Below are 55,361 nucleotides of genomic sequence, written 5' to 3' on the forward strand. Positions count from 1 at the left end.
AATCCGATAGGACTTCCGGGCATCCATGCTGAACTTCGCGCACCAGCGCTGGGCTAGGAAAGTCCCTTCGTATTCGAACAGCGACAACCACAAGCGGGCAGCAGGGAGGAGCTTCCCTGCTTCATAAGTTCCCACTACTTTCGTATACGTCCAAGTCGAGTTTGATAGATCGTTGCCCTAGCGCCAATAAAGCTTTCGAGGAAAGAGCTAACCCGTCGTTGTAGCTGTCCATAAAAATCCCACAAAACAGATCTAGGGTATACCGTCTACTGAGGTTGTCCCAAACTTCAAGATCCGGAGTAAGTTGGCTTAATAGCTCAAACACCTGTGCTTCCAAATCTTCTGGCCTGCGCTCGCCAGCTTCGAGATACCACGATCCTGTTCTGGCGATCCGTACCTTGCCGTTTCGTCCGACAACTTCCTGTCCTTTTTGAGCGGCATTTGTCGGCGGCACGCCTAGTAGCGCGCTGATCTCATCTGGAATTAAATCGTCACCTCTCAGCCGAAGTGCGGCTGCTGAACGAGCTATCAGACCCATCGAACACCCCCTCAAACTGACTCAAAACTTCGCTCAATATGGTAGCAAGAGAAAAAAGCGACTCTATAGACTGCAAAGTGGTCTCTCGCCTCAGCGAATCAAAAGTCTCCTTTGGTTTGAACAGCGACAGCCGCAACCGGCCGAGCCGCCGCTGGCAGTAACAAGAAGCAGGCACTCAACGCTGAACGGCGAGCGGCGGCTTGCCGACGTGAGTCTGCTCGCACAGCTGGCCAGGTCTCCCCCTAGCCGCCAGCTCACGGCGATATGCACGTAGCATCTGGCGTGGGTAGTGATTGCCATGGGCGAACATGGCTCTCTTCGTACTTCCGGCGGAGATACCTCATGTCAAGATCCGATTTGGCCATCCAGTCTTGACCCGCTTCGAAGCTCGTGACCGCACTTTTGTGCAGGGTGCAGAAGACCGCCCAAACCATCAGCTGATGCGCCTCGCTCCACGTCTTTGCATGATCTTCTGCAATATCCAACAGCCCGTTCAGCTGCGGAAATAGCCCCCCGCGGCCGGTCAACAGCTTTCCGTCAGAAATTGGTATCCGCGACGGCCAGAACCGCAGCGCTTCACGCAGCACTTTCTTGAATTTCATTGGCTCGGAGGCCTAACGTAATGCAAACCGCACCAGACCAAAGGCCATATCTGGCGCTTGTGGCCTAAATTTGCACAAAAACGCAGCAAGAGGCGTGTAGCCTGGTTTTGAGGCATGCGCTCATGCATGCAAATACAGTATTGAAGTGAGGCTACATCGGCTCGAATCGCTTATTAGGCACCGGACCTGTGCCCGATGGTATGCAACAAGCGCATTCGCATGCCCATGACCGATGCCGTGCTCGAGCTTGAGGTGGGCGACCTGTTCCATATGTTTTTTATCGTGCAGGCCATCGAGAATCTTGATCCAGTGCGTGACTGGCTTCCCGTAGGCCTTCTCAATGGATGGGAAGTAGGACGCGGGTCCTTTGATCTTTTGCTCGCTTGCCATGTGCGCCTCCGATGACTGGATAAGGGGTCTGGCGCAAAGCATCCAAGGCCCCTTACGGGATGCCTTGGACGCAGCGCACATTGTTGCTTCCGAACCGCACCATGCCCCAGCCATATCTGGCGCTTGCGGTTTAGGTTGGCGCGAGAAAATGCAGCCAAAGACCTGCATCCCAGCTTGGCGGGACGGCGCGCTGAACCGTTAGCCGACGCTCGTCTATCATTGGCCAAGCAGTGCGGAGAAACGCCATCCTACATTTGCTGCCGACCACAATGCGTGGCGGTTCACCATCTATTACGAGATGACCATGTCGCGATATGTTGCCTTTCTTCGCGGCGTCAGCCCGATGAACGCTCGGATGCCCGAACTTAAGCTGTGCTTCGAGGCCGCGGGCTTCTCCGAAGTGAGAACTTTGCTTTCCAGCGGAAACGTCGTGTTCAACGCGCAATCGTCGTCGCTGTCCAGTTTGGAGCAACGCGCGGAGCAGGCGATGCGGTCCGAACTGGGCCACGGCTTCGACACCTTCGTGCGCCCGGTCTGCTATCTCCAGGACCTCATCGACTCGGACCCCTTCGCCGAGTTCAGCCTTGCTCCTTCGGCCAAGCGGGTTGTCACCTTTCTCCGCGGCCCGATGCCGCCAGACGTGAAGCTGCCCATAGAGAGCGACGGTGCAAGCATTGTCAAGGCCAATGCCACGGAGGTCTTCAGCGCCTATGTGCCAGATCCGAAGAAAGGTCCCGTGTTCATGCGCCTGCTCGAACGCTCATTCGGGAAGGACATCACCACTCGCACGCTCGATACGGTCATCAAGTGTGCCAAGGCATAGGTTTCCTGCGTAAGGCGATCGCTCGAGCACTCGTACCGCACGGCTGAAATGGGTCGAACCGAGACCCGCGCAACTTGCCTAAACCCAGCTTCAACGAGGCCTGCCCGCAGAATCGGGATCTGCCTGCTCGCCGGGTGACTCTGGCGCGGCTGCTTTCGTCTGAAGCACAGCTGCTTCAGCCTCCGGCTCTTTCGGCAAGGATGCTCTTGCCACGTGGAGCATATGCTGGGCCAGCGATTCATACAGCGGGCGCGCAATCATGCGCGAGACCATGCTGGCGATCATGGCCGAGGCCATCAGGCTCAGCACCAGGGAATGGCCGTCGACCATCTCCATCACGATGATGAAGGCCGTCAGCGGCGCCTGGGTCACGGCGGCCAGAAACGCCGCCATGCCCATGGCAATCAGCGCCGGCGCGATGTCCGAGACGCCGGCCAGCTGCGCGACGTTGTTGCCCACGCCCGCGCCTATGGACAGAGAAGGCGCGAAAATCCCGCCCGGCACGCCGGCCCAGGCCGACAGCCAGGTGGCGATGAACTTCAGCGTTACATAGAACTCCGGCACATCGGCCTCGCCCTGAAGCATGTGCTTGACGGCCTCCGAGCCCGCGCCGAAGGTGGCGCCGCCCGTGACCAGGCCGATCACGGCGATCAGCAGTGCCAGCAGCGCCGCAAAACGGATGGGAAAGCGCGACTTCAGCCGATTCAGCCTCTCGGTCGACGAGGTCAGCGAAAGCGTCATCAGCTTCGCGAACAGGCCGCCCAGCACGCCGCAGCTCAAAGCCACGGCCAGGCAGGGCAGCAGGTCGTGCCAGCCCAGCTGCGAGACGCGGATGCGGCCGAAATAGCTGAGGTTGCCGAACACCGACACCCCCATCAGGCCGGCCAGCACGATGGCCGCAATGATCAGGCCGCTGGAGCGCGACTCGAGCTTGCGTGACAGCTCCTCAATCGCGAACACCACGCCGGCCAGCGGCGCATTGAAGGCCGCCGCAATGCCCGCGGCACCGCCTGCCACCAGCAGCGCATGGCTGTTGATCGCGGATTTGGGGCCCAGCCAATGCCGGGCCGAATGCATGACGCCGGCCGCCACCTGCACCGAAGGGCCTTCGCGCCCTATGGACAGGCCGGCCGCAAAGCCGACGCTGCCCAGAACGATCTTGGCAAACGACAGCCACAGCGAAACAAAGCGCCGGCGCAGACCCGTGTCCACCGAAGGCTCCAGCGTGGCAATCACCTGCGGAATGCCGGAACCGCCAGCGCCCGGCGCCCATCTGCGAGTCACCCAGACGGCGGCGGCCGTGAGCGCGGGCATCCACAGCAGCACCAGCCAGCCCCCATGCCAGTGGTAGAGGCGTTCGAAAAAGCCGAATGCCGCATCGGCCAGCAGCGTGAAAGCCACCACGCTCAGGCCCGCGACGGCCGCATAGGCCAGCACCACGGTGCGCTCCAGCCAGCGCCGGCCATCGCGCATTTCCTGGTTGAGATTGTGAAAAAAATCTGGCTCTTGCTGCATGGGCGGGCTACGGTGAACGCGGGCGATGGAGGGCTTTATTCTGTGCCCTATCCAATACACGTGCAGCGGCCACTGCCACCTCGCAGCTCGCTGTGCGTCCTCCCCAGGGACTCAAGCCGCAGCGTCCTCCATATGCGGCGGTGCCGTACTCCCCTCCGTATCGAGCGCCAGCAGACGGGCCGTACGCGCCACGATGTCGTCGATCTGCGCCCCGCTGCACACCAGGGGCGGCAGCAGTCGGATGGTGCGTTCGCGGGTGACGGTGATCAGCAATTGCTGCTCGGCCAGCGCGCGGCCCACGAGATCCTGGCAGTTGCGGTCCAGTTCTATCCCCGCCATCAGGCCCAGGCCGCGTATCGCCTGCACCTGCGGATGAGAATCCAGAACCCGGCGCAGGCCGCTCAGCAGGCGTTCGCCCAGTTCGGCGGCCCGCTGCGGCAGCTCATCACGCACCATGATGTCGAGCACGGTGCAGGCCACGCGGCAGGCCAGGGGATTGCCGCCGAAGGTGGAACCATGCTGGCCCGGCGAAAACAGGTCGGCCGCAGCGCCGCGCGCCAGGCAGGCGCCTATGGGAAAGCCGTTGCCCAAGGCTTTGGCCAGGGTCATCACATCGGGCTCGATGCCGGCGTGCTGATGGGCAAACCAGGCGCCGGTGCGACCCAGCCCCGTCTGTATCTCGTCGAGCATCAGCAGCCAGCCCTGGCGGTCGCAGAGCTCGCGCAAGGCGCGCAGATAGCCGGGACTCGCGACGCGGATGCCGCCCTCGCCCTGCACGGGCTCGACCAGCACGGCGACGATGTCGGCACAGTCCTGCGCCGCGCGGCGCACGGCCTCGATATCGTCATAGGGCAGGCGCACAAAGCCCGGCATCAGCGGCTCGAAGCCGCCCTGCTTGGCAGGATTGCCCGTGGCGGAGAGCGTGGCCAGAGTGCGGCCGTGAAAAGCGTTTTCCATGACCAGGATCTGCGGCCGCGCCACTCCTCTGCGCTGCCCGTGCAGGCGCGCAAGCTTGATGGCCGCCTCGTTGGCTTCGGCCCCCGAGTTGCAGAAGAACGCTTTTTCCATGCCGCTCAGCGTGCACAGCCGCTCGCCAAGCTGCTCCTGCCAGCCGATGCGGAACACATTGGAGGTGTGCAGCAGGGTTGCGGCCTGTTCGGCGATGACGGCGGCAATCTCGGGATGGGCATGGCCCAGGCTGGTGACGGCCACGCCGGCGATGGCGTCCAGGTATTCGCGACCACACTCGTCCCACAGGCACGCGCCGCTGCCGCGCACAAAGGACACGGGTTGGCGGGCATAGGCCCGCATCAGGCGTGAATGGATTGACTGCATAAAGCAAAGCTCCAAAGAAATGCGAAGAAAACAGGCGGCCCGAATCGCTTCGGACCGGAAACGCAGGGACCTTCGCCGGCACGGCTGCCGGCAGCAAAGTCAGGGCCGCAATCGGAGCGGCTACTCCTCGATGCCGTCCAGCCAGCGCCCGAAAGCCCGGGATGCGGCCAGCGGCAGGCTGGTTTGGAGCTCCCGCGCTTCGGCACGCAGGCTGCGCGGATCGATGCCGGCCTGGGCCAGCTCGCAGACATGGCCGACCAGCCACTGCTCCAGCCGCAGCGGATCGACCTCCAGATGGCATTGCAAAGCCAGCACCTGGCGGCCCAGCGCGAATGCCTGGTGTGCGCAGACGGCCGTTCCAGCCAGGACTGTCGCACCGGACGGAATATCGAAGCGATCGCCGTGCCAGTGCAACACCGGCTGGCCCTCCAGCTCAGACAGCGGCGAGGCCGCGCCTTCCGCGGTAAGCGTCAGCGGCGCAAAACCGATTTCCTTCACGCCCATCGGGGCGACCCTGGCCCCGAGTGCGCGGGCAATCAGCTGCGCGCCGAGACAAATGCCCAGCAACGCGCGCCCCGACGCCAGTTGGCGCTGCACCAGCTCCAGCTCCTGAAGAATGAAGGGATAGCTCAGGTCATCGAACGCGCCTATGGGTCCGCCGAGCAGCACCAGCAGATCGGCTCCGTCGATCCGGCCCAGGTCCTGCAGCGCGGCATCGACATAGCGGACGGTGTAGCCACGCGCCAGAAGCAAAGGCTCCAGCGAGCCCAGGTCTTCAAAATGCAGATGGCGAATGGCAATCGCGGTTTTCATGCCGACTCCTGTGTCTCGGACCCGGAAGCTGCGGGCCAGTAAAAGCTGTCGGGCAGCGGACGTGCCCCGAAGATGGCCTGGCCCACACGCACCACGGTCGCGCCCTCCTCGATGGCGATCTCGAAGTCGCCGCTCATGCCCATCGACAGCTCGTCCAGCGCGATGCCGGCCGGCGCCTCCTGGCGCAGGCGCTCGCGCAGATTGCGCAGCAGAGCGAAACAGCGGCGCACCCTGGCGGCTTCGGCGGAGAACAGCGCCAGCGTCATCAGCCCGCGCACGCGCAGCGCGGAAAATGCCGAAAGTTGCTGTATGAAGTCCCGCAACTCCTCGGGCGCCAACCCGTATTTGCTGGCCTCGCCCGAGGTATTGACCTGAACCAACACCTCCAGCGACCGCCCCTGGGCCTGCAGGTGTCTGTCCAGCGCCTCGGCCACGCGCAGGCTGTCCAACGCCTGGAACTCGCTGGCAAAGCGCGCCACCAGCCTGGCCTTGTTGGTCTGCAGATGGCCTATGACCGACCAGCGCAGGTCGGCCAGATCCTGCATGGACTCCCATTTGCCAAGCGCTTCCTGCACCTTGTTCTCGCCAAGCGTGCGGCAACCCGCCGCATAGGCCAGGCGCAGACTGGCTTCGGGCTTGGTCTTGCTCACGGGCAGCAGGCGCACGCCGGCGGGGTCGCGCCCGGCACGCCGGCAGGCGGCTGCGATGCGGGCCTGCACGTCCGCGAGGTTGCGCCGGAAATCCTCGACGCTGCCGGCCTGGGGATAGAGGCCGTGGCTCTCATGGCGGGTATTGGTTGACAGCTGCATGGACTTAGCCCTTTCCGACGGCGGGTACGGCGCTGGCGGCCGCAGCAGACTGCCGGCGCCGAGGCAGGCGGCCATTGAGCACAGCATGGGCCAGCAGACCTATCACCAGTCCCCAGAACGCACCGCCAATGCCCAGCAAGGAGATATTGGCCGCAGCGGCCAGAAACGTGATCAGTGCGGCCTCGCGCGTCCGGGCATCGGCCAGCGCATTGGCCAGGCTGGCGCCTATGGTGCCCAGCAGGGCCAGGCCCGCCAGGGTAGCGATGAAGGTGGCCGGCAAGGCCATGAAGACCGCGGCCAGGGTCACGCCGAACACGCCGACGAGGATGTAGCACAAGCCCGCGGCCATGCCCGCGATCCAGCGCCTGGACGGGTCCCGGTGCGCTTCCGGACCGGTGGCGATCGCGGCCGTGATGGCCGCGATGTTGAAGGCGTGCGAGCCGAAGGGCGCCATCAGCAGCGAGCCCAGCCCCGTGACGGTCACGATGGGGTTGGCGCTGGTCTTGAAGCCGTCGTTGCGCAGCACCAGCATGCCAGGCATGTACTGGCCGGTCAGCGTGATGAGAAACAGCGGCAGCGCAACGCTGAGCAAGGCGTTGAGCGAAAACTCGGGCCTGGTGAACACGGGAGCCGCAAGCTTCAGCTCCAGCCCCGACAGATCGAGGTGCTGTTGCAGCAGCAGATAGCTCAGGCCAAGCACCAGGATGCCGACGACCGCGTAACGCGCCGTGACACGCTTGAGCAGCACGTAGGCCGCGATCAGCAGTCCGGCCAGCGCGGGGTCGAGACTCATGCCGGCAAAGGCCTTGATGCCGAAAGGCAGCAGGATGCCCGCGAGCAGTCCGGCTGCCACCCCAGGCGGAATCAGCCGAATGAGGCGCTCGAAACAGCCCGACAGCCCCAGCACTACAAAGGCCGCTGCGGAAATCAGGTAGGCGCCCACGGCTTCGGCATAGGGCGTGGCGGCCAGGGCCGTCACCAGAAAGGCTGCGGCCGGCGTGGACCAGGCCGTGATGACGGGCGTGCGCGTCGCCCAGCTCAGCAAAATGCCGCTCAGGCCCACGCCTATCGAGATCGACCACACCCAGGAGGCCGTCAGCTCGGGGCTCAGGCCCGCCACTTTGGCGGCCTGGAACACCAGTATGAAGGTGCCGCCGTAGTTGACGATGACCGAGATCAGTCCCGCCACGACGGGATGGATGAGATCGCTCCAGTGCGGGGGCGAAGAGGGATTGGCGGATGACATGGTCTGGATAAGGCTCCCGATAAAAATGGCAGGGCTTGGTACGGATGCGGGATTTATAGGTGTTTAATGGCCTGCTAGCACCCACCACTTTCCACCATTCATACAGACCAATTGTTCAAACACGCACTACTCGAATCCGTCAAAGCCTGGCTGGGCGACCCCGCACATGGCGACTTGCCGCTGCATGTGCGCATACAACGCGCCATGCGACAGCTGATCCTCGATGGCGCGCTTGACGTGGGCCGCCCCCTGCCCGCCTCACGCGCTCTGGCCCGGTCCCTGGACGTGTCGCGCGACACGGTAGAAGCCGCCTATGGCCAGCTGCATGCCGAAGGTTTCATAGAGCGGCGCGTGGGCAGCGGCAGCTTTGTCTCGGCGCAGGTGCAACGCCTGCCGGGGCATGGCCTGGCACGGCGTTCGGTGCAGCCCGGGCCCGCGCTGCGACTGAGTCAGCGCGGCCAGGCCATGTTCGCGGGCGGCGGGGTGCGCGACTTTCTGGCGCCACGCGCTTTTGCACCCGGCGTGCCGGAAACACGGAATTTCCCGCTGCACACCTGGGAGCGGCTGCAGCGGCAGGTACTCAAGGAGTACGGCACGCAGGCGCTGCTGCACAGCCCGCCCCAGGGCATGGAGGCGCTGCGCCGCGCCATTGCCGACTATGTGAACCTGGAGCGCGGCGCACGCGCCACGGCCGATCGCGTGCTGGTGCTGACCAGCTCGCAGCAGGCGCTGACCCTGTGCGCCAATCTGCTGCTCGATGCCGGCGAGCACATTTTTATCGAAGATCCCGCCTATCACGGCGCGCGCAAGGCCTTCGACGCCGCGGGCCTGAACTGCGTACCCGTACCACTGGATGCCGACGGCATGCAGGTGGAGCTTCTGCACGACGCAGCGCCCGCCAGGGCCGTGTTCCTCACCCCCTCCCACCAGTTCCCCAGCGGGGCCACGCTGGCGCTGGAGCGGCGGCTGGCCGTCATCGAGTGGGCTCGGCAGCAGCAGGCCTGGATCATCGAGGACGACTACGACAGCGAGTTCCACTATGCGGGCAAGCCCACGGCCTGCGTACAAGGACTCGATCCCCACGAGCGCACGATCTATATCGGCACCTTCACCAAATCACTGTTTCCGGGCCTGCGCATCGCCTATATGGTGCTGCCGCCAGTGCTGGTGGGGCCTATGACCGTGGCCCGCACCCTGCAAGACGGGCATAGCGCGCCCATACCGCAGTTGACGCTGGCGCGCTTCATTGAGGGCGGACACCTGGGCGCGCATGTGCGCACCATGCGCGCCGTCTATGCGCAGCGGCGGGACATGCTGGCGCAGCTGGTGCGCGAGCATCTGGCCGGCTTCCTGGAGCCGCGGGTGCCCGCCGGCGGCATGCAGATGCCCTGCGTCTTTAACTGCGACATTCCGGAGCAGGAGGCCGTCGATGCGGCACGCCGCGCCGGAATCGACCTGCTGGGACTCACGGCCCTGCATGCTGCGCCCGTTCACGAACCAGGCTTTCTGATGGGGTTTGCGGCCCATACGCCCGGCGAGCTGGAGCTGGCCGTGAAAAAGCTGGCCGTCGTGCTGCAAACGCTCAGGCGTTGACGGGCGGGCCCGCTCGCACGACCCGCCTGGCATGGCCCCCCGGAATCGGGCCCAGGCTCAGATCGCGTAATACCAGCGCTTGACGGCCTCGCCCGCCTGGGCCAGCACCTCCTCCCGCTCTGCGGCGTCGAGCTTGCTGCCCGTCAGATAGGCCGTGACCAGCACCGGCGCCGACTGCGGCGTGGGCCAGATGATGATGCTGTCGCAGGCGGTTCCATTCTCGCCCGTGCCGGTCTTGCCGCCCACGCTCCACTCGGACGGCATGCCGGCGCGCAGGCGCTTGTCTCCCGTGCGGCTGTCCATCAGCCACTGCTGCAGCAAGGCCCGGCCAAAGCCTTCGAGCACATCGCCCAGCAACAGCTTTTGCAAGGTGTTGAGCATGGCGGTCGGCGTGCTCGTGTCCCGTTCGTCGCCGGTAATCGCGGCGTTCAGCGTCGGCTCGTTGCGGTCCAGGCGTGTGGTGTCATCACCCAGTGTGCGCAGCCACTGCGTGAGCGCGGCCGGGCCGCCCGTGGCCTGCAGCAGCACATTGGCCGCCGTGTTGTCGCTCACCACCACGGCAGCTTCGCACAGGTCCTGTACCGTCATGCCGCCGTTGGCACCCGCGCGCTTTCCGGACACCGGCGACCAGGGCACGAGCTCCGACGGCGAGTAGTACAGCTTACGCCCCAGGCTGATCTCGCCGGCCTGCACCAGATGCAGCACGCGTGCGGCCAGCAAGGTCTTGAAGGTGCTGCACATGGGAAAACGCTCGTCGCTGCGCCAGCCGGCTTCGGCACCGCTGGCCGTGTCCAGCACATGCAGTCCCAGACGCCCCTGGGACCGAGCCTCGACGGCGGCCAGATCTCCCTCCAGTGTCTTGGCAGCGGCGGCCTGCTGCTTGGACACGAAAGCACAGCCCGTCAAACCCCAGGCACCCAGGCCCAAGGCCAGTCCCGATGTCAGTACGCTGCGTCTCTGCATAAGTTCCTCTTCTAGTTAAGTTCTACAAGTTGAAGCATATAGCGCGCAATCTGTGTGGACCAGCGGTAATATTTGGCATCAGGCATTAGAAAAACTTTTATCTTGCGATGCAACTTCCTCTGAACGCCTTGCGCATGTTCGATGCTGCCGCGCGCCATCTCAACCTCACGCGTGCCGCCCAGGAGCTGCACGTGACCCAGGCCGCCGTCAGCCAGCACATCCGCAACCTCGAGGAGCGCCTGGGCAAGCCGCTGTTTCGCCGTCTGCCGCGCGGCCTGGCGCTGACCGACGAGGGCCAGGCCCTATGGCCCGTGGTGGCCCAGAGCTTCGAGCGTATAGAGCAATCCCTGCAGCAGGTGGCCGAGCCGCGCCCGCGCGAAATCCTGACCGTGGGCGTGGTCGGCACTTTTGCCATCGGCTGGCTGATTCCGCGCCTGAGCCAGTTCCAGCAGTTGCACCCCTATATCGATCTGCGCCTGCTGACCAACAACAACCGCGTGGATCTGGCCGCCGAGGGCCTGGATGCGGCCGTGCGCTTTGGCGACGGTGCCTGGCATGGCACCCATGCGCAGATGCTGCTGCGCGCCCCGCTCTCTCCCATGTGCACCCCGGCCCTGGCCCAGCGCCTGCGCGAACCCGCCGATCTGGCCGGCCTGAGCTTGCTGCGCTCCTACCGCGCCCAGGAATGGGAGAGCTGGTTTGCAGCGCTGGAGCAGAGCGCGCCGCTGGCCCGCGGCGCCATGTTCGATTCCTCGCTGACCCTGGCCGAAGCCGCTGCCCAGGGCGCGGGCGTCGCGCTGCTGCCCACGCGCATGTTCGAACATATGTTGCTGCAGGGCCGCCTGGTGCGCCCCTTCAGCCATGAGGTCGACACCGGCGCCTACTGGCTCACCCGCCTCAAGTCCCGGCCGGCCAGTGCCGCGTTGCAGACCTTCCGGCAATGGCTGAGCGCCCAGCTGCAGGCGGACTGAGTCAGGCTTCAGACCGGTTGGCTACAGCCTGGGCACAGGTCGTCACGGAGAAAGGCTCAGGCGCTACCGCCCTATGTCCTGGGCTAGGCCAGATGCGAGGTCGAGAGTTCGACCTTGTTGCGCCCCGTGGCCTTGGCACTGTACAGGGCTTCGTCGGCCGCACGGATGACGGCGGACACGTCCATGTCCCGCTCCGGCGTCCACACCGCCGCCCCTATGCTGGCGGTGACATGACCGTGCTCGCTGCCTACATGCTCGATCGCCAGATCGGAGATGGCCGTGCGGATATTTTCGGCAATGGAGGCCGCGCCTTCAGGCGAGGTGTCCGGCAAGACCACGATGAATTCCTCGCCGCCATAACGGGCCGCGCTGTCCACGGGACGGCGAATGTTCTCGCCTATGCACTTTGCGACGGCCGTCAGAGCGTCGTCCCCGGCCTGGTGACCATAGGTGTCGTTGTAGACCTTGAACCTGTCGATATCGACGAACAGCAGCGAGAACACGCTGCGGTTGCGCCTGGCCCGGCGCCATTCCTGATCCAGGATCTCACCCAGCGTGCGACGGTTGTGGAGTCCGGTCAGCCCGTCGGTGCGCGCCAGCATGGCGAGCTCCGATTCCGCACGCATGCGGCGCCTCAGCTGTACCCCGAAAGCAAAGGACAGGCCTATGAAGGCCGTGGCGAGCACGCTCATGACCGCGGCAATGGTCAGCGCACGATGTCGCCAAGCCGCATAGATATCGGAATGGGCTTCGGCCACCATGATGATGAGCGGCAGGTTCGGCAGATTCTTGTAGTAGTAAAGCCGCTGCACCCCGTCGATGACCGAGGTATCCGAGAAGCTGCCTTCCGTGGTCGTGAGGAAATGCTTGAAGGTGCTCGCATTGCGTATATTGCGCCCGATGACTTTTTCGTCGTAAGGCTGGCGCATGATCATGGTGCCGTCCTGCCGCATCAGCGCCACCGATCCATGCGACCCCAGCGAAAGCGCGGCAAACAGCTGGTGAAAATAGTCCAGCTGCACGGCCAGCAGCACCACGCCGGCGAAGGAGCCGTCGGAGCGGGAAATCCGACGGCTCAGCGGAATGCTCAAAGAACCATCGCGCAGCCGCGACGCATAGGGATGGCCGACATACAGGCCGGCGTTCGGGTTGTCTTGATGTACCTTGAAGTATTCGCGGTCGGCGAAATTGCCTTGTCTGGGTGCTTTGTTGGCCGCATCGATGACGATGTTGCCCTCGGCGTCCAGCACCAGGATCGAGCCCAGATAGCTGGCGGTCGCGGCCCTGTCGAACAGCGCGATGTCGCGCACATGGTTCGGCACGGCCATCACCTCCGGGTCGTTCACGCCATCGACCACGGCCTGCAGCGACAGCGCATAGAGCTCGAAATTGCGTTCGATATCGCGCTCCGCGAGAAGAGCGAGATTGCGCGAGGTCTCGGTGGCCCGCTCCATCGCGTCCAGCCGGCTCTGGTACAGGACCAGCGCGCAGATCGCAGCCATCGACAGTGCGATCACCACCCCGACAATCACCATGACATAAGGGGCCGAGGACCCGTTGGAGTCCTTGTTGAAAGAAAACCAGCGAAGCAAATTCGTGTGATTGCTGTCGTTCACTGTTTCCACCATTTCCGTGTGCTCTGCTCTTCAAGACAGTCAAACGCCGCCCACCAGATCTCCACGCTCTCCCAGTATCCGCGCTCGAGCCTCATGCGCCGGCGAAAGGCTCGCAGTGCGCTGGAGAATTCAAGTTGATTTCCGTCAATATAGAGCGAATACCCGCCGCCGTAGAAGCTGTTTATCCCGGACTCCATGCCGTCCCGCATAAATTACGTCAGATCGGCAAAAGCCACCAGCGTCCGTTCACGCTGCCTGGACGGCTTGTGCCCGCCGCTCCAAGCCATCCAGTTACCGCACATCCATGCATGGCTTCATGGCTGCGGGTACAGTACGCATCCAGCAGGCGCCAGCAATTTTGGCGCTTTTGTTTTTCCCATTTCTTCATACCCTCTGCCTTGACCGCTTCTTCCCACCTGCCCATTCTGTATTCCTTCCGCCGCTGCCCCTATGCCATTCGCGCCCGATTGGCGCTGGCCCATGCGGGTCTGGCCTGCGAGCTGCGCGAGATCAATCTGAAGAGCAAGCCACAGGCGCTGCTGGATGCCTCGCCCAAGGGCACGGTGCCGGTGCTGCAGCTGGCTGACGGCAAGGTGATAGAACAAAGCCTGGAGATCATGCTGCACGCACTGCACGGCAACGACCCCGACGGCTGGCTGGCCCCCACGCAAGGCGGTCTCGACGAGATGCTGGCGCTGATCGCGCGCAACGACGGTTTCTTCAAACAGGCATTGGACCGCTGCAAATACCCCGAGCGCCACGGTGCCGAGGAAGTCAACCAGGCCCAGGCCGATGCGCTGACCTGGCTGTCCGCGCTCAACGACCAGCTCCAGGAAACCGGCTATCTGTTCGGCCTCAATCCCAGCCTGGCCGACATGGCGCTGCGCCCTTTTGTGCGCCAGTATGCGCGTATCGACGAAGCCCAGTGGCACGAGCAGCCCTGGCCTCATCTGCAGGACTGGCTGCAGCGCTGGATAGACTCGGCCCTGTTTGCCGAGGTGATGGAAACCTATCCGGGCTGGACGCCCGGCACCACGGGCCCGACCTTTGTGAGCGAAAGCGTGGAAAGCGACTGAGCCGCCTCCAGGCCATGAAAAAAGCCCCTGGGCCGCATGGCCTAGGGGCTTTTTCTTTGGCGGATCCGATGGCGCTCAGCGCTTGCCGCCCTTGGCCAGCAACAGGGCCAGGAGCACGAAGAACAGCGCGAAGCAGATAAACGACCAGTTGGCGATGGAGCCGCCCAGCAGGGTCCAGTCCACGGCCGCGCAATCGCCCGAGCCCTGGAAGATCATGGGGATGGAACGGCTGAAGGAGTAGTGCTCGATCATGCCGTAGAAGTCGCGGCCGCAGGTCGCGAACTCGGGCGGGTACCACTGCAGCCAGCTCTGGCGCGCAGCCACGAAAGCGCCGAAGCCGCTCATCAGCAGCGCCAGCACGCCCAGGCTCATCCACCAGCCCCTTGAGCCTCTGGCACTTGCCAGACCGGCGAATACCGCTACAAAAATCAGTGCGTAGCGCTGCACAATGCACATGGGGCACGGCTCCAGCCCCACCACATGTTGCAGGTACAGCCCGAAGGCCAGCATGGCCACGCAGGCCAGACAGATCAGGGCCAGGATGCGCCGGGGCGCGGTTTCAAACCATTGAAGCATCAGTGCTCTCTTTCTGCGAAATTTTTCGGGTCATGCAAGGCCGAGGATAGCGCCTACCGCGCGGCACGCGGGATTCAAGTCCCCCCCTCTGCCCATGCATCTCCCCTTTCGAGCAAGAGCCGCCTCGCGGCGCGGACGTTCGGGGGATCAGATCCCCGCAGCCTGGTCCAGGAACACCTTGGCGCGGCGCGGCGTGACCACCAGGGTCTCGCCCTCGCGCAGGCCCATGTCCTTGAACTGCTGCGCGGGGATCTGGGCCTCGATCAGGCCCTCATCTCCGGCATTGTCCGTGCTTTGTGCCGACTCGGAGGGAATAAGTTCCAGCCGCGCGATGGGACCGACCACGATGGCCCGCGAGAGCTGGGCCACGATGCCCGTGGGCCGGCCCTGGGCGTCGAGATTCTGGCCCGGCGAATAGCGCTCCACCTCCAGATCATGGGGACGCACATAGGCAAAAGCCTGGCTGTCCTTGGCGCCATGTGCATCGCTGCTGTCGAGCTGCATGCCTTCGTCCAGATAGACCCGGCCGTCGCTGGCACGGCCCTTGAACAGGTTCACGTCACCCAGGAAGCCATAGACAAACGGCGTAGCGGGGTTGTCCCAGACCTGCTGGGGCGTGCCTTCCTGCTCGATCTTGCCCTGGTTGATGACGACCACGCGGTCGGCCACTTCCAGCGCCTCTTCCTGATCGTGGGTCACGAAGATGGAGGTCACATGCAGCTCGTCGTGGAGCTGGCGCAGCCAGCGGCGCAGTTCCTTGCGCACCTTGGCGTCGAGAGCGCCGAAGGGCTCGTCGAGCAGCAGCACCTTGGGCTCCACGGCCAGCGCGCGGGCCAGCGCGATACGCTGGCGCTGGCCGCCCGAGAGCTGGGTGGGATAGCGATCGGCAATCCAGTCCAGCTGCACCAGCTTGAGCAGCTTCATGACTTTTTCCCGGATCACGGCCTCGCTGGGGCGCTCCTTGCGCGGCTTGACGCGCAGGCCGAAAGCCACGTTCTCGAACACGGTCATGTGGCGGAACAGCGCATAGTGCTGGAACACAAAGCCCACGTTGCGGTCGCGCACATGCACATCGGTGGTGTCTTCGCCGCTGAAGTGGATGCTGCCCACGTCGGCGGTCTCCAGGCCAGCGATGATGCGCAGCAGCGTGGTCTTGCCGCAGCCCGAAGGACCGAGCAAGGCAATCAGCTCGCCCGATTTGATGTCGAGGCTGACATCGCGCAGGGCCTGAAAATCGCCGAATTGCTTGCTGACATTACGGATTTCGATACTCATGATGAATCTCTGGTTCAGGTGCGGACAGCTCAGGCTGTCTTGGCGGTTTGGTTCGCGGCGAGGCCGATCTGACCGGGGCGCTCGGGCGGCGTTTCGGCAGCGGCCCTGGCCTGCTGCTCGGCACGCCACTCGGCAAGCGACTTGATGACCAGCGTCACCAGGGCCAGCAGCGCCAGCAGCGACGCCACGGCGAAGGCGGCGGCGGCCTGGTAGTCGGCGTACAGCACTTCCACATGCAGCGGCATGGTGTTGGTCTGGCCGCGGATATGGCCCGAAACCACGGACACGGCACCGAACTCGCCCATGGCACGGGCATTGCACAGAATCACGCCATAGACCAGACCCCATTTGATGTTCGGCAGGGTCACGTTCCAGAAGGTCTGCCAGCCCGAGGCGCCGAGCACGATCGCGGCCTGCTCCTCGTCGCTGCCCTGGGCCTGCATCAGCGGAATCAGCTCGCGGGCGATGAAGGGGAAGGTCACGAACACGGTGGCCAGCACGATGCCGGGCACGGCAAAGATGATCTGGATCTCATGCTCGGCCAGCCAGGGACCCAGCCAGCCGTTGGCGCCGAACACCAGCACATACATCAGGCCGGCCACCACGGGCGAGATCGAGAACGGCAGATCGATCAAGGTGGTCAGAAAGGCCTTGCCCTTGAATTCGTATTTGGCAATGCACCAGGCCGCGGCCACGCCGAAGACCAGATTCAGCGGCACGGCGATCAGCGCCGTGATCAGCGTGAGCTTGATGGACGAGAGCGCATCGGGCTCGCCCAGTGCCGTGACATAGACATCCCAGCCCTTGCGCAGCGCCTCGCCGAACACCGACAGCAGCGGCAGGATCAGGAACAGCCCCATGAAGACCAGAGCGATCGTGATCAGCATCCAGCGCACCCAGCGCGGCTCGGTGGTGCTCATCTTCTCGAGTTTGGCGCTCTTGGGCGGCGCCGTGATCTTGTACAGAGCCAGCAGAACCACCAGGGCAATGGCGACAACCGTCAGCAGATGCGCCCAGATGGGCAGCAGATTGGGAAACAGCGCTTGAATGGCTGCATGAATATTGGACATCAGCGGCCTCCCTGCGCCTTGCGCTGCCATGCCTGCAGCGCGTTGATCAGCAGCAGCAATACAAAAGAGATCAGCAGCATCACCACGGCAACGGCCGTGGCCCCTGCCACATCATGCTGATCCAGCTTGGCCATGATGATCAGCGGAGTGATTTCGGAAACCATGGGGATATTGCCGGCGATGAAGATCACCGAGCCGTATTCGCCCACGGCGCGCGCAAATGCCATGGCGAAGCCCGTGAGCAAGGCCGGGCCGATATGCGGCAGGATGACCTTGTAGAAAATCTGCCAGCGCGATGCCCCCAGGCTGGTGGCGGCCTCCTCCAGCTCCTTCTCGAAGTCCTCGAGCACCGGCTGCACCGTGCGCACCACAAACGGCAGGCCGATGAAGATCAGCGCGATGGCGATGCCCTTGGGGTTGTAGGCCATCTGAATGCCCAGGGCCTCGAAGTACTGCCCGACCCAGCCATTGCCCGCATACAGGGCCGACAGGGCGATGCCGGCCACGGCCGTAGGCAGGGCGAAGGGCAGATCCACCAGCGCATCCACCACCTTCTTGCCGGGAAAGCGGTAGCGCACCAGCACCCAGGCGATCAGCATGCCGAACACCACATTCACGCAGGCCGCAATGAAGGACATGGTGAAAGACAGCTCGTAGGACGCCACCACGGCCGGAGCCGAAACAGCAGTCCAGAACTGCTCCCAGGTCAGGGAAAAGCTTTTGAATAGCAGGGCGACCAGCGGAATGAGCACGATGATGCTCAGATAGAAGATGGTATAGCCCAGTGTCAGCCCGAAACCGGGCAGAACGCGCTTGGCGCTACGCGCCTTGCGCGGGGCTAGAGCAGCAGAAGACATAGATCAGAGGTCAGACTCGGAGAGGTTTCGCGTGCACGCCCTGGGCCTCGATGCTGGGCAAGGCCCAGATCAGAGACATCAAGCAAGGGCGCCCCGCAGCGAGGATGTCGTCCCCCTCCCGCGCAGCGAGAGAGGGGGAAGCCGTGGGGCCGCCCAGGCAAAGCGGCTCGGGGGAGTTGGTTACTTACCGGGGGTATACAGCTTGTCGAACTGACCGCCGTCGTTGAAGTGCACCTTCTGCGCCTCGGTCAGCGAGCCGAAGTACTTGGCCACGGTGAACTGCTTGATGGGCTTGAACTGGTCGGCATGCTTCTTGAGCACGGCTTCGGAACGCGGACGGATCGCGTGCTTGGCCGCAATTTCCTGGGCCTCGTCGGAGTACAGCCACTGCAGATAGTCATGTGCCAGCTGGGCCGTGCCCTTCTTGGCCACGGTGCGCTCCACCACGGCCACGGGGTTCTCGGCCACGATGCTCACCGACGGATAGACCGCATCCACCTTGCCCTGGCCGAATTCACGGTCCACGGACACCACTTCGGATTCGAAGGTGATCAGCACGTCGCCGATATTGCGCTGCAGGAAGATGCTGGTCGCGTCGCGGCCGCCCTTGCCCAGCACGGGCACGTTCTTGTAGAGCTTCTGCACGAATTCGGCGGCCTGGGCGTCGGTGCCGCCCTTCTCGCGCACCGAGCCCCAGGCGGCCAGATAGGCATAGCGGCCGTTGCCGCCGGTCTTGGGGTTGACCACCACGACCTTGACGTCGGGGCGGATCAGGTCGGACCAGTCCTTGATGTTCTTGGGATTGCCGTTGCGCACCAGGAACAGCATGGTCGAGGTGGTCGGCGAAGCGTCATTGGGGAACTTCTTGTTCCAGTCCTTGGCCACCACGCCGTTCTGGGCCAGGAAATCCACATCGGTGGTCGTGTTGAAGGTCACCACATCGGCGGCCAGGCCGTCGTTGACGGCACGCGCCTGGGCGCTGGAGCCGCCATGCGACTGATCCACCTTGATATCCACGCCCTTGGTCTTCTTGTAGTGGGCGATGAAGGCCGCGTTGTAGTCCTTGTAGAACTCGCGCGCCACGTCATACGAGACATTGAGCAGCTGCGTCTGGGCCGATGCCGCGCCCGCCGCCGCCAGTGCAACAGAGGCCAACAATGTCTTGAGCTTCAGGGAATGCATGGATCGCCGCCTTTTCTTGTGCAGAGTGTTTGTAGATGTACGGATTGTGCGAAGGCATTCTTAAAACTCAAAAGAATATATTCTTCTTTGTTTTTCAGAAATTCGATATATAAGCATTCAATCTATCGGTCTATCTGGCCAAACAGCCCTGCAGGCCTTTCCCGCAAAGCGCATGCAGCTATAAAAAAAGCAGCTTGCGCTGCTTGGGAAACTATCTCAGGAAGCCAGGGCCGCCAGGGCATCCAGGCCGGGCGTGGCTAACGGAGCCCGGGTTTGCCAGCTGCCGGCTTCCACCAGCGACTGCAGCAGGGCCAGGCCCAGCGGCCAGGGCCCGAAGCCCGATTCGATATTCACGTGGCCGGCGTTCTGCAGCCTGACCAGCTCGCTGCCCCAGGCGCGCGCATAGGCGCCGGCACGGCGTATGGGGCAGAACGGGTCGTTGCTGCTGGCCACCAGCACGCTGCGGTAAGGCAGCGGCGCATAGGGCACGGGCGCAAAGTCGGCGAGCTGGGCGCGGCGCTCGGGGTCGGCCGGAGCCACCAGCAAAGCGCCATGCACGCGGGCCGCGGCCTCGTCGCCCAGGTGCACGGTGGTGATGCAGCCCAGGCTGTGGGCCACAATCACGGCGGGCCGCGTATCGGCCAGCAGCACCTGCTCCAGTGCTCCGACCCAGGTGTCGCGGTGCGGCACCAGCCAGTCTTCCTGCTCCACGCGCACGGCGCCCGGCAGCTGCTCGGCCCAGAGGCTCTGCCAGTGGCCGGGGCCGGAGTTGCGCCAGCCTGGCACGATCACGATGCGGTATGGGGAATTCATGGCACCTCCTCAGGCCCTCGGTTAGCGGTTCAGGGGGCATTGTGGAGAGCGCGGGCACGAAACCCAACGAATGTTTTGTTCTTACCTTATGGGCAGAAGCTAATGCACGGCGGCTTGCGACGCCAGGTTGCTGCTGCTGCCCGGCATGCGCTCGCCGAGAAAATCGAGGAAATGCCTGACCGCCGGCGCCAGGCCGCGGCGCGAGGGAAAGACCGCATGCACAATGCCCATGGGCGGCGCCCAGTCTGGCATCAGCTGCACCAGCTGGCCAGCGGCCAGTTCTTCCTGGCACATATAGTCGGGCAGCCAGCACATGCCGCTGCCGGCCAGGGCCGCGAACTTCAGCGTCAGCAAATCGTCCACCACATAGCGCGGCTGCAGCTGCAAGCGGTGTTCCTTGCCTTCCGGCCCTACCAGCAGCAGGCTGGAATGCCCGTCCACGGCGGACATGGCCATGCTGTCCAGCAGCTGCAGATCATCCAGGGTCCGCGGCGTGCCCTGGCGCTCTAGCAGATCGGGGCTGGCCACGAGGATCTGGCGCGAGCTGTCGAGCCGCTTGAGCACCATGGAGCCGCTGTCGTCCAGGTTGGCACGCACGCGCAGCGCCACGTCCACCCCCTCTTCCACCAGGTTCACGGGCCGGTTGGTGACCTGCATCTCCACCTGCACCAGCGGGCAGCGCTTGAGGAACTCCGGCATCAGCTCGCCCAGCACCGTCTGGGCCAGGGTCACGGGGCAGGTCACGCGGATGGTGCCGCGCGGTTCGGTCTGCACCTCGGCCACGGCATCGGAGGCGGCCAGGGCCGCATCACGCATGGCCTGGCAGTGGCGCAGATAGGTCTCGCCGACCTGGGTCAGGGACAGCTTGCGCGTGGTGCGCTGCAACAGACGCACACCCAGATGGGCCTCGAGCTCCGCAACGCGGCGCGATAGACGCGATTTGGGAATGCCAAGGGAGCGGCCCGCCGCAGCAAAGCCGCCGCGCTCGACCACCTCGACGAAGTACAGCATGTCGTTGAGATCCACCATGCACAAATCCTTGGCTGCCATTGAATTGATATTTGGAACAATCTATCGCATTTTTACAGACTTATCGCTCAATCTATTCAAATCCATAATCTATCCCATCGCAATTCAAGTCTGGCCGCTGTTTGGTCGCAATGCAGCATCTGAACCGGACGGGAAATACACCTCAACCACACCACAGAGCTATAGAGACTGACATGCAAATCCTGCACATTGACTCCGCCATCACCGGCACCAACTCCGTCACCCGCGAACTGACCGCCGACATCGTGGCCAGCCTGAAGCAGGCTCACCCCGAAGCCAAGGTGGACTACCTGGATCTGGCCGTGAACGCGCCCAGCCACCTGAACGCCCAATCCATGGGCTTCCGCACCGGCCAGGCTGCTGCCACGGAAGTCGAGCGCCAGGAAAACGCGCTGTCCGAAGCCCTGGTGAGCCAGTTCCTGGCCGCCGATGTGGTGGTTGTGGGCGCTCCGTTCTACAACTTCACCATCCCCACCCAGCTCAAGGCTTGGCTGGACCGCATTGCCCAGGCTGGCCGCACCTTCAAGTACACCGCTACCGGCCCCGTGGGTCTGGCCGGCGACAAGAAGGTCATCGTGGCTTCCGCACGCGGCGGCGCTTACTCCACCAGCGAAGCGGGTCAGGCCATGGAACACCAGGAAAGCTATCTGAAGGTGATCTTCGGCTTCATGGGCGTGACCGATGTGAGCATCGTGCGTGCCGAGGGCGTGGCCATGGGCCCCGATGCCAAGGCCGCCGCCCTGCAGACCGCCAAGACGGAAATCGAACAGCTGGAAGCCGTGGCCGCCTGATAGGCCGCTCTGCTCCACGCCAGCCGGTACTGCGCAAGCCGTACCGGCTTTTTTGCGCCCGCAGCCGCCCGACAACGCCCTAGCAAAACGCTGCAAAATTACGGCCCGATCCACGGGGCTTCATGTTTTTTTGATACCCTGATAACAATTTGATACCCCGCAGTTCCAGGCTCGCCCCCGGCCGCCCGGAGCTTTGTCCCGTCATGCCCTCACCTCGCTCCATGCCTGCCGCAGCTCAACGCCCGCCCCAAGGTTCAGACGAAAAACTGGTCGTCACCACGGTCGCCATTTTTCTGGTCGCCGCACTCATCGTGGCGTTCGGGGGCTACAAATATCTGCAGCACTGGCAGCAGGACCAGGAACAAAGCCGCGCCGAACGCCAGACCTACCAGCGCTACAACGACTATCTGAAATCCACCCAGGACACCGCGCCCAAGAGCCCCGAAAAAGAGGCTCCTGCCGAGGCCGCGGCGTCTGCCCAGCCCAGCATGTCCGAGAGGCTGATGAATCACTCGGCCGTGACTCCGGGACCGGGCTTCAACTCCCCCGGCGTGCAGCAGACCGGCGTGACCATCATTGACGCCATGGACCTCGCCCAGGCCTCGGCCAAGCCGCGCAATCCTTGATAGCTAGATCGGCCCGTCGCCTTTCATGGATGGCCAGGAGCTGGTCTTTGGCGGTGCCGCCGCCTTGCACGGCCCGCGCCTATGGACAGCCCTCATGACCGGCGCTCGCCGCTCTGGCAGCATGCTGGCAAGTTCCCCGGGGGCAAGCCCTTTCGGCTGTTCGCATCACCCGAGGCAATCACATGCATTTCTCGCGCCTTTGTGCCCTGGCCGGCTGGCCCATGGCCGCTGCCAGCCTGCTGCTGCTCACTCAGACCACGCTGGCACAGGAAGTCACGGCTGCAGAGCCCGATGCGCCGCAACTGGGCGAAGTCACCGTGCACAGCACCTGGCAAGAAACCACGCTGGAGCAGACCCCGGCCTCGGTCTCGGAGCTTGACGGCGAGCGCATGCGCGACCGCCAGTGGCAGGTCAATCTGTCCGAAGCGCTGGGCAGCGTGCCGGGCCTGCTGCTGCAGAACCGCCAGAACTACGCCCAGGACCTGCAGCTTTCGATGCGCGGCTTCGGTGCACGCTCCACTTTCGGCGTGCGCGGCATACAGATCTATGTGGACGGCATACCGGCCACCATGCCCGACGGCCAGGGCCAGACCAGCAATATAGATATCGCCTCGCTGGAGCGCATCGAGGTGCTGCGCGGCCCCTATTCGGCGCTCTACGGCAATGCTTCGGGTGGCGTCATCAATGCCTATACCGAGCACGGCGAAGGCACGCCGCGCGTCGAAAGCAGCTTTGCCCTGGGCAGCAACGGCCAGAAGCGCCTGGGCCTCAAGGCCAGCGGCGAGGCCGGCGGCATAGGCTATGTGCTCAGCGCCAGCCGCTTTCTGACCGACGGCTACCGCGCGCAGAGCGCCGCGGACAAAAACCTCTTCAATGCCCGCATCGACCTCAAGCCCGACGAGTACAGCCTGCTGACCCTGGTCGCCAACCATGTGGACCTCCATGCCCAGGACCCGGGCGGCATCTCCCCTGAGGACTGGGCCAAGGACCCGCGCAAGACCACACCCAACGCCCTGCTCTACAACTCGCACAAAAACATCAAGCAAACTCAGGCCGGATTGACTTACAAGCGCCAGCTCGACGGCGGCCAGGCCCTGCGCCTCATGGTCTATGCGGGCCAGCGCGAAATCAGCCAGTTCCAGGCCACGCCCAAGGACTCACAGCCGGGCTTCAAGGGCGGCGTGATCGGCCTGCTGCGCGACTATGGCGGCCTGGATGCGCGCTGGAGCGGCAAATACGAGCTGGGCACGGGCAGCCTGAACCTGATTGCGGGCCTGTCCGCCAATACCGTCAAGGAAGACCGCCAGGGCTACAAGAACTTTGTCGGCAACCAGCTCGGTGTAGTCGGCGCTCTGGTGCGCGACGAGCGCAACACCCTCAGCAATATCGACCCCTATCTGCAAGCCTCATGGGCTTTTGCACCGAGCTGGAAGCTGGACGCAGGCCTGCGCTGGAGCAATGTGCAGTTCCAGTCGCACGACCATTTTCTGGCCGATGGAAACGACAGCGGCAGCACCGGCTTTCACAAGCTTTTGCCCGTGATTTCGCTCCAGCACCAGTTGAGCCAGGACAGCAGTCTCTATGCCTCACTGGGCCGCGGCTTCGAGACCCCGACCTTCAACGAAATCTCCTATCGTCCCGATGGAAGCTCCGGCCTGAACCTGGGCCTGCAGCCCGCGGTGTCGACCAGCGCCGAACTGGGCATCAAGCAGCGCTTCACCCTGGCAGGCATGCGCGGCGACTGGTCGGCCGCGCTGTTCCAGACCCGGACCGAGGACGAGATCGTGGTCGCCAGCAACGACAATGGCCGAACCTCCTACCGGAACGCCGGCCAGACCCGCCGCCGCGGCATGGAGTTGAGCAGCACGACCTGGATCACGCCCCAGCTGCGCCTCAACGCTGCTCTGACCCTGCTCGATGCCAGCCTGCGCAGCGGCTATTGCAACGCCAAGGGCCAGGACTGCATCCCCGCAGGCAAACGCCTGGCGGGAACCAGTCGAAACCAGGGCTATCTGGGTCTGGACTGGTTCCCCGCCCCCGAATGGCGGCTGGGCCTGGACTGGCGCCAGCTGGGCCGCATTGCGGCCGATGATGCCAACAGCGTCTATGCGCCCGGCTTTGGCGTGGCCAGCCTGAGCGCAAGCTATACCCAGCGCCTGGGCGCCTGGAAGCTCAATACCTTTGCACGCTTCGACAATCTGGGCGACAAGAACTATGTGGGCTCGGTCATCGTCAATGAAGGTAATAAACGCTTTTACGAAGCCGCGCCCGGCCGCCAATGGATGGCCGGAGCCAGCCTCAGCTATCAGTTCTGAACCCGATCTGCACCCAGGCAGCGGGCCGCTTTTTCAAAGCCTCAGCCGCCTCGGCCCGCTATCTGAAAATTTTTTGCCCCCATCGCTACCGGACTGATGCCCCAAACAGCCTGAGCGCGAACGGCTCACGGTGCGTTTTCCAGCAGCCGCAGCGCCAAGCTGCGCCAAAACACCGGCATCAAGCTTCAATCACTTCGATCTTCCCAACGACTCGCACGGCTTTTGAACGAAGTTGCGCAATGAAGCGCTCTCGAACGGCTCATGAAATTCCATCCCACCGCAACAGGCCGCGATCTGGACCGCAACTGAAGCCATCTGCGGCCGAAATCCGGCCAGCACGGCCCTCAGGACTAAGAAGTGATTTCTTATAGGGAATTCACACAAAAAAGCGATCAGATTGAAGGCGTTTGAAAGCAATTTGACAGCGCTAGAATCCGCCACCATTGATGGTCTCAAGCCTTGTTTGGCATCCGGGACCCGGAATTTCCCGAGTCAGCTCCTATGTCCGCCCTGTTTCACACCCCCACTCAGCCCTGCCCTGCCTCTGAGCCGCTCGCCGGAGCCCGCATATGAGCCAGGGCATGGAGATCGCCGATGTGCGTCTGCAGCGCGGCCAGACCCTGGTGTTCGACGGACTGAGCCTGAAGCTGACCGAAAAGCGCATAGGCGTGATCGGAGACAACGGCGCGGGCAAATCCAGCCTGTTTCGCCTGCTGTGCGGACTGGAGCAGGCGCAAAGCGGCCGGGTGCTGATGGAGGGTCAGCCCCTGCTGCAGGCGCGCGCCGAGCACCCGGGCCTGGTGGGCCTGATGTTCCAGAACCCCGACGACCAGATCATCTTCCCCACCGTCGCAGAAGAGCTGGCCCTGGGCCTGCGCCCAAAGGGCTTGAACAAGCAGCAGGCCAGGGCCAGGGCGCACGAGCTGCTGAGCGCACGCGGCCTCGCGCACTGGGCCGAGCGCGCCGTGGGCAGCCTGAGTCAGGGCCAGCGCCAGCAGGTGTGCTGGCTGTCGCTGCTGATCGCCTCGCCGCAGGTGCTGCTGCTCGACGAGCCTTTTGCGAGCCTGGACCTGCCGGGCCAGGCGCGTCTGGCCCAGGACATCGCGGCCGCACCGCAGCAGATTCTGGTCTCCACCCATGTGCTCGACCATGTGCGTGGCTTCGAACGCGTGCTCTGGCTGGAGCAAGGCCGGCTGCGCGGCGATGGGCCGGGCCGCGAGATCTGCAGCGCCTATGAGGCCGATGTGGCGGCACGCCTGGCCGACCTCCACACCGCCGTGCCAAGCCATGGGTAGTCTTTACAGCGAATACCCCAGCTGGCTGCACCGCTGGCCGGCCGGCCTCAAGCTGTTGCTGCTGGCGGTCTTTGGCACGCTATTGTTTTTGACATCCAGCCCCCTGCTGCTGGCAGGCTGCGGCGCTGGCTGCGCTCTGCTCTGGTGGTCTCTGGGCGAGGCCACCCAGATCGCGCGGCGGCTCATGCGCTCGGTCATGGTCGCGGCGCTGCTGGTGGCAGGCTTTCATGTCCTCATGGGCAACCGCGAACTGGCCGCGGTCAGCGCCCTGCGGCTGATCTGCGCCTCCACCCTGGGCATTGCGCTGACCATCACCACCCGCCCCAGCGATCTGGTGGAGGTGCTGGAGTGGCTGCTGTCGCCGCTGGCCGCGCTGGGCGTGCGCACCGAGCGCGCAGCCATGCAGCTGGCATTGATGCTGCGCTTTACCGAGCATTTTTTTGTGCAGTGGAAAAAACTCGACGATGCCTACCGGCTGCGCACCGGCAAAAGCGGCGGCCTGAGGCTGATTGCGCCGCTGACGATCCACATGCTGCAGGCCACGCGCCGTGTGGCCGACGCCCTCTGGGCGCGACTGGGCTTCTAGAACGTGTTGACAATCTCCTCGCGCCACGACAGCGACTTTGCGGGAAGGGATGCAAGGCGCAGGTGCGCAGCAAGGCTCATGCCTTGCAAGCGACTGCAACACCGCAGACCGCCCGCAAAGTCACTGTCCCGAAGGGTTGGTGCGCAATCGGGTGATTTCATCGCGCTGGAGCTTGCTTGCACCCCGGTGCAAGCTGCACCCCATCGCTTCTAACTCATCCCGAGTGCACTCCAACGCGGCTGCGTAGAGATTGTCAACACGTTCTTAACCTCATAGATCAGGAGCTTTGATGACCACCCCCTCCCATACCGTATCGCGCCATGGTGCGCGCTCCATGGCCCAGGTTTCGCTGTTCGCCGCACTCATGGCCGTGATGGGACTGATACCCAAGATCGATCTGCCGTTCGGCGTGCCCATCACCATCCAGTCGCTGGGCGTGATGCTGGCCGGCGTCATGCTCGGCCCCTGGCGCGGCCTGCAGTCCATGCTGCTGTTTCTCGCGGCCGTGGCCGTGGGCCTGCCGCTGCTGTCGGGTGGGCGCGGCGGCATAGGCGTGTTCATGTCGCCGTCTGCCGGCTACCTGGTCGGCTATGCGCTGGCCGCCTGCATTGCGGGCGCCATCATGGCCGCCCTGCCCCAGAGCACGCCGCGCCGCACGGCCGTCAGCGCCTTTGTGGCTTCCGTGCTCGGCGGCCTGCTGTGCCTGCATGCGTTTGGCGTGCTGGGGCTGATGCAGCTCGCGGGCATGAACCTGAGCCAGGCCTTCAAGGTCACTCTGGCCTTTGTGCCCGGCGACTTCATCAAGTGCATTCTCTGCGCCGTCATCGTGCACACGGTGGCGCGCGGCATGCCCGACTGGCGCTTCGGCGGACGCCAATGAGCCACAAGCTACCGGCCCGCGCCCCGCTGCAGGGCTTCTGGCAACTGGTCCACGGCCCGCTCGCCCATTGGGCGCAACAGCGGCCCGAGGTGATTGCGCTGCAAAGCGAGGAGCAGGCCTGGAGCTTTGCACGGCTGCATGCCGAGGTGCTGGCACGTTCGGCAGCACTGGTCGCGCGGCGCGCGCCGCAGACGGTGCTGCTGGACAGCCAGCGGTCGACGCTGGAGCGGCTGGTGGACTTTCTGGCCGTGATTCACAGCGGCCGCTGTGCGGCCGTGGCCGACCCCGACTGGCAGGCTGGCGTGCGCCAGCGCATTGAAAGCTGGCTGCCCGCAACGCCCTGCGAGCTGAACCAGGCCGAACCCGCCGCCGCCTTCTACACGGGCTTCACCTCGGGCAGCACCGGTCTGCCCAAAGGCTTTATGCGCAGCCACCTGTCGTGGACGGAGAGCTTTCGCGTGGGCCTGCAGGACTTCGGCCCCATGGTCGCGCAGCGCACGCTGGCGCCGGGCCGCATCTCGCATTCGCTGTTCCTGTTCGGCGCCATGCAGGGCATATGGTATGGCGTGGGTGCGGTGATGCAGGAGCGCTTCTCGGCCGCACGCTGCCTGGCCACGCTGGCCCGGGGCGGAACGCCATGCCTGGTCGCCGTGCCCAGCCAGCTGCTGCTGATGCTGCAATGGGCCGAGCACCGGCAACTGCCGCCGATTCCCGAGGTCGAGCTGATCACCATCAGCGGCGCGCGCTGGATGCGCGCCCACACCCCGGCGCTGCGCACCCTGTTCCCCAAGGCCCGCATCATAGAGTTCTACGGCGCCTCCGAGGCCAGCTTCGTGGCCTGGATGGAGGCCGACGAAGCCTGCTCGCCCCAGGCCGTGGGGCGGCCGTTCAGCAATGTGGAGCTGTCCATTCGCCGGGCCGAAGGCGACGCGGCGGAAAGCGCCCTGGCCGAGCCGGGCAGCGGCCATGCCGATGACGGCCTGATCTATATCCGCAGCCCCATGCTGTTCATGGACTATGTGGGCGACGCCCACGACCCCACGGCCGTGCTGCGCGACGGGGACTGGCTCTCGGTACGCGATATGGGCCATATCGACGAGCGCGGCATGCTCTGCCTCGCGGGCCGGCAAAGCCGCATGATCGTCACCCAGGGCAAGAACCTGTTTCCCGAAGAGGTGGAGAACCTGCTGGCCGAGCACCCGCAGATCGCCCAGGTATCGCTGCACGGCAAGGCCGATGCGCTGCGCGGCATGCAGGTGCATGCCATTGTGCAGTGGAAGCCGGAGCCGCCCGGCCCTCTGCCCGGTGCCCTGGAGCTGGGCCGCTGGCTGCGCGAACGCACCGAGGCCTTCAAGGTACCGCGCCACTGGTGGGTCTGCAGCCACTGGCCGCATACCGCCAGCGGCAAGACCGACCACGGCAAGCTGGGCCAGGCCCTGCAGCTCGCGCTCGGCGGCAACGCCGACGCCGCAGCCCCTACCAAGCTGCCGCAGCTCGCGCCGTGGCAGAGTTGAGCCTCATGAGCAGCGACATCTCCATCATCGCCTGGGCGCGCAGCCCGGTCGCCCCCGTGGGCGGCGCGCTGGCCAGCCTCAGCGCCCACGAGCTGGCCGCCCCCGTGCTGCAGGCACTGCTGGCGCAAAGCGGGCTGCCCGCACCTGCGGTGGACGCCGTCGTCGTCGGCAACGCCCTGGGGGCCGGCGGCAATCCCGCACGCATGCTGGCCCTGGCAGCCGGCCTGCCCGATGACTGCGCCGCACTGAGCCTGGACACCCAGTGCTGCTCGGGCCTGGATGCGGTTGCCACGGCCGCGGGCCTGCTGCGCTCGGGCCAGGCCGAGCTGGTGATTGCGGGCGGCGTCGAGGCCTGGAGCCGCGCCCCCATACGCCAGACGCGCCCGCTGAGCAGCCAGGAACTGCCGCAAAGCTATGAGCGCCCCCCTTTTGCCCCGGACCCGGCGCGCGACCCGGACATGCTGCAGTCGGCCGCCGACCATGCGCTGCGCCACGGCCATACGCGCGCCGCTCAGGAGCGGTACGCGCTGCTCAGCCATGCGCGCGCCCTGGCCGCCCAAGCCGGTCTGAGCCGCGAGATCGTGGCTATGGCCGGGCTGGACCACGACCCCTATCCGCGCGCGCTCAAGGCCGAGCGCGCGGCGCGCATGCCGGCCGTCGCCCAGGCACGGATCGAGGCCGCGCACCCGGCCAACATAGGCGACATGGCAGCCCATGCGCTGAGCGCGCTCACCGTCTCGGCCAAGGCCGACGGCGCGGCCCTGATTCTGCTGGCCACACCCGGGGCTTGCGAGCGCTGGGGCCTGCAGCCGCGCGCGCGCTGGCTGGCCAGCACCTCCGTGGGCGTGGCGCCCGAGACCCCGCTGGTCGCGGCCATCGCCGCCACGCGCAAGCTGCTGCTGCGCGGCGCCGAGGCGCTGCAAAAAAACGAGCTTCGGGCGCAGGAGCTTGCGGCGCTTGAGCTGCATGACGCTTTTGCCGTACAGGGCCTGAGCTTTTGCGCGGCCCTGGGCCTGAAGCCCGAGCAGATCAACACCGAAGGCGGCGGACTGGCGCGCGGCCACCCCATAGGCGCCTCGGGCGCAATTGCACTGGTGCGCTGTCTAGCCCGGCTGGAGGCTGATGCCAGGCCCGACGCCCTGGGTCTAGCCTGCATTGCGGGTGCGGGCGGCATAGGCGCGGCCACGCTGGTGCAATGGCTGAGCACGACGCGCCCCCCTAACTGATACCTGATCGATAACTGTCAACCCATGTCCAGCAAAGGCATTCCCGAAATAGCGCCGCGCTTTCCCGCACCGGCTCCCGAGGCTTTGGCTCTGATCCGCGAGCGCCGCTCCATTCGCGCCTTCTTGCGCGATCCCGTACCCGACACCCTGCTCGAGCAGCTGCTGCAGACCGCGCGCCAGGCGCCCAGCGGCGGCAACCTCCAGCCCGGGCGCTTCATTGCCGTGCGCGGCGCGCGGCGCGAGCGCTTGATGGCGGCCCTGCTGCAGGACTTTGCGGCCCAGGCCCCGGAATGCGAGGACTACGCGTATTTCCCCCAGCCCATGCCCATGCAGCTGCGCAAGCGCCAGGTGGCGGCCGCCCAGGCCCTGTACGGCGCATTGGGCGTGGCGCGCGACGACCGCGCGGGCCGCGACGCGCAGTTTGCGCGCAATTACCGCTTTTTCGATGCGCCCGTGGCGCTGGTGGTCACCATAGACTCCCATTTCGGTCCCGGCGGCTATATGGACCTGGGCATGGCGCTCTACGGCCTGCAGCTGGCCGCAGCGGCACATGGCCTGGGCTGCTGCGCCATCGGTGCCCTGGCCTCCTATCCGGCCACGGTACGCCGCGTGCTGGACCTGCCCGAAACCCAGCACATAGTCTGCGGCCTGGCCCTGGGCTGGACCGATGAAGCCGCCCCCATCAACCAGACCCAGACCACGCGTGCACCGCTGAACGAATGGTTTCAAACGCTTGAATAAAAATAGCTGCTAGCGCAAGTCAGTAAATGATTTCAAGGTATTTAATGCCTCAAACCAAGTACCAGCCAGCGCAAGCAGCTATCAACTCAAAAGCACCAAAAAAGCGCTGCAAGTGCAGCGCTTAGCCAAACGCCCCTCAAGCAAGCACGTGCCAAGCGAGAGACAGCGAGCAAGAGCCGCCTCGCAGCGAGGCTGTCGTCCCCCTCAGGGGGAAGCCGCAAAGCGGCTCAGGGGGAGCTTCTAGAACGCGGTCAGCACCGAGCCCTTGAATTCCTTGTCGATGAACTGGCGCACTTCGTCCGAGTGGTAGGACTTGATCAGCTGGGCCACCCAGGGCTGGTTCTTGTCGGCATCGCGCACCACCATGATGTTCACATAGGGGTTCTTGGCCGACTCCAGCGCGATCGCATCCGTCTTGGGGTTCAGGCCCGCGGAAATCGCGAAATTGGTGTTCACGGTGGAGGCCTCGAGATCGTCCAGCGAACGCGGCAGCTGGGCCGCATCGAGCTCCACGAACTTGAGCTTCTTGGGGTTGGACACCACGTCCAGCGGCGTGGCCTTCAGGCCCACATTGTCCTTGAGCTTGATCAGGCCCAGGGACTGCAGCAGCAGCAGCGCGCGACCGCCATTGGTCGGATCGTTGGGAATGCCGAACTTGGCGCCCGTGGGCAGGTCGGCCAGCTTCTTGATCTTCTTGGAGTAGATGCCGATGGGGAAATTCACCGTATCGGCGACCCAGCTGATCTTGTAGCCACGGTCCTTGACCTGGGCATCCAGATAGGGACGGTGCTGGTAGCTGTTGGCGTCCAGGTCGCCGGCGGACAGCGCGGCATTGGGCTGCACATAGTCGCCGAACTCGACGATCTTGATGTTCAGGCCATTCTTGGCCGCGACCTTCTTGACCACTTCCATGATCTGGGCGTGCGGACCGGCCGTGACCCCCACCTTGATGGTCTTTTCCTGGGCCTGGGCCGCAAAGCCCAGAGTCGCGGCCGCTGCCAGGGCCAGAGTGCTGCGCAACAGCGCGCGCTTGTTCAGCATGAGAAATCCTTGTGCCGGAAATAGAAGTGCCTGTGACTGTAGCGCCTGTTGCCGCCTACGGGACGCTGGCGCTTAGACAGATTGCTCACTTGCAAACTACGGATCGGCAGATGGGCCCGCGCCCGGCCACAAAAAAGCCCGCGACCGGCAGGTGGCGGGCTTGCGGCTGAGGCAGCGGCGATCAGAGATCCGACAGATTGGGGGCCGCCAGCACCTGCTGGGCCACCAGGTCCAGCACCGCATGCGACTGCTCCTGGCGGTCGATCCAGACCTTGGGCGTGAAGCTGCCGCGCAGCGCGATCGCATCGCCTTCGGAGAGGCTGCGCAGCACCGCGCAGGGAGCGGAATCAAAAGCGACGATATTCACAGGAATCGAAGAACCATCTCCCGCATTGGCGCGCATGCGCGCCACCATATAGGGGCGGCGGTTGCGGTCCACGCGGCTTTCGGGAATACCGGTCAGTCGACCGGTGATCAAACCATCCATCATTTGCTGTTGTCTATCCGGAAAAAATAGCGGCCACCCGCGGTCGCGAGTGGCCTTTCAAAAAAATTTTGAACCTGCATTTTAGGGGGCCGGCCCGGTTTGTGCGTTCGGGCCCTGCCTAAATTTTTGGTAATGCGGGGATGCCTCAGCGATGGCTCAGACGGCGCACGGCCCAGTCGCCCAGGCTCTGGATGGCCTGCACGAAAAAGATCAGGATGATGACCACCACCAGCATCACGTCGGGCAGAAAACGCTGATAGCCATAGCGTATGCCCAGGTCGCCGAGGCCGCCGCCGCCGATGGCGCCGGCCATGGCCGAGTAGCCGGTCAGGCTCACGAAGCTGATGGTCAGGCCGGCCACGATGCCGGGCAAGGCCTCGGGCAGCAGCACCTTCCAGACGATCTGGCCCGTGGTCGCGCCCATGGACTGGGCGGCCTCGATCAGGCCGCTGTCCACCTCGCGCAAGGCGGTCTCGACCAGGCGCGCCACGAAGGGCGCGGCGGCGATGGTCAGCGGCACGACGGCGGCCGCCGTGCCGATGGACGAGCCCGTGATCAGGCGCGTGAGCGGGATGATGGCCACCAGCAGGATGATGAAGGGCGTAGAGCGCAGCGCATTGACGATCCAGCCCACGATCTTGTTGGCCGGGCCGTTCTGCAGGATGCCGCCATGGTCGGTGAGGCGCAGAAACACGCCCAGCGGGATGCCGATCAGGCCGCCGATCAGACCCGAGATGCCGACCATGATCAGGGTCTCCCACAGGGAATCCAGCAGCAGCTGGAGCATCATTTCCGAAAAATTCTCAAACATCGCTCTCAATCCTTGCTGGGCACGATCTGCACTTGCACGCCGCTGACACGCAGGTGCTCCACGGCCGCATCAATCTTGGCGGCCTCGCCGCTGGCATAGACGGCCAGCGAACCAAAGGTCTGCTCCTGGATCTCGTCGATCTGGCCATGCAGGATGGACAGGTCCAGACCCAGTTCGCGGATCAGGTGCGACAGAATCGGCTGATAGGCGCTCTCGCCCGCATAGGACAGGCGCAGCAGCTTGCCCTGCTGGCCAGGCTGCAGCTGGATGGCCAGCTGGTTCACGCGCGTCATCACCGAGTCCGGCAGTTGCTGGGGCACGATCTCGTCGATCAGGCTCTTGGTGATGGCTTGCTGCGGGCGGGTGAAGACCTCGATCACCGAACCCAGCTCGGCGATCTCGCCGCCGTCGATCACGGCCACGCGGTCGGCGATCTGCTTGATGACCAGCATCTGGTGGGTGATCAGCACCACGGTCACGCCGAGTTCGCGGTTGACCTTGCGCAGCAGATCCAGGATGGAGCGCGTGGTTTCGGGGTCCAGCGCCGAGGTCGCTTCGTCGCTGAGCAGGACCTTGGGGTTGCTGGCCAGGGCGCGCGCAATGCCCACGCGCTGCTTCTGGCCGCCCGAGATCTGGGCCGGATAGCGGTCGGCCAGATGGTCGAGGCCCACCAGCTCCAGCAAAGGGGTGACGCGCTGGTAAATCTCTTCCTTGGTCACGCCGGCCAGCTCCAGCGGCAGGGCCACGTTGTCGTACACCGTGCGCGAAGACAGCAGATTGAAGTGCTGGAACACCATGCCTATGTCGCGGCGCGCGGCGCGCAGCTCGGCGTCGGACAGCTGCATCAGATCACGGCCGTGGACCACGACCTGGCCGGCCGTGGGTCGGTTGAGCAGGTTCAAGCAGCGCACCAGCGAGCTTTTGCCTGCACCCGAGCGGCCGATGATGCCGAAGACCTCGCCCGAGGCGATTTCCAGATTGATGCCGCGCAGCGCGTGCACCGGCCCCTTGGAGCCTTGGTATGTCAGGGATAGATCCCGAATTTCTATCATGAAAATATGGCGTATCTCGCAGCCGGACTGCTCTGTACGCTCTTGAAAAGTGATTGATCCCGTCCTGCCCGCAGCACCTGTCAGCGTCAGGTCCCGGGCCTCAGTTCTTGTGGCAAGCGGGCAGATCAAGCCATGCCTGCTTTTGGTAGTAACCCTCAATGATGCCTGAGTCTAGGCAAACCTGAAGGCAAACGGGACAAGTGGATTCACGTAGTACTCGGGCAATCCTCGATCCCGCGCGGGTTCCTACCCGCTGGCTTGCACGCTCCCAAGCCCTTAGCATGGACGGCACTGACCCAGGTTTTTGCGCCGCCCATGCCGACCTCCTTCCCGATCCGCGTTGAATGCCCGCCCGGCAGCTGCATCTGCGAGCGCGAGCTGCTGCTGGGCACGCCCCACGCGGACCTGCGCATTCTGATGCTGACGCGCGAGGAGGAAAAAAAGCTGCTCGAGCGCCTGGAGCGCATCAGCAGCCTGCAGGATCTCGAGCATATGCAGCAGCGCATCTACGAGCAGCTCGGCGTGCGCATCCTCATCGCGCCCGGCAGCAACGAGGTGCGCAGCATGCGCGGCATACAGATAGAGCTGCCCGAGATGCCCGGCCTATGCCGCAAGACCCGGCAAAGCATTCCCGCCGCCATCCGCAAGGGACTGGAGCGCAGGCCCGAGATTGCCTGGGCGCTGCTCGATGCCCACGATCTGTTCGGCATGCCCGCCGCCTGAACTCTTTTTTCATAGCATAGAGCGCTTGCTCTTCAAGGCTTGCAGCGGCCTTTGGCAAAAATCACGCCCACGCTGGCCGAGTCCTGCTCCCACGCGCGGCAAGACCCTGGCTCAAGCATCAATATGCTTTTTTATATAATATCAGCCAGCATGATGGAAAACCTCAACACCCCAAGCCACCAGGAGCCCCAGCCCGAGCTGGATCTGCCGACCATGCGCGCCCACGCGGGCACGGCCGTGACCATGCTCAAGCTGCTGGGCAATGAAGACCGCCTGCTGCTGCTGTGCCAGCTCTCGCAGCAGGAGCGCACCGTGGGCGAGCTCGAGCAGCTGACCGGCATCACCCAGCCCACGCTGTCGCAGCAGCTGGGCATTCTGCGCCGCGAAGGCCTGGTCGCCACGCGCCGCGAGGGCAAGTTCATCTGGTACCAGCTGTCCGACGCCCGGGCCCTGCAGCTGATGCAGGCGGTATACCAGCTGTTTTGCGAATCGGCGGAAGTCCAGTAAGCATTCTGTGGACTGAGTCAGAGCGCTCTGACCGGCGAACAGGCGCCGGCCTCGCCGCGGCGCCTCGAGCATGCGGGCCGCGGCTTCGCCCTCAGGAGCGGCTTGCGACGGCCTGCATATCCCGCAGATAGGTGCGCGAGGCCATCCAGAAGCACAGGGCCGAGAGCACGCTCATGCTGGGCATGACCGACAGCGCCGTGGACAGGCCCCAGAGGTCCGAAATCCAGCCGCCCACAAACGGGCCTATGGCCAGGCCGAACAGGTTCTGGAACAGCGCCAGCACCGCACCGCCGGTGGAGCGCAGCGCGGGATGGGTGACGTCCAGCACCGTGCTGGTGACGGCCCCCACGGTGCAGGACATGAGCAGGCTGCCCGCGAGAATCCCGACAAAGCGCGCGGGCTCATCCAGCGGCGCCAGGAACGCATAGCCGAAGACCGCGCAGGTCAGCAGGGTCAGCACGCACATCAGATACAGCTTGTTGACGGCGTTGCGGCGGCTCACCCTGTCCGCCACAAAGCTCCAGAGCACGGCCCCGATGGCGCCGCAAAGCACGGCCACGGCCGCATGCTTGGCCGCTGCCGTGACAGCCATGCCGTAGTAGCGGTTGAAGTAGCTCGGGGTCCAGGCCCAGATGCTGGACATGACGATCATCTGCAGCGAACCCGCGAGGCTCGCCCAGAGCAGGGTCGGGCCGCTGGTCAGCCTGCGGTACAGGCGCAGCGGGCCGCGCGCCGCCTCGGCGCTGGTCCTGGCCGCGAGCTCCAACGGCTTGGTCTTGTAATCGGGCACCAGCACGAACAGCATGGCGATCAACAGCCCGGGCACGCCCACCACGCCAAAGGCCGCGCGCCAGCCCCAGTGGTCCGAGATCACTCCACCCAGCACCACGCCGAGCACCGAGCCCAGAGAGCCCGCGGCAAAAAAAGCGCCCAGCAGGGTCGAGTGCAGGCGCTTGGGAAACAGCGCGTTGACCAGCGCCGCGCCCACCGAACCATAGCCGGTCTCCCCCAGGCCCACCACGGCGCGCGCCGCAAACAGCTGCGAGTAGTTGCGCGTGAACATGCAGGCGATGGTCGCAAAGCTCCAGATCGAGGCCATGAACACCACGCTTTTGACGCGGCCGTAGCGGTCCGCGATCAGGGCCACGGGCAGACTGCCCAGGGCCACGACGATGGAAATGATGGAAACCAGCGCCCCCAGCTGTTTATCGGAAACTCCCCACTCTTCTTTGATATGCGGGAACAGGGAAACAATAATCTGCCTGTCGATATAATCCGACAGCATCAATAAGAACAACATGAAGAAAGCAAACCAGGCTTTCTTTCTGCTAATACCTGTCGGCTCATCCGGGCCGTTGCCGTCCAACGAAAACCTGTCCATCGCTTGTCTCCACATCTATTTATCTGCATCAAATCACAGGCGAATAATAAGAAACAGGCCGGCAGTTTTTTCCCATTGGGCGACATTTTTTTCACTTTCCACGCCACCAAGGGGTAACACCGGAGAAGGAAATCCCCAGCATCAGCTGTCGCCATTTTGCTTGCCGATTTCAATTTACCGCATTCAAATTTCTTCGGCCGAATATATATATATATATATATATATCGAATCGCCATAAAAAATGCCTGCATCGAATTTCTCCGTTGCAGGCATTTTTTGCATTTGAATTTCTATTTATTTCAGATCAGCTGATTCACATGGGCTTGCGCAAGAACCCCTGATTGGCACCGTTGCGGTTGGGCGCAAAACCATTTTTTTGCAGCGTCTCCTCGGCGGTTTCGTAGAACACACCGATCTGCATGATGTCGCGCGCCTGCTGGGCCGTCGCTATGGGGCGGCCGAACTCGCCGGCAATGCGCACCAGCTGCTTGATCTGCTCCACCGAGCTCATCTTGCCCGTGCGCTGCTGGTTCCACAGCACATCCTCGATGCCGCAACGCACGTGCAGGCCCAGCGCAATGCCGATCATGTTGACGGGCAGCACATTGAGCACCGAGCTCTCCACCGTGACCACGGCGCCGTCGGGCACGGCGCGCAGCATATTGGCCAGATTGAAGATATTGGCCTGGTCCATGCCGCCGCTGATGGCCACCCAGTTCATCACCAGCGGGCCCTTGTAGATGCCGCGGCGGATCATGCGCTCTATGGTCTCGAAACTGTTGATGTTGTAGACTTGAAATTCGCTCTGGATACCTGCCGCGGACAGGCGGCGGATATGCTCCTCGACAAAGCTGGGGTTCGAGGGGACGATCATGTCCTTGTAGGTCTTGTGCAGATGCGGGAAGCCGCGCGAGACGCCGCGGAAATCGTCCTCGCCCGCATGCTCGGTCACATTCATCTGCGTGGTGTTCACCGTCACCGTCACCTGGTCGGGCCTGGGCGTGAGTTCGGCCAGCATGTGGCGCGTGTCGTCGGACAGCCACTTGGCCTCGCCGTCCGGACCTTCGGGGGCGAAGCTGATGGAGCCGCCCACCTGGATGATCATCTCGGGCACGCGCTCGCGCACCCCGGCGATCAGCTCGTTGAACTTGGACAGGCGCTTGCTGCCCTTGCCGTCGTCTTCGCGCACATGCAGGTGCAGCACCGTGGCTCCGGCCTCGTAGCAGTCCACGGCCTTCTGTATCTGCTCCTCCATGCTCACCGGAATGTCCTCGGGGAAGTCCGAGGGGATCCAGCCTGGCGCATAGGGTGCGGCGGTGATGATCAGCGGCTGCTGGTTTTCGGGGTACAGGTGGCCGTCAAGAAAGTTCATATTGCATCTCCGGTTTGAACTCGAAACATCGGGGCCTATGCCATCCCCGATTCCTGAGGCCCAGTATCAAATGCGCTGCCACGGAGCACTTTGCATTTCAGGACAGGCTCTTTCTAATACGCGACAACGGGCTCTACACCCGGTTGCAAACCCATGACTGGCGGCCTGCGGCTGACATCCCACTGACCGCGGGTTTTTGCTAGCCGCCGCCAGTCACCAAATGCCAAGTCGCAGGCATGAAGCGTCAAGTGCCGCCGACGGCGGCGTTTCATCATGAACCCGTGCCTTACCACACCCCAGCACAAGCCAAACCGGGGCATGCAGGCGGGACGGGCGGATCGCGTCATCCAGCCTGACCCGCCTGCCCTTTCCCGGCCGGACCGGCCGGTCAGCGGACGGCTCCGGCCAGCATGAAATTCAGAACAGCACAGGAGACATTTATGACAACCGTTGTGAAATTCCACGAAATCGGCGGCCCCGAAGTCATGCGCTTCGAGAAATCCGAAGTCGGCAACCCCGGCCCCGGCCAGGTGCGCCTGCGCCATGTGGCGGTCGGGCTGAACTTTGCCGACACCTACTTTCGCAGCGGCGTCTACCCAGTGCCGCTGCCCAGCGGTCTGGGCAATGAGGCTTCGGGCGTGATCGAGGCCGTGGGCGCCGGTGTCGAACATCTGAAGGTCGGCGACCGCGTCACCTATACCGGCTTTACCAATACCCTGGGCGCCTACAGCACCGAACGCCTGATCGACGCCGGCGTGCTCATCAAGCTGCCCGATGCCATCAGCTGCGAACAGGCCGCCGCCATGACCATGCGCGGCCTCTCGGCTTCCTATCTATGCCGCAAGATCTACCCCTTCCAGCAGGGCGAGACCATTCTGCTGCACGCGGCCGCCGGCGGCGTGGGCCTCATCGTCTCGCAATGGGCCAAGCTGCTGGGCCTGAAGGTGATAGGCACAGTCTCCAGCGAAGCCAAGGCCGAGGTCGCGCGCGCCCATGGCTGCGACGAAATCATCTACTACAGCCGCGAGGATGTCGCTGCGCGCGTGCGCGAACTCACCGACGGCAAGGGCGTGTCCGTGGTCTTTGACAGCGTGGGCAAGGACACTTTCATGGGCTCGCTGGACTCGCTCAAGCGCCGCGGCCTGCTGGTCTGCGTGGGCACGGCCTCCGGCAAGATCCCGCCTATCGATCCGGCCATCCTGGCGCGCAAGGGCTCGGCCTATATCACGCGCCCCGGCCTGGCCGACTACATCGCCGACCCCGCCGAGAAGAAGCAGCTCGTGGACGAGCTCTTCGGCCATGTGGCCGCGGGCCGCATCCGCATCGAGATCAATCAGCGCTACGAGCTCGAAGATGCGGTCCAGGCCCACCGCGATCTCGAGGGACGCAAGACCACGGGCTCCTCCATCTTCGTCATCTGACGGACGCAGCCCCAGGAGCCAAACATGCGAAACATCATGTACAAGCTGCGTACCTGCACCACCGTTCTGTGCCTGGGCCTGGCGACCGCCGCGGCCCAGGCCCAGGAGTGGCCCAGCAAACCCCTGCGCCTGGTGGTCCCGGCCCCTCCCGGAGGCATCTCCGACGGGGTCGCGCGCCTGGTCGCCGACCATCTGCAGACCAATCTGGGCCAGCCCGTCATCGTGGACAACAAGCCCGGCGGCTCGGCCGTGATTGCCGAGCGCGCCGTGATGAATGCGCCCGCGGACTGGCATACCCTGATGGTCGCACCATCCAGCATCTGGACGGACTTTCCGCTCACCGTGAAGACGCCGTTCGATGTCCACAAGACCTTCACCTATGTGGCGGACGTGGCCAGCATGGTCCACATCCTTGTCGCCAACCCCGGCTTTGCGCCGAGCAAGATCCAGGAGGTGCTCGACCATGCGCGCCAAAGCAAGACGGCCATCAATATCGCCAACCTGAGCCCGGGCACGCGCTCGGACCTGCTGGGCGAGCTGCTGAGCGAGAAAAGTGGCCGCAAGATCACCACCGTGCCCTACAAGGGCTCGGCGCCGGCCATGGTCGACCTGCTGGGCAACCAGGTCCAGCTCACCTTCGAGGTGGTCAGCAATGCCGCGCCACTGATCAAGGCCGGCAAGCTCAAGGCCTTGGGCGTGGTCTCGCCCGCCCGCTCGCGCCTGCTGCCCGAGGTCCCGAGCTTTGCGGAACAGAACATGCCCGACTTCGTGATGCCCGACGCCAGCGTGGGCCTGTTCGTGCTCAGCAGCACGCCCCCGGCGCTGGTGCAGCGCGTGCGCCAGGAGATGGAGAAGATCACGCGCTCCGCCAAGTTCCAGGCCCAGCTCAAGGCCCAGGGCTTCGACGCGCCCCAGCCCAGCACCCAGCAGGAGCTGCAGCAAAAGATGCTGGCCACCGTGGAGCAGAACCAGAAGATCCTGAGCAAGCTCAAGCTCGCCGGCAACTGAGAGTCGCGGCCCCAGGCCGTGCAGCCGGCAGCTGTTTTCTTGGTAGTTTCGCGGGCCCATGGCCCGCGTTTTTTATGTGGCGTCGTTCTGGGCCCTGGCGCGGCTGTCCTTGGCGCTGCAGCCGAACTGGCTCTGGTACCAGCGCGAAAAACTGCTGGGCGCAGTAAATCCCAGCAGCTCGGCGACTTCGGTCAGGGAGCGGCTGGTCTCAAACACATAGCGCGCAGCCAACTCCTTGCGGATATCGTTCATCAGCGAGGAAAAGCTCTGCCCCTTCTCCATCAGGCGCCGTTGCACGGTGCGCGGCACCACGCCCAGATGCTCGCTGACTTTTTCTATGCTGCAGCGCCCGCTGGGCATGAGCAGCAAAATGGTGCGCCGCACATCGTCGAGAACGGCCTCGTCGCCAACGGGGGCCACGGAATCCAGCAGCTTTTGCGCATAGCGCACCATGGCCGGATCGGCGAACTCGTTGCGGGTGTCGAGATCCGCCTTGGCGCAGACGATGCAGTTGAACTCGTGGTTGAACTCCACGCGCGGCCCGAACATCTGGTGGTGCATGGCCGGATCGCGGGGCGGCCCATGCTCGAAGCAGACCAGGCGCGGCTGCCAGTCATGGCCTATGAGCTGGCGGATCGCCTCGACCATCACGCCCAGCGCCAGCTCCACGCGCTGGCGCGTGGGCTCGTGGGCGCGGCCGGCCAGCAGCAGCTCGCGTATCACCACGGTATCCGCCTGCTCGTCGACGTCCAGCGTCATCGCGCCGTTGAGCAAGGCCAGATAGCGCACCAGCAGATTCAGCGAATCGCGCAGCGTCTCCTGATCACGGATCAGCAGCCCCACCGGCCCCATATTCGATAGCCGGCGCGAGCGCGCCATGCACAGGGCAAAGCTCTCGTTGCCCGACTGCTCGACCGAGGCCTGCAGCAGACGCCCGACCTTGTCCACCGGAATCATCAGATCGGGCTCGCTCAGCACGCCGGGACTCAGGCCCGCGTCGAGCAGCATGCGCGTGCTGTTCAGGCCCGAAGCGCGCGCCACTTCCGCGTAATTGGTCAAACAGGCTGCGCGGACGAGAGAGGCCATGGTTTCACTTACTTGGCACTAAATGCAAAGCACCAGTCATGTAATGACAAGCGCTGTTTACGGGGTGTTTTCACACTGGATGCATGTCAATTCTATAAGGAGACAAACCGCATGAAGAACGATACGGCCATCGCGCCGGCGCTTGTCCGCTCCAGCTCCTTGACCCGCTCCATGCAGGTCCATCCCCTGAGCTGCTCCATAGGCGCCGAGCTGTCGAATGTCCATCTTGGCGCCGCTGCCGAAGACGACGACCTGCTGGCCGAGATTCGCCGGGCGCTGCTCAAGCACCGCGTGATCTTCTTTCGTGACCAGGACATCAGCCGCGCCGAGCATGTGGCTTTTGCACGCCGCTTCGGCGAGCTCGAAGACCATCCGGTGGTCGGCAGCCACCCCGACCATCCGGGCCTGGTGCAGATCTACAAGACCCCGGACAGCCCCCTGGAGCGCAACGAGAACTCCTGGCACTCCGATGCTACCTGGCGTGAGCAGCCACCCATGGGCTGCGTGCTCCGCTGCGTGGAATGCCCTCCGGTGGGTGGCGACACCATGTGGGTCAATATGGTGATGGCCTACGACAAGCTGCCCGATGACATCAAGGCCAAGATCGAGCCGCTGCGCGCGCGCCACAGCATAGAGTCCAGCTTCGGTGCAGCCATGCCCATCGACAAGCGTCTGGCCCTCAAGGCCAAGTACCCCGATGCCGAGCACCCCGTGGTCCGCATCCACCCCGAGACCGGGGAGAAAATCCTGTTCGTCAACAGCAGCTTCACCACCCATTTCACCAACTACAACACGCCGGCCAATGTGCGCTACGGCCTGGACAAATCGCCGGGCGCCGCGCAGTTGCTCAACTACCTGACCAGCCAGGCCATGATTCCCGAATACCAGGTGCGCTTTCGCTGGCAGAAGAACAGCGTGGCCTTCTGGGACAACCGCTCGACCCAGCACTACGCGGTCATGGACTACGAGCCCTGCCACCGCAGGATGGAGCGCACGGCCATCATCGGCGGTCCCACGGACTGAGCCAGGAGATAGGAAATGACGTTGAATCCCACGATTCTCATCATCCCCGGCCTGCGCGACCATGTTGAGGAGCACTGGCAGACGCTGCTGGCCAAGGAGCTACCCCACTGTGTGACCGTGCCGCCGCTGGAGCAGGACAAGCTCAGCTGCCAGGCCCGCCTGGACGCGATCGACCGGGCACTGGAGGCCGTCTACGGCCCCGTGATCATCGTTGCCCACAGCGCGGGCTGCATGATGGTCGCGCACTGGGCGCTGCGCCGCGCACGCCCCGTACTCGGTGCCCTGCTCGCGGCGCCCGCCGATGTGGAAACCCCCATGCCCGCGGGCTACCCCACCCAGGAAGTACTGTCCGCTCATGGCTGGATGCCGATTCCGCGTCAGCGCCTGCCGTTTCCCAGCATTCTTGCGGCCAGCAGCAACGACCCGCTGACCCCGCTGGAGCGCGCGCGCGGCTTTGCCCGCGACTGGGGCAGCCGGTTAGTGGAACTGGGCCCCGTGGGCCACCTCAACCCGGCCTCGGGCCATGGCGCCTGGCCCATGGCCCAGCAGTTGATCGCCGAGCTGCTCGAGATGGTCGAGACGCCACGGGCCGAGCCAGCCATCCAAGGCTGACAATCGCCGCCCACGATAGAGCGCGCGCACCCGTCCAAAACATAGATATGGGTACGCGCTTTGGGGCCATGTACCCCTTGAAGGAGACAAAAATGAAGGCAACTACACCCGCCTCCCCGATTCCGCGCCGCCACCTGGGCCTGGCCGCCCTGGCCATGGTTGCCAGCACGGCCCTGCCCGCGCTGGCTCAATCCGACTGGCCCAGCAAGCCCATACGCCTGATAGTTACCGGTCCGGCCGGCGGCACGGCCGACACCCTGGCCCGCCTGCTGGCCGAGGGCCTGCAGCAGGAGCTCAAGCAGCCGGTGATCGTGGAATCCAAGGCCGGGGCCTCGGGCGCTTTGGGCATCCACGAACTCAAGGCCAGCGGCAAGAGCGGCTATACCTTTCTCGTGATTCAGGACGGCGCCCTGAGCGAAGCCCCCCTGGCCCAGAAGGTCAGCTACGACCCGTTCAAGGATCTGACGCCGCTGGCGCAGCTCACGCGCACCGGCCTGGTCATGGTGGCCAACCCCGGCCTGCCTTTCCAGAATCTGCAGGAATTCATAGGCTATGCGCGCAAACAGCCCGACGGCGTGGACTTCGCCTCCTATGCCACGGGCTTCAAAGGCCATACCTCGGGCATGCAGCTGGGCCAGCTGGCCAAGATCAATCTGCGCCACGTGGGCTACAAAGGGTCTCCGCCCGCGCTGGTAGACCTGATGGGCGGCCATATACCGGTGATGTTCGACGGCCTCACCACCTCACTGCCCTTGATCCGCAGCGGCAAGATCAGAGCTCTCGCAGCCGTCTCTCCCACGCGCCTGCAAGCCCTGCCCGATGTGCCGACCTTCAAGGAACTCGGCTATCCCCAGCTGTCCAAGTCCGGCTGGTTCGCCGTCTGGTCCCATCCCCAGGCTCCGGCCGCGATCCAGCAAAAGCTGCGCGAGTTGGCGCTCGCGCATTTCCGCAAGCCCGCCGTGCTCAAGCAGCTGGCCACCATAGGCATGGAGCCCGGCCAGCCCGTCACCACGGCGGAAATGATGGCCGACCTCAAGGACGCCAGCCAAAAACAGGCGGCCTTGCTCAAGTCCATAGGCTATACGCCCGAAAACTGAGCCCCGCTCAGACCTAGCCGCGGGCCCTCGCGGCCCGCCCCGACTCGCTCCATCTGCGCGGTGCGCTGAAGCAGCCCGCCCGCGGCTGTGCCGACCTGCGCCCGATTTTCCGCAACCTGCCGGTTTTCCGGCCGGGAGCTCGGCTGCGGCCCAAATTTTTCCGCGCCCTTCGTGCTTGCGGGCGCGGTCCAGGTTCCCCCTCTGTTTCGTTGGTGTTTTATCAGTTCAAGGAGATTGCAATGGGTACGACAAAACTGGCTTTCCATACTCTGGGCACCATGGCCTGCGCGCTAGCCCCTCTAGGCGCCTGGGCCCAGTCCTCGGTACAGATCTACGGCGTGATGGACATGGCCGTCTCTTCCTACAGGGCCGAGGGCGCCGGCTCGCGCCAGATGCTGACCTCCAGCGGCAATCAGGCCAGCCGCCTGGGCTTCAAAGGCCATGAAGAGCTGGGCGGCGGTCTGCGCGCCGGCTTCGACCTGGAGGCCGGCTTGAATGCCGACACCGGCACGGGCCAGGCCAGCAATACCAACAACCAAGCCTCGGGCACCAGCGCCGGCAGCGGCCTGACCTTCAACCGCAAATCCTATGTCTATCTGCAGGACAAGAACTGGGGCGAGCTGCGCCTGGGCCGCGACTACACGCCGGCCTTCTGGAATCTATTTCTCTACGACCCTTTCCGCGTGGGCGTGGGCATGAGCGCCCATGTGCTGCACGGCACGACGGTCACCGCGTTCCGCGCCTCCAACAGCGTCGGCTATTTCTCGCCGGGCTGCTCGGGTCCCGGCTGCCAGGGACTTTTCTTCCAGGCCATGACGGCCTTCGGCGAGAACGCCGCCGGCCCCGAGCGCCAGGACGGCAATGTCTATGGTGCGCGCCTCGGCTATGGCGCAGCGCAATGGGATGCGGCCATCGCCGCCGTGACCACCCGCAACCGCGCCGTGGACGACTACACCCAGATCAACCTCGCGGCTTCCTATCTCTGGGAGGGGCATAAATTCATGGCCCTGGCCGGGGAAAACCGTACCGGCAACCGCCTGGCCGCGCTCGACGGGGCCAACCGCGTGCGCTTCTGGCAGCTGGGCGCCGTCTGGAAAGTCGGCACCGACGCCATCCCCATGAGCTTGATGCGCTTGACCCGCAACGACCACGCGGGCAGCAGCTCGCAGAAATATGCGGTGGGCTATGTCCACAACCTCTCCAAGCGCACCGCGCTCTACGGTACCTATGCCTATGTCGACAACCGCGGCAGCATCAATCTGCCCGTGGCCACGGGTGCATTGAATGGCCCGATTCCCACGGCCGGCGGCAATGCCTCGGGCTTCGACCTGGGCATCCGCCACAGCTTCTGACGCTCAGCTTTTCGAAGCAGGACGCGCTTGCTGGTTGCGCCGCCAACGCGAAAAAGCGCTGAGGCTGCCGAAACCCAGCAGCGGCGCAATATCGGAGAGCTTGCGGTCGCCGTAGCCCATCAGGCGCTGCGCCTGCTCCTGGCGTATGCGGTCCAGCAGCTCGACAAAGCCCGTGCCCTGGGCCGCCAGCCTGCGGTGCACGGTGCGCCGGTCCACGCCCAGATGCAAGGCCACCTGATCGGCACTGCAGCGCCCCGTGGGCAGCAGCGCCGTGATCAGCTGCTCCACCTCGTCGCAGATCGAGAGCTTGCCGCCGCCCAGGTCCTCGTGCACCAGTTGCCGCATCTGCTGGCGCATGCCGGGGTCGGCCGTGTGCAGCGGCAGATCCATATCGGCCGATGACAGCGCGATGCCGTTGTAGTCCTGGGAGAACAGCAGATTGCCGCCCAGTATGCTGCGATGCCAGGCCAGGCTCGCGGGCGGCGGATGCATGAAGCTCAGGCTGCGTGGCTTCCAGTCCGGGCCCAGCGCCAGACACAGGGTGTGGTACAGAGCGCCCAGCGCCAGCTCCACCGACTGGCGGCCCGCACCTACCGAGGGCAGAAACTGCTGCTCTATCACCGCCACGCCGCCGGCCTCATGAATCCGCGTGCTCAGGCTTTCGTTGTGCAGATACAGATAGCTGTTGAGCGTGTCCAGCACCTGGCGCAGCGTGGGCTCGTCGCGCGCCAGCATGCCCACAACGCCAAAGGACGACAGCCGCCGTGTCACCGACAGGCGCAGGCCGAAAGCCTGCTCGCCCGAGCACTCGGCCGACAGCTCCATCAAGCGCATCACCGCGGCCGCGGGAATGCGCAGCTCCGTGGTTTCAAGACTGGTACGCGGCAGGCCCACGGCGGCCAGCATTTCCAGCGGCACCAGGCCCACGCTGGCGGCCAGATCGGCGTAGTGGGCAAGGCTTGCGCTGCGCATCAAAGCGGTCATAAAGGTTTTCCCTGGATGTCCCGGAATGGTAAATCACTGTCCCAAATCGTCAATCAACAAACCAGGAGCACTTCTACATTCCAGCCCTGAGCCACCCACTCCAAGGCTTGAAACCCAGGATTTGAAAGGTCCACCATGAACTTCCTCGACGGCCACCTCGTTGCAGAAAACCAGCAGCCACTGATCATCACCGCCGCACCCTACGCGCCCTCGTGGATGCCCGACGACTTCCCCGGCGAAATCGCCGTGACCATGGAAGACCAGATCCAGAAGGCCGTGGACTGCTACAACGCAGGCGCCCAGGTGCTGCACCTGCATGTGCGCGAACTCGACGGCCGCGGCAGCAAGCGCCTGTCCAAGTTCAACGAGCTGATCGCCGGCGTGCGCGCGCGTGTGCCCGAGATGATCATCCAGGTCGGCGGCTCCATCAGCTTTGCTCCCGAGACCGAGGGCGCGGCCGCCAAGTGGCTGTCCGACGACACCCGCCACATGCTGGCCGAGCTCGACCCCAAGCCCGACCAGGTGACGGTGACCATCAACACCTCGCAGATGAATATCCTCGAGCAGTTCGATGCGCGCGACTACGCTGGCACCTCGATGGAGGACCCGGCCGTCTTCAACGCCTACAAGGAAATGACGGTGCCCGCTCAGCCGGGCTGGGCCGAGGAGCATATCCGCCGCCTGTCTGCGGCCGGCATCCAGAGTGCCTTCCAGTGCTACAACATCAACAGCTTCGAATCGGTGGAGCGCTTGATCCGCCGCGGCATCTACAAAGGCCCGCTGGTCATGAACTGGGTGGCCATAGGCGGTGGCATGGACCAGCCCAGCATCTACAGCCTGGCCAACTTTGTGCGCGCCGTACCCGATGGAGCCATCCTGACCGTGGAGGCCTCGGTGCTCAATGTGCTGCCCATCAATCTCATGGGCATCGCCATGGGCCTGCATGTGCGCTGCGGCACCGAAGACAACCTCTGGAACCAGACCCGCACCAAGAAGATGGGGACGGTGGAGCAGATCGAACAGTTGGTGCGCATCGCCAAGGAGTGCAGCCGCCCCATCGCCACACCCCAGCAGGCGCGCGAGATCTGCCAGATCGGCGTGTTCTACGACAGCGTCGAGGAAACGCTGGAGAAGAACGGCTTTGCACCCAACCGCAACGGTGGCCAGCAAGGCTATCTGCGCAAGGTCGCATAAGCCGCTCCAGGGCCGTGCCGCAGCGTCTGCGTCGGCCTTTTTCAAACCCATATGCGCGAGGTGCTGCCGCACCTTGTTTGATGCCCCTTGCACAGGGGCATTTTTTTGGCCTTTTTACTACCAATAAATGAGCATTTATCGCTGATGACGCTTCGGTGACAGCGCGGTTTACCCCTTGATCGGAATCCCTTAGCTGGCATGGCTTGAGAAATTTATGGCGTGCAAAGCAAAACCATAAATCGCCCGCTCGCAACACTGCAGACCAGAGAGCTGTGCAGCCCTGGCATCGGCTCTCCGCACCGGCCGGCCCGGCATCAGCCGCTGGCGCAGCACCCAACAAGCAGTAAAAAACGGAGACAAGCATGGCCCACCCTAAAGCCTTTTCGATTGCGGCACTCGCCTGCGCCGCTGCCCTGCCCATGCTAGCCCAGGCCAGCGTCACGCTCTATGGCTCGCTGGATAGCGGCCTGCTCAGCATGTCCAACTACAGCGCCGGCACCGGTTATCTGCCCACCACGGCGCAGAACGGCTCGGCCGTCAAGGCCAAGGACGGCGGCCTGGGCGCCAGCCACTGGGGCCTGCGAGGCAGCGAAGACCTGGGCGGCGGCCTGCGCGCCAACTTCCAGCTGCAGGGCAATCTCAACACCACCAACGGCACGACGGGCGGCGCCAACTCCAGCAGCGGCACCTCCTTCTTCAATCAGCTGTCCGTGGTCGGGCTGTCCGGCAGCTTCGGCGAAATCAAGCTCGGCCGCCAGTTCTCGCCCGCGGCCTGGGCCATGCAGTACACCGATGCCCGCGGCCTGCGCTATTTCGGCTCGGCCCTGACCGCCATCGTCGGCATGAACAGCGCCAGCCGCGCCTGGATAGGCAACAACTCCAACGTCGCCTTCGGCACGATCTACGACGACAACACCATTGTCTACACCACGCCCACCTGGAATCACCTCAAGCTGGACTTTGCCTACTCGTTTGGCGAAAGCGGCGGCAAGGCCAATTCTCAGCAATCGGTCACGGCCCTGTATCACAACGGCGGGCTCAAGCTCTCCGCGCTCTACTACAACGGCTACGGCAACAACCTCGCCAATGCCACGGCGATCTATGCCGCGGCCCTGGGCAACGCCGGTGCCGGCGCGGCCGCCGCGCGCGCCGCGGGCTTCTCGGAAACGGCCAACACCAACCGCCTGTATTCCGTGGGCGCGCTCTACACCCTGGGCGACTACACCATCGCCGGCCAGTACTATGCGGCGCGCAACCCCGACCATGTGATCGTGCCCGGCGGCTCAGACAGCCTGGACATGTGGAATATCGGCGCCGGCTGGCGTCCCGCGCCCTACCTCAACCTCACCACGGCCTACTATCACATCAAGGACAACAAGAATGCGGGCAGCAAGTCCACGCAGTTTGTGCTGGGCCTGGAATATCTGCTGTCCAAGCGCACCTGGGCCTATGTGCAAGGCGCTTATGTGAGCAACAACGGCGCCAATATGGCGCTGAGCCCCATGTACGCGAGCCCCGTGGCCGCAGACAAGAACGTGCGGGCCTTCATGGTGGGCCTGCGGCATAGCTTCTGAAGCGGGATTTGAAATACGAAAACGGCGGCGATCTCGCGGCCGTTTTGTCAAAAGCAGGCATCGCCACTGGCGCACCAGACTGGCGAGCGAGGGCGGGTTGAAAATCTATTCGGGTCGAGCAGGAAGGCCTCGCCCTACCGCCGCAGGCATGGCGCGAACCTCCTCCGAAGCTTGTCTACACATCGCCTCCACCTGTTCCCCTGCGGTGCCGTCGATCAGACTATGTCTGGAACTGATTGCTCAGGCAAAGCTCGCCAGAGCGTGGCTGATCGAGGACAAGCGCATTCCGGCACACCGGCGGGCCCATAGCGAGCATGCAGGGACTGCCGCCCGATGCTCCGTCGGCTCGTTCAGCAAAACGATGTTTCCGGCACTGCGTATCGACTTCGTGGTGCTTCCGCGAAGCGTTATTAGCCAGACCCAGGGCGCATCGCATGAGCTGCTGCGCGAAGGCAGTTGGCTCGAGCAGCTGGCGCTCGCGGATTTCATGGAGAGTGGGGAGTTCGAACGACATCTCGGTCGTATGCGACGCCTCTACCGCGTACGCCACCATGTGTTGCGCGACGCCCTGAAGAGGCATTTTTCAGCACAGACAGGCTGGCATCGCTTCAGGCAAGGGCTCTCAGGCGTTTGTCCAGTTCGGCTGCGCTTCCGACAGACCCGCCTTCGCCAACCCTTGGCAGCCACTCACGAAAGAAAGCGGCTGAGGACTCCTGGACAGGGACCTGTCGCACCGCTATTGCTCTGCAGCAGCTTGTCATCAAATCGCCATACATCGTTAGTAACATTTGTTCACAATGATTCCCTTGGCGATGCTGCATGCCTGAAATCCCCGAGTATCTGAGCGACTTCCGGCCACGTTTTCGCCCACCCAGTGCTGCCGACCTGTGCACCGAGGTTCCGTGCATGACGACTGACGACACGAACGAGCAGGTCATGGAGGTTTTCAACCGCCACCGTGACCTCGTCAGTCTTCCTGTGGTGGAAGGGAGGCAGCCTATTGGGCTCATTAATCGGAGCATCTTCCTGTCTCAGATGAGCAAGCAGTTCCGCATGGAACTCTACGGCCGCAAGAGCTGCATCGCGTTCATGGACAAGGAGCCGCTGATAGTGGACTCAGCTCTGGACATCGAGGCGCTGACCTTCAAGACCGTGGAATATGGCGAGAAGGCGCTGTCCGACGGTTTCATCATTACCCGCGATGGGGCATTTGCCGGGACAGGCAACGGGCTGCAACTCATGCGAGTGGTCGCGGACATGCAGGCTTCGCGCAATCGCCAGATCATGCACAGCATCGAGTACGCCAGCGTGATTCAGCAATCGACGCTTCGCAGCTCCCTGGATGCGCTCGCTCGAGCCTGTCCGCAAGCCCATCTGGTGTGGGAGCCGCGCGATATTGTGGGCGGCGATTTCTATCAGTTCAGCACGGGCTCTGACGGCTGGTTTGCGACCGTGGCCGACTGCACGGGGCATGGAGTGCCGGGGGCTTTCATGACGCTGATCGCCTCAACCAGCCTCAATCAGGCGATAGAGCATCACGGGCCACGCGACCCGGCCAAGCTGCTGGGCCATGTCAATCGCAGCATCAAGCAGATGCTGGGTCAGGTGAACGGCCAGGATGGAACGCCGGGCTCCGACGATGGCATGGATGCGGCTTGCTTCTGGTTCGAGCCGGCAAACGGGCGCTTGACCTTTGCGGGTGCAAGGCTGTCGATGTTCTTGCTGCGCCCCGGAGCGGACACCGTGGAGGTACTGGAGGGCCAGCGCAAAGGAGTCGGCTATGTCGACAGCGAGATCGACTTCGCCTGGTGCAATCAGGAAGTCAGTCTTCCCGGTGACACCTTGGTCTTCGTGAGCACCGATGGACTGATTGACCAGATCGGAGGTCCGCGTGGCATTGCTCTTGGCAAGCGCCGGGTACGGGAGTCACTGGTCGAGAACCGGGAGAAATCTCCTTCAGAGATCAATTTGGCGCTGCTCGAGACTCTTCGCGCCTGGCAAGGTGAACACCACCGCCGTGACGACCTGACATTCTTTTGCTTTCGCACCTAGCCTCCAGGCCCATATATGCCTTCCCCCCTGATTGCCGAGAAGTACGGCTCCTTCTTCAATTTGGCACGCCAGCACCAAGTCATCTTCTACTACGTCGGCTACTTCTCGCAGCACATCGTTGCGGCAATGGCCGATGCGGTGAAGTTGCAGCTTGAAGTCGCTGGGGTTGCGGCCCCAACTCGGCGCAAGCTGTTTTCCTCGTTCGTGGAGATGGCGCAGAACATCATTCATTACTCTGCTGATTCGCTGACCCCATCCAGTCTGGACAACGGGGAGCTGCGTCACGGATCGGTTTGCATTCGCCGGGAAGACGACGGCAGTTTCTTGCTGCTTTGTGCAAACCCCGTAGAGCCGCCAATGGCCGAAGAGCTTCGAGTGAAACTGAACGCGCTGCGGAACATGACACTTGAAGAGATCAAGCAAGCCTATAGACAGACGCTTCGCGAGGAGACGCCGGAAGGAAGCAAAGGTGCGGGCATGGGTTTCCTGACCGTTGCCCGGGATGCCAGGGAGCCGTTGGAGTTTGATTTCGACGCCGAGTCCGGTGACTCGCCGGTCTTCTACTTGAAGGCGGCCATATAGGCACAGCGAGACCGTCAACGAATAAAGAAAACCGATGGAAAACCTCTACATTGCCCCGACGCCCAGCTCGCCCGAGGTGGATTTTAGTTTTGACGCGCATACCTTGAGCGTGCGTGGCGAGTCCTACCCAGAAAATGCCGCAGCTTTCTACAGCGACATCATTTCGCGGCTTAAGGACTATCTGTCCGTCCAGACGGATACCAAGATTGAAGTGAATATCGCGCTGGCATATTTCAACAGCTCCAGCACCAAGATGCTCTTCAATTTGATAGAAGCCCTGAGCAATTCCGCAGAGGCCGGTAATCGCGTGGTGCTCAATTGGTATCACGATGAAGAAGACGACACCATTCTTGAGTTCGGGCAGGAGCTGAGCGAGGATTTCCCCGCTCTCGAGTTCGTGACCCATCCAGTCGGAGCAGCCTGAATGGACAGCCCTGGCGTAGCGGCGTCGCCAGATCTCTTTGAGGCAGAGAATCAGGCGCTGTTGACCGCGCGAGCGGCGCATGCTGGCTGTGCTTGCTCCGCTCCATCTCAATGCCGGCAGGCACTGGGCGACCTGCTCCTCGCATACGAAAGGCTGCTGCGCGAAACGCGCCGGCTGGTGCGCCGCAGCGATCGGGCGGAACTGGAGATGAACCAGCTGAATGCTCGACTGCAGGATCTGGCGGCGGAGCTTGAACATCGGGCCACTCACGACACTCTTACGGGCGTCTTGAACAGAGCTGCCGTGATTGATTTGGTGAACCGCCACTTCGCGCATGATGACCTCTCGCTGATCGTGCTGGATATCGACCACTTCAAGAGGATCAACGACAGTTTTGGCCACCCCATGGGGGACAAGGTCATCCTCGGCGTCGTTGCCTGTCTTCAGGCAGTGGTGCCTGCCACGGCACACATAGGCCGGGTCGGGGGTGAAGAGTTCACCGTTGTCTTGCCCCGCCAAAGTGGGCCCGCTTCCGAGAGGCTCGCACAAGGCCTTCGGCGCGCGATTGAAAGCTACGAATTCGATCTGCCCGATGGAAGTGGCGTCACTGCCAGCTTTGGCGTGAGCTGGGCGCTTCCGGGCGGCGATTTCGACAACGCATATGGGCTCGCGGATGAAGCCCTCTATGTCGCAAAGCGTGGCGGACGCAACCGGGTCTGCCTTGCTGCGTGTTCCTTGCCGTCTCTCGAACATGAGGTCTGAGTCGGCACCAAGGGGGCAGCACTCAAGCTTGGCCACCATCGACGCAACGCGAAGCGTAGATCCGGGCAGCGGGCCCCGGTGGCGCATCCTCGTCGTAGACAGGGATCCCGAGGTTCACTCGGCAACCCGTGCTGCCCTGAATGCTCAAACGCTGTTTGAGCGCCCTCTGCTGTTCATGCATGCGTTTTCCGTCGACGAGGCAAGATCACTGCTTCTGCTCGAAAACGACCTGGCCGTGGTCATACTCGATCCAGCCATGGAGCGCTCCAGCGCGGGACTCGATCTGGTGGATTTCATCCGCCGCTCAGCGGCTCTGCGGAATACCCGCATCGTTCTTCTCACCGGGCAGCCGGAACAGGAGCCAGGTCTTGAGGCACTGCTTAGCTATGACATCAATGACTGCAGAACGAAGGCGGAACTGACTGCGGATCGGCTGCGCGTCATCGTCGCCACCGCAGTTCGTTCCTACAAGCAGCTCTGCGCGGCGGATACGAGCCGAGGCGGTCTGGAGCATGTTCTGCGATCCAGTGCCTCTCTTCTTGAGACCAAAGACTCCTACGAGTTCGCATCGGGCGTATTGACACAGCTCGCGGCTTTATTGAAGGTCGCGCAAACAGGCCTGGTCTGCGCCCAGGAGCCGGCCAATCCTGAGGGCTACTTCGTACAGGCGGCAACTGGCCGCTTCTCAGAGCTGATCGGGCTCCCGCTGCAGTTGCTGCCGCCGACGCCGGAACTGGGCCTGCTGAGGAAATCCGTGGCAGGTCGATGCAATGTCTACGGCGACACTGGCGGACTGGCGCTGCATATCGGTCACCAAGATGGACAAGACTTCGTGGTGTTTATCGATGTGCCCAAGCAACACGCTGTACTGCATCCGCAGTTGCTGGATGTCTTCTGTGCCAACTTGAACACGTTGCTGCATAACCGCGGTTTGCTCGGGCGCTTGAAAGAGAGCGCATACCATGACCCTCTGGTGAACCTCCCCAATCGTGCGCATTTCGTCGAGGCGGTCGATGAATGCGCAAAGCGCGGGATGACCGACTACATCCTGGCTTTGATCGACATTGACGATTTCAGTGCTACGAACGATCTGATGGGCCATCTGTTTGGGGATCGTCTTTTGGAACGTGTCGCTCGCTGTCTCGAAGATGCGCTCCCAGGCGATGTGCTGTTGGCCCGGCTGGGCGCAGATACCTTCGGGGTACTGGGCCCCATTCGACAGGTACAACCAAGAGGTCTTTTGGAGTGCGTGCGCCAACCGCTGAGTATCGATGGGGGCCCGTACAAGGTCTCGCTCACCTGTGGCTATGTACTTCTGCCCAGAGAATTTCGGGCAGGGGCAGACCTGGTCAAGGATGCAACGATCGCACTGAAACGCGCAAAACGAGACCACCGTGGTCAAGACCTGCAGTACTCCGAGCAAATGGGCGCCGAGGCGCGGTCTCGTGCGCTGCTGCTGTCCGAACTGAGGGAGGCGATCGAGAACAGGGAGTTGTTTCTTGTGTACCAGCCTCAGATCAATCTCGCAACCAATGGCCTTGTCGGAATCGAGGCGCTTCTTCGCTGGCGCACGGAAGACGGCCGATTCGTGCCACCCGACAAATTCATTCCCGTCGCAGAGCACTCCGGTCTCATTGTTGCCCTGGGTCAATGGGTGCTCATGGCCGCATGCGCAACGATGCGCGAATTGCTGGATGCAGGAGCTGCACCGCAGCGCATAGCCGTCAAT

General features: G+C 63.9%; 54 protein-coding genes and 1 pseudogene (1 of these 55 running past the window's edge). 29 read left to right on the plus strand and 26 right to left on the minus strand.

The genetic code is table 11. From position 1 onward, the window contains the following. Window positions 1–121: 121 nt before the first annotated feature. From AB6724_RS18490 to AB6724_RS18500, 3 genes are all read right to left on the minus strand, one after another. Window positions 122–538, minus strand: a complete 417-nt coding sequence (locus tag AB6724_RS18490) for a DUF4279 domain-containing protein (RefSeq protein WP_369340002.1) — start codon at window positions 536–538, stop codon at window positions 122–124. Between the two features lie 254 nt (window positions 539–792). Next, window positions 793–1,140: a hypothetical protein gene (locus tag AB6724_RS18495; protein WP_369340003.1), complete on the minus strand. Its 348-nt coding sequence runs from the start codon at window positions 1,138–1,140 to the stop codon at window positions 793–795. Between the two features lie 120 nt (window positions 1,141–1,260). Beyond that, complete coding sequence (locus AB6724_RS18500) at window positions 1,261–1,530, minus strand: DUF4287 domain-containing protein (protein ID WP_369340004.1); 270 nt, start codon at window positions 1,528–1,530, stop codon at window positions 1,261–1,263. A 304-nt stretch (window positions 1,531–1,834) separates the two neighbouring features. Here AB6724_RS18500 and AB6724_RS18505 point away from each other — a divergent pair, with 304 nt between their 5' ends. Then, window positions 1,835–2,353: a DUF1697 domain-containing protein gene (locus tag AB6724_RS18505; protein ID WP_369340005.1), complete on the plus strand. Its 519-nt coding sequence runs from the start codon at window positions 1,835–1,837 to the stop codon at window positions 2,351–2,353. 90 nt (window positions 2,354–2,443) lie between these two features. Here the strand turns inward: AB6724_RS18505 and AB6724_RS18510 are convergent, their stop codons facing one another. The 5 genes from AB6724_RS18510 to AB6724_RS18530 all read right to left on the minus strand — a co-directional run bounded on the left by AB6724_RS18510 (window position 2,444) and on the right by AB6724_RS18530 (window position 8,071). Continuing rightward, window positions 2,444–3,868, minus strand: a complete 1,425-nt coding sequence (locus AB6724_RS18510) for a chloride channel protein (protein ID WP_369340006.1) — start codon at window positions 3,866–3,868, stop codon at window positions 2,444–2,446. 111 nt (window positions 3,869–3,979) lie between these two features. Further along, window positions 3,980–5,203, minus strand: a complete 1,224-nt coding sequence (locus AB6724_RS18515; RefSeq protein ID WP_369340007.1) for an aspartate aminotransferase family protein — start codon at window positions 5,201–5,203, stop codon at window positions 3,980–3,982. A gap of 120 nt (window positions 5,204–5,323) precedes the next feature. Beyond that, window positions 5,324–6,016, minus strand: a complete 693-nt coding sequence (locus tag AB6724_RS18520; RefSeq protein WP_369340008.1) for a glutamine amidotransferase — start codon at window positions 6,014–6,016, stop codon at window positions 5,324–5,326. Next, window positions 6,013–6,825, minus strand: coding sequence for a YggS family pyridoxal phosphate-dependent enzyme (locus AB6724_RS18525; RefSeq protein ID WP_369340009.1), 813 nt, complete (start codon window positions 6,823–6,825; stop codon window positions 6,013–6,015). The genes AB6724_RS18520 and AB6724_RS18525 overlap by 4 nt, the downstream gene beginning before the upstream one ends. Window positions 6,826–6,829: 4 nt before the next feature. Further along, window positions 6,830–8,071 carry a benzoate/H(+) symporter BenE family transporter gene (locus tag AB6724_RS18530; RefSeq protein ID WP_369340010.1) on the minus strand — a complete coding sequence of 414 codons (1,242 nt, stop codon included), beginning with the start codon at window positions 8,069–8,071 and terminating at the stop codon, window positions 6,830–6,832. Window positions 8,072–8,182: 111 nt separating this feature from the next. On the opposite strand from AB6724_RS18530, the gene pdxR reads away from it, so the two are divergent. Next, on the plus strand, window positions 8,183–9,664 hold the full coding sequence (pdxR, locus tag AB6724_RS18535; protein ID WP_369340011.1) for a MocR-like pyridoxine biosynthesis transcription factor PdxR: 1,482 nt from the start codon (window positions 8,183–8,185) through the stop codon (window positions 9,662–9,664). Between the two features lie 57 nt (window positions 9,665–9,721). On the opposite strand, the gene bla is transcribed toward pdxR, so the two are convergent. After that, complete coding sequence (bla, locus tag AB6724_RS18540; RefSeq protein WP_369340012.1) at window positions 9,722–10,627, minus strand: class A beta-lactamase; 906 nt, start codon at window positions 10,625–10,627, stop codon at window positions 9,722–9,724. A 107-nt stretch (window positions 10,628–10,734) separates the two neighbouring features. On the opposite strand from bla, the gene AB6724_RS18545 reads away from it, so the two are divergent. After that, a complete protein-coding gene (locus AB6724_RS18545) occupies window positions 10,735–11,598 on the plus strand; it encodes a LysR family transcriptional regulator (RefSeq protein ID WP_369340013.1) in 864 nt (287 codons plus the stop codon). A gap of 83 nt (window positions 11,599–11,681) precedes the next feature. Here the strand turns inward: AB6724_RS18545 and AB6724_RS18550 are convergent, their stop codons facing one another. Then, complete coding sequence (locus AB6724_RS18550) at window positions 11,682–13,133, minus strand: sensor domain-containing diguanylate cyclase (protein WP_369340014.1); 1,452 nt, start codon at window positions 13,131–13,133, stop codon at window positions 11,682–11,684. 479 nt (window positions 13,134–13,612) lie between these two features. Here AB6724_RS18550 and AB6724_RS18555 point away from each other — a divergent pair, with 479 nt between their 5' ends. Next, a complete protein-coding gene (locus AB6724_RS18555; RefSeq protein WP_369340015.1) occupies window positions 13,613–14,290 on the plus strand; it encodes a glutathione S-transferase in 678 nt (225 codons plus the stop codon). A gap of 75 nt (window positions 14,291–14,365) precedes the next feature. On the opposite strand, the gene AB6724_RS18560 is transcribed toward AB6724_RS18555, so the two are convergent. From AB6724_RS18560 to AB6724_RS18590, 7 genes are all read right to left on the minus strand, one after another. After that, entirely contained in the window at window positions 14,366–14,866 is a 501-nt protein-coding gene (locus AB6724_RS18560; RefSeq protein WP_369340016.1) for a disulfide bond formation protein B, read from the minus strand. Window positions 14,867–15,013: 147 nt separating this feature from the next. After that, on the minus strand, window positions 15,014–16,141 hold the full coding sequence (locus AB6724_RS18565; RefSeq protein WP_369340017.1) for a sulfate/molybdate ABC transporter ATP-binding protein: 1,128 nt from the start codon (window positions 16,139–16,141) through the stop codon (window positions 15,014–15,016). A 29-nt stretch (window positions 16,142–16,170) separates the two neighbouring features. After that, window positions 16,171–17,211: a sulfate ABC transporter permease subunit CysW gene (cysW, locus tag AB6724_RS18570; RefSeq protein WP_369340018.1), complete on the minus strand. Its 1,041-nt coding sequence runs from the start codon at window positions 17,209–17,211 to the stop codon at window positions 16,171–16,173. Continuing rightward, window positions 17,211–18,068, minus strand: a complete 858-nt coding sequence (cysT, locus tag AB6724_RS18575) for a sulfate ABC transporter permease subunit CysT (protein ID WP_369340019.1) — start codon at window positions 18,066–18,068, stop codon at window positions 17,211–17,213. Before cysT ends, cysW begins: the two co-directional genes overlap by 1 nt. A 180-nt stretch (window positions 18,069–18,248) precedes the next feature. Then, window positions 18,249–19,250 carry a sulfate ABC transporter substrate-binding protein gene (locus AB6724_RS18580; protein ID WP_369340020.1) on the minus strand — a complete coding sequence of 334 codons (1,002 nt, stop codon included), beginning with the start codon at window positions 19,248–19,250 and terminating at the stop codon, window positions 18,249–18,251. Between the two features lie 216 nt (window positions 19,251–19,466). Next, window positions 19,467–20,063, minus strand: a complete 597-nt coding sequence (locus AB6724_RS18585; protein WP_369340021.1) for an RBBP9/YdeN family alpha/beta hydrolase — start codon at window positions 20,061–20,063, stop codon at window positions 19,467–19,469. A 99-nt stretch (window positions 20,064–20,162) separates the two neighbouring features. Continuing rightward, entirely contained in the window at window positions 20,163–21,092 is a 930-nt protein-coding gene (locus AB6724_RS18590) for a LysR family transcriptional regulator (RefSeq protein WP_369340022.1), read from the minus strand. 194 nt (window positions 21,093–21,286) lie between these two features. On the opposite strand from AB6724_RS18590, the gene AB6724_RS18595 reads away from it, so the two are divergent. The 9 genes from AB6724_RS18595 (at window position 21,287) to AB6724_RS18635 (ending at window position 31,087) form a co-directional block, all read left to right on the plus strand. After that, the gene (locus AB6724_RS18595) at window positions 21,287–21,904 is read left to right on the plus strand and encodes an FMN-dependent NADH-azoreductase (RefSeq protein WP_369340023.1); all 618 of its coding nucleotides are present in this window, start codon (window positions 21,287–21,289) and stop codon (window positions 21,902–21,904) included. 203 nt (window positions 21,905–22,107) lie between these two features. After that, window positions 22,108–22,530 (plus strand): hypothetical protein, encoded by a 423-nt coding sequence (locus AB6724_RS18600; RefSeq protein WP_369340024.1) that lies wholly within the window; start codon window positions 22,108–22,110, stop codon window positions 22,528–22,530. Window positions 22,531–22,712: 182 nt separating this feature from the next. Then, a complete protein-coding gene (locus tag AB6724_RS18605) occupies window positions 22,713–24,845 on the plus strand; it encodes a TonB-dependent receptor family protein (protein ID WP_369340025.1) in 2,133 nt (710 codons plus the stop codon). Window positions 24,846–25,414: 569 nt separating this feature from the next. Continuing rightward, the gene (locus AB6724_RS18610; RefSeq protein ID WP_369340026.1) at window positions 25,415–26,140 is read left to right on the plus strand and encodes an energy-coupling factor ABC transporter ATP-binding protein; all 726 of its coding nucleotides are present in this window, start codon (window positions 25,415–25,417) and stop codon (window positions 26,138–26,140) included. Continuing rightward, window positions 26,133–26,726 carry an energy-coupling factor transporter transmembrane component T family protein gene (locus tag AB6724_RS18615; protein WP_369340027.1) on the plus strand — a complete coding sequence of 198 codons (594 nt, stop codon included), beginning with the start codon at window positions 26,133–26,135 and terminating at the stop codon, window positions 26,724–26,726. The genes AB6724_RS18610 and AB6724_RS18615 overlap by 8 nt, the downstream gene beginning before the upstream one ends. A gap of 289 nt (window positions 26,727–27,015) precedes the next feature. Next, window positions 27,016–27,606 (plus strand): biotin transporter BioY, encoded by a 591-nt coding sequence (locus AB6724_RS18620; protein ID WP_369340028.1) that lies wholly within the window; start codon window positions 27,016–27,018, stop codon window positions 27,604–27,606. Next, complete coding sequence (locus AB6724_RS18625) at window positions 27,603–29,120, plus strand: AMP-binding protein (protein ID WP_369340029.1); 1,518 nt, start codon at window positions 27,603–27,605, stop codon at window positions 29,118–29,120. The genes AB6724_RS18620 and AB6724_RS18625 overlap by 4 nt, the downstream gene beginning before the upstream one ends. Window positions 29,121–29,125: 5 nt before the next feature. After that, window positions 29,126–30,346, plus strand: coding sequence for a thiolase family protein (locus AB6724_RS18630; protein WP_369340030.1), 1,221 nt, complete (start codon window positions 29,126–29,128; stop codon window positions 30,344–30,346). A 24-nt stretch (window positions 30,347–30,370) separates the two neighbouring features. Next, window positions 30,371–31,087, plus strand: a complete 717-nt coding sequence (locus AB6724_RS18635; protein WP_369340031.1) for a nitroreductase — start codon at window positions 30,371–30,373, stop codon at window positions 31,085–31,087. Between the two features lie 240 nt (window positions 31,088–31,327). Here the strand turns inward: AB6724_RS18635 and AB6724_RS18640 are convergent, their stop codons facing one another. The 4 genes from AB6724_RS18640 to AB6724_RS18655 all read right to left on the minus strand — a co-directional run bounded on the left by AB6724_RS18640 (window position 31,328) and on the right by AB6724_RS18655 (window position 34,478). Further along, entirely contained in the window at window positions 31,328–32,128 is an 801-nt protein-coding gene (locus tag AB6724_RS18640; protein WP_369340032.1) for a MetQ/NlpA family ABC transporter substrate-binding protein, read from the minus strand. Window positions 32,129–32,309: 181 nt separating this feature from the next. Further along, window positions 32,310–32,615: a single stranded DNA-binding domain-containing protein gene (locus tag AB6724_RS18645; RefSeq protein ID WP_369340033.1), complete on the minus strand. Its 306-nt coding sequence runs from the start codon at window positions 32,613–32,615 to the stop codon at window positions 32,310–32,312. 145 nt (window positions 32,616–32,760) lie between these two features. Continuing rightward, entirely contained in the window at window positions 32,761–33,426 is a 666-nt protein-coding gene (locus tag AB6724_RS18650) for a methionine ABC transporter permease (RefSeq protein WP_369340034.1), read from the minus strand. 5 nt (window positions 33,427–33,431) lie between these two features. Next, on the minus strand, window positions 33,432–34,478 hold the full coding sequence (locus AB6724_RS18655) for a methionine ABC transporter ATP-binding protein (RefSeq protein ID WP_369340035.1): 1,047 nt from the start codon (window positions 34,476–34,478) through the stop codon (window positions 33,432–33,434). Window positions 34,479–34,793: 315 nt separating this feature from the next. Here AB6724_RS18655 and AB6724_RS18660 point away from each other — a divergent pair, with 315 nt between their 5' ends. Next, window positions 34,794–35,201: a hypothetical protein gene (locus AB6724_RS18660; protein ID WP_369340036.1), complete on the plus strand. Its 408-nt coding sequence runs from the start codon at window positions 34,794–34,796 to the stop codon at window positions 35,199–35,201. A 153-nt stretch (window positions 35,202–35,354) separates the two neighbouring features. Next, window positions 35,355–35,708: an ArsR/SmtB family transcription factor gene (locus AB6724_RS18665; RefSeq protein ID WP_369340054.1), complete on the plus strand. Its 354-nt coding sequence runs from the start codon at window positions 35,355–35,357 to the stop codon at window positions 35,706–35,708. Window positions 35,709–35,799: 91 nt separating this feature from the next. Here AB6724_RS18665 and AB6724_RS18670 read toward each other — a convergent pair whose 3' ends face one another. The 3 genes from AB6724_RS18670 to AB6724_RS18680 all read right to left on the minus strand — a co-directional run bounded on the left by AB6724_RS18670 (window position 35,800) and on the right by AB6724_RS18680 (window position 38,461). Next, window positions 35,800–37,008, minus strand: a complete 1,209-nt coding sequence (locus AB6724_RS18670) for an MFS transporter (RefSeq protein ID WP_369340037.1) — start codon at window positions 37,006–37,008, stop codon at window positions 35,800–35,802. Then, window positions 36,993–37,340, minus strand: a complete 348-nt coding sequence (locus tag AB6724_RS18675; RefSeq protein WP_369340038.1) for a hypothetical protein — start codon at window positions 37,338–37,340, stop codon at window positions 36,993–36,995. Before AB6724_RS18675 ends, AB6724_RS18670 begins: the two co-directional genes overlap by 16 nt. Window positions 37,341–37,402: 62 nt before the next feature. Then, a complete protein-coding gene (locus tag AB6724_RS18680) occupies window positions 37,403–38,461 on the minus strand; it encodes a beta-keto acid cleavage family enzyme (RefSeq protein ID WP_369340039.1) in 1,059 nt (352 codons plus the stop codon). 440 nt (window positions 38,462–38,901) lie between these two features. On the opposite strand from AB6724_RS18680, the gene AB6724_RS18685 reads away from it, so the two are divergent. Together AB6724_RS18685 and AB6724_RS18690 are read left to right on the plus strand one after the other, a co-directional pair. Further along, window positions 38,902–39,882: a quinone oxidoreductase family protein gene (locus tag AB6724_RS18685; RefSeq protein WP_369340040.1), complete on the plus strand. Its 981-nt coding sequence runs from the start codon at window positions 38,902–38,904 to the stop codon at window positions 39,880–39,882. Window positions 39,883–39,906: 24 nt separating this feature from the next. Beyond that, complete coding sequence (locus AB6724_RS18690; RefSeq protein ID WP_369340041.1) at window positions 39,907–40,890, plus strand: Bug family tripartite tricarboxylate transporter substrate binding protein; 984 nt, start codon at window positions 39,907–39,909, stop codon at window positions 40,888–40,890. Between the two features lie 72 nt (window positions 40,891–40,962). On the opposite strand, the gene AB6724_RS18695 is transcribed toward AB6724_RS18690, so the two are convergent. Continuing rightward, window positions 40,963–41,976, minus strand: coding sequence for an AraC family transcriptional regulator (locus AB6724_RS18695; RefSeq protein WP_369340042.1), 1,014 nt, complete (start codon window positions 41,974–41,976; stop codon window positions 40,963–40,965). A gap of 171 nt (window positions 41,977–42,147) precedes the next feature. On the opposite strand from AB6724_RS18695, the gene AB6724_RS18700 reads away from it, so the two are divergent. The 4 genes from AB6724_RS18700 (at window position 42,148) to AB6724_RS18715 (ending at window position 46,060) form a co-directional block, all read left to right on the plus strand. After that, window positions 42,148–42,999: a TauD/TfdA dioxygenase family protein gene (locus AB6724_RS18700; protein WP_369340055.1), complete on the plus strand. Its 852-nt coding sequence runs from the start codon at window positions 42,148–42,150 to the stop codon at window positions 42,997–42,999. Window positions 43,000–43,014: 15 nt separating this feature from the next. Then, window positions 43,015–43,611, plus strand: a complete 597-nt coding sequence (locus AB6724_RS18705) for an RBBP9/YdeN family alpha/beta hydrolase (protein WP_369340043.1) — start codon at window positions 43,015–43,017, stop codon at window positions 43,609–43,611. 92 nt (window positions 43,612–43,703) lie between these two features. Beyond that, complete coding sequence (locus AB6724_RS18710; RefSeq protein WP_439329896.1) at window positions 43,704–44,708, plus strand: Bug family tripartite tricarboxylate transporter substrate binding protein; 1,005 nt, start codon at window positions 43,704–43,706, stop codon at window positions 44,706–44,708. 239 nt (window positions 44,709–44,947) lie between these two features. Next, complete coding sequence (locus AB6724_RS18715; protein WP_369340044.1) at window positions 44,948–46,060, plus strand: porin; 1,113 nt, start codon at window positions 44,948–44,950, stop codon at window positions 46,058–46,060. Window positions 46,061–46,063: 3 nt separating this feature from the next. Here AB6724_RS18715 and AB6724_RS18720 read toward each other — a convergent pair whose 3' ends face one another. Further along, a complete protein-coding gene (locus AB6724_RS18720) occupies window positions 46,064–47,044 on the minus strand; it encodes an AraC family transcriptional regulator (RefSeq protein ID WP_369340045.1) in 981 nt (326 codons plus the stop codon). 135 nt (window positions 47,045–47,179) lie between these two features. Here AB6724_RS18720 and AB6724_RS18725 point away from each other — a divergent pair, with 135 nt between their 5' ends. From AB6724_RS18725 to AB6724_RS18760, 8 genes and pseudogenes are all read left to right on the plus strand, one after another. After that, entirely contained in the window at window positions 47,180–48,238 is a 1,059-nt protein-coding gene (locus tag AB6724_RS18725; protein ID WP_369340046.1) for a beta-keto acid cleavage family enzyme, read from the plus strand. Between the two features lie 362 nt (window positions 48,239–48,600). Further along, the gene (locus tag AB6724_RS18730) at window positions 48,601–49,812 is read left to right on the plus strand and encodes a porin (protein ID WP_369340047.1); all 1,212 of its coding nucleotides are present in this window, start codon (window positions 48,601–48,603) and stop codon (window positions 49,810–49,812) included. A 113-nt stretch (window positions 49,813–49,925) separates the two neighbouring features. Continuing rightward, window positions 49,926–50,467, plus strand: a pseudogene (locus AB6724_RS18735) (PLP-dependent aminotransferase family protein); the annotation flags it as partial. A gap of 164 nt (window positions 50,468–50,631) precedes the next feature. Further along, window positions 50,632–51,864: a SpoIIE family protein phosphatase gene (locus AB6724_RS18740; protein WP_369340048.1), complete on the plus strand. Its 1,233-nt coding sequence runs from the start codon at window positions 50,632–50,634 to the stop codon at window positions 51,862–51,864. Between the two features lie 15 nt (window positions 51,865–51,879). Then, a complete protein-coding gene (locus tag AB6724_RS18745) occupies window positions 51,880–52,446 on the plus strand; it encodes a SiaB family protein kinase (protein ID WP_369340049.1) in 567 nt (188 codons plus the stop codon). A gap of 34 nt (window positions 52,447–52,480) precedes the next feature. Further along, complete coding sequence (locus AB6724_RS18750; protein WP_369340050.1) at window positions 52,481–52,870, plus strand: DUF1987 domain-containing protein; 390 nt, start codon at window positions 52,481–52,483, stop codon at window positions 52,868–52,870. Next, window positions 52,871–53,632 carry a GGDEF domain-containing protein gene (locus AB6724_RS18755; RefSeq protein ID WP_369340051.1) on the plus strand — a complete coding sequence of 254 codons (762 nt, stop codon included), beginning with the start codon at window positions 52,871–52,873 and terminating at the stop codon, window positions 53,630–53,632. Beyond that, window positions 53,622–55,361, plus strand: the 5' portion of a protein-coding gene (locus AB6724_RS18760; RefSeq protein ID WP_439329897.1) for a putative bifunctional diguanylate cyclase/phosphodiesterase. It continues 654 nt past the right edge of the window; the window shows 1,740 of its 2,394 coding nt (coding positions 1–1,740); its start codon is at window positions 53,622–53,624; the stop codon falls past the right edge of the window. Before AB6724_RS18755 ends, AB6724_RS18760 begins: the two co-directional genes overlap by 11 nt.

Source organism: Comamonas guangdongensis (genome assembly GCF_041079535.1).
GTDB classification, from domain to species: Bacteria; Pseudomonadota; Gammaproteobacteria; order Burkholderiales; family Burkholderiaceae_C; genus Comamonas; species Comamonas guangdongensis.

Excerpts from the sequence above, each read along its gene's own strand:
- AB6724_RS18490 (WP_369340002.1), bottom strand. The coding sequence starts at position 538 with ATGGGTCTGATAGCTCGTTCAGCAGCCGCACTTCGGCTGAGAGGTGAC.
- AB6724_RS18495 (WP_369340003.1), bottom strand. The coding sequence starts at position 1,140 with ATGAAATTCAAGAAAGTGCTGCGTGAAGCGCTGCGGTTCTGGCCGTCG.
- AB6724_RS18500 (WP_369340004.1), bottom strand. The coding sequence starts at position 1,530 with ATGGCAAGCGAGCAAAAGATCAAAGGACCCGCGTCCTACTTCCCATCC.
- AB6724_RS18505 (WP_369340005.1), top strand. The coding sequence starts at position 1,835 with ATGTCGCGATATGTTGCCTTTCTTCGCGGCGTCAGCCCGATGAACGCT.
- AB6724_RS18510 (WP_369340006.1), bottom strand. The coding sequence starts at position 3,868 with ATGCAGCAAGAGCCAGATTTTTTTCACAATCTCAACCAGGAAATGCGC.
- AB6724_RS18515 (WP_369340007.1), bottom strand. The coding sequence starts at position 5,203 with ATGCAGTCAATCCATTCACGCCTGATGCGGGCCTATGCCCGCCAACCC.
- AB6724_RS18520 (WP_369340008.1), bottom strand. The coding sequence starts at position 6,016 with ATGAAAACCGCGATTGCCATTCGCCATCTGCATTTTGAAGACCTGGGC.
- AB6724_RS18525 (WP_369340009.1), bottom strand. The coding sequence starts at position 6,825 with ATGCAGCTGTCAACCAATACCCGCCATGAGAGCCACGGCCTCTATCCC.
- AB6724_RS18530 (WP_369340010.1), bottom strand. The coding sequence starts at position 8,071 with ATGTCATCCGCCAATCCCTCTTCGCCCCCGCACTGGAGCGATCTCATC.
- bla (WP_369340012.1), bottom strand. The coding sequence starts at position 10,627 with ATGCAGAGACGCAGCGTACTGACATCGGGACTGGCCTTGGGCCTGGGT.
- AB6724_RS18545 (WP_369340013.1), top strand. The coding sequence starts at position 10,735 with ATGCAACTTCCTCTGAACGCCTTGCGCATGTTCGATGCTGCCGCGCGC.
- AB6724_RS18550 (WP_369340014.1), bottom strand. The coding sequence starts at position 13,133 with ATGGTGATTGTCGGGGTGGTGATCGCACTGTCGATGGCTGCGATCTGC.
- AB6724_RS18560 (WP_369340016.1), bottom strand. The coding sequence starts at position 14,866 with ATGCTTCAATGGTTTGAAACCGCGCCCCGGCGCATCCTGGCCCTGATC.
- AB6724_RS18565 (WP_369340017.1), bottom strand. The coding sequence starts at position 16,141 with ATGAGTATCGAAATCCGTAATGTCAGCAAGCAATTCGGCGATTTTCAG.
- cysW (WP_369340018.1), bottom strand. The coding sequence starts at position 17,211 with ATGTCCAATATTCATGCAGCCATTCAAGCGCTGTTTCCCAATCTGCTG.
- cysT (WP_369340019.1), bottom strand. The coding sequence starts at position 18,068 with ATGTCTTCTGCTGCTCTAGCCCCGCGCAAGGCGCGTAGCGCCAAGCGC.
- AB6724_RS18580 (WP_369340020.1), bottom strand. The coding sequence starts at position 19,250 with ATGCATTCCCTGAAGCTCAAGACATTGTTGGCCTCTGTTGCACTGGCG.
- AB6724_RS18585 (WP_369340021.1), bottom strand. The coding sequence starts at position 20,063 with ATGAATTCCCCATACCGCATCGTGATCGTGCCAGGCTGGCGCAACTCC.
- AB6724_RS18590 (WP_369340022.1), bottom strand. The coding sequence starts at position 21,092 with ATGGTGGATCTCAACGACATGCTGTACTTCGTCGAGGTGGTCGAGCGC.
- AB6724_RS18595 (WP_369340023.1), top strand. The coding sequence starts at position 21,287 with ATGCAAATCCTGCACATTGACTCCGCCATCACCGGCACCAACTCCGTC.
- AB6724_RS18600 (WP_369340024.1), top strand. The coding sequence starts at position 22,108 with ATGCCCTCACCTCGCTCCATGCCTGCCGCAGCTCAACGCCCGCCCCAA.
- AB6724_RS18605 (WP_369340025.1), top strand. The coding sequence starts at position 22,713 with ATGCATTTCTCGCGCCTTTGTGCCCTGGCCGGCTGGCCCATGGCCGCT.
- AB6724_RS18610 (WP_369340026.1), top strand. The coding sequence starts at position 25,415 with ATGAGCCAGGGCATGGAGATCGCCGATGTGCGTCTGCAGCGCGGCCAG.
- AB6724_RS18615 (WP_369340027.1), top strand. The coding sequence starts at position 26,133 with ATGGGTAGTCTTTACAGCGAATACCCCAGCTGGCTGCACCGCTGGCCG.
- AB6724_RS18620 (WP_369340028.1), top strand. The coding sequence starts at position 27,016 with ATGACCACCCCCTCCCATACCGTATCGCGCCATGGTGCGCGCTCCATG.
- AB6724_RS18625 (WP_369340029.1), top strand. The coding sequence starts at position 27,603 with ATGAGCCACAAGCTACCGGCCCGCGCCCCGCTGCAGGGCTTCTGGCAA.
- AB6724_RS18630 (WP_369340030.1), top strand. The coding sequence starts at position 29,126 with ATGAGCAGCGACATCTCCATCATCGCCTGGGCGCGCAGCCCGGTCGCC.
- AB6724_RS18635 (WP_369340031.1), top strand. The coding sequence starts at position 30,371 with ATGTCCAGCAAAGGCATTCCCGAAATAGCGCCGCGCTTTCCCGCACCG.
- AB6724_RS18640 (WP_369340032.1), bottom strand. The coding sequence starts at position 32,128 with ATGCTGAACAAGCGCGCGCTGTTGCGCAGCACTCTGGCCCTGGCAGCG.
- AB6724_RS18645 (WP_369340033.1), bottom strand. The coding sequence starts at position 32,615 with ATGGATGGTTTGATCACCGGTCGACTGACCGGTATTCCCGAAAGCCGC.
- AB6724_RS18650 (WP_369340034.1), bottom strand. The coding sequence starts at position 33,426 with ATGTTTGAGAATTTTTCGGAAATGATGCTCCAGCTGCTGCTGGATTCC.
- AB6724_RS18655 (WP_369340035.1), bottom strand. The coding sequence starts at position 34,478 with ATGATAGAAATTCGGGATCTATCCCTGACATACCAAGGCTCCAAGGGG.
- AB6724_RS18660 (WP_369340036.1), top strand. The coding sequence starts at position 34,794 with ATGCCGACCTCCTTCCCGATCCGCGTTGAATGCCCGCCCGGCAGCTGC.
- AB6724_RS18665 (WP_369340054.1), top strand. The coding sequence starts at position 35,355 with ATGGAAAACCTCAACACCCCAAGCCACCAGGAGCCCCAGCCCGAGCTG.
- AB6724_RS18670 (WP_369340037.1), bottom strand. The coding sequence starts at position 37,008 with ATGTTGTTCTTATTGATGCTGTCGGATTATATCGACAGGCAGATTATT.
- AB6724_RS18675 (WP_369340038.1), bottom strand. The coding sequence starts at position 37,340 with ATGCAGGCATTTTTTATGGCGATTCGATATATATATATATATATATAT.
- AB6724_RS18680 (WP_369340039.1), bottom strand. The coding sequence starts at position 38,461 with ATGAACTTTCTTGACGGCCACCTGTACCCCGAAAACCAGCAGCCGCTG.
- AB6724_RS18685 (WP_369340040.1), top strand. The coding sequence starts at position 38,902 with ATGACAACCGTTGTGAAATTCCACGAAATCGGCGGCCCCGAAGTCATG.
- AB6724_RS18690 (WP_369340041.1), top strand. The coding sequence starts at position 39,907 with ATGCGAAACATCATGTACAAGCTGCGTACCTGCACCACCGTTCTGTGC.
- AB6724_RS18695 (WP_369340042.1), bottom strand. The coding sequence starts at position 41,976 with ATGGCCTCTCTCGTCCGCGCAGCCTGTTTGACCAATTACGCGGAAGTG.
- AB6724_RS18700 (WP_369340055.1), top strand. The coding sequence starts at position 42,148 with ATGCAGGTCCATCCCCTGAGCTGCTCCATAGGCGCCGAGCTGTCGAAT.
- AB6724_RS18705 (WP_369340043.1), top strand. The coding sequence starts at position 43,015 with ATGACGTTGAATCCCACGATTCTCATCATCCCCGGCCTGCGCGACCAT.
- AB6724_RS18710 (WP_439329896.1), top strand. The coding sequence starts at position 43,704 with ATGAAGGCAACTACACCCGCCTCCCCGATTCCGCGCCGCCACCTGGGC.
- AB6724_RS18715 (WP_369340044.1), top strand. The coding sequence starts at position 44,948 with ATGGGTACGACAAAACTGGCTTTCCATACTCTGGGCACCATGGCCTGC.
- AB6724_RS18720 (WP_369340045.1), bottom strand. The coding sequence starts at position 47,044 with ATGACCGCTTTGATGCGCAGCGCAAGCCTTGCCCACTACGCCGATCTG.
- AB6724_RS18725 (WP_369340046.1), top strand. The coding sequence starts at position 47,180 with ATGAACTTCCTCGACGGCCACCTCGTTGCAGAAAACCAGCAGCCACTG.
- AB6724_RS18730 (WP_369340047.1), top strand. The coding sequence starts at position 48,601 with ATGGCCCACCCTAAAGCCTTTTCGATTGCGGCACTCGCCTGCGCCGCT.
- AB6724_RS18740 (WP_369340048.1), top strand. The coding sequence starts at position 50,632 with ATGCCTGAAATCCCCGAGTATCTGAGCGACTTCCGGCCACGTTTTCGC.
- AB6724_RS18745 (WP_369340049.1), top strand. The coding sequence starts at position 51,880 with ATGCCTTCCCCCCTGATTGCCGAGAAGTACGGCTCCTTCTTCAATTTG.
- AB6724_RS18750 (WP_369340050.1), top strand. The coding sequence starts at position 52,481 with ATGGAAAACCTCTACATTGCCCCGACGCCCAGCTCGCCCGAGGTGGAT.
- AB6724_RS18755 (WP_369340051.1), top strand. The coding sequence starts at position 52,871 with ATGGACAGCCCTGGCGTAGCGGCGTCGCCAGATCTCTTTGAGGCAGAG.